Source organism: Acinetobacter variabilis (assembly GCF_000369625.1).
Taxonomy (GTDB): domain Bacteria; phylum Pseudomonadota; class Gammaproteobacteria; order Pseudomonadales; family Moraxellaceae; genus Acinetobacter; species Acinetobacter variabilis.
The window spans coordinates 326863-384533 of record NZ_KB850113.1 but is presented as its reverse complement, the minus strand read 5'-3'; the positions used below and the strand labels follow the sequence as shown (position 1 = coordinate 384533).

General features: G+C 42.5%; 55 protein-coding genes, 2 tRNA genes, 1 other RNA gene and 1 pseudogene (2 of these 59 only partly in view). 25 read left to right on the top strand and 34 right to left on the bottom strand.

Translation table 11 applies throughout. From position 1 onward, the window contains the following. The 3 genes from ssrS to lon all read left to right on the top strand — a co-directional run. A non-coding RNA gene (ssrS, locus tag F897_RS17015) (6S RNA) lies at nt 1–67 on the top strand (it extends 118 nt beyond the left edge of the window). A gap of 289 nt (nt 68–356) precedes the next feature. Next, nucleotides 357–938 (top strand): 5-formyltetrahydrofolate cyclo-ligase, encoded by a 582-nt coding sequence (locus tag F897_RS07495; RefSeq protein ID WP_034581137.1) that lies wholly within the window; start codon nt 357–359, stop codon nt 936–938. Nucleotides 939–1085: 147 nt separating this feature from the next. After that, complete coding sequence (gene lon, locus F897_RS07490; RefSeq protein WP_005234742.1) at nt 1086–3512, top strand: endopeptidase La; 2427 nt, start codon at nt 1086–1088, stop codon at nt 3510–3512. 65 nt (nt 3513–3577) lie between these two features. On the opposite strand, the gene F897_RS07485 is transcribed toward lon, so the two are convergent. Beyond that, nucleotides 3578–4537: a M28 family peptidase gene (locus F897_RS07485; protein WP_005234740.1), complete on the bottom strand. Its 960-nt coding sequence runs from the start codon at nt 4535–4537 to the stop codon at nt 3578–3580. Between the two features lie 155 nt (nt 4538–4692). Between F897_RS07485 and rlmH the strand changes: the two genes are divergently transcribed. The 3 genes from rlmH (at nt 4693) to F897_RS07470 (ending at nt 6980) form a co-directional block, all read left to right on the top strand. Next, nucleotides 4693–5175: a 23S rRNA (pseudouridine(1915)-N(3))-methyltransferase RlmH gene (gene rlmH, locus F897_RS07480; RefSeq protein ID WP_005234734.1), complete on the top strand. Its 483-nt coding sequence runs from the start codon at nt 4693–4695 to the stop codon at nt 5173–5175. Nucleotides 5176–5281: 106 nt separating this feature from the next. Further along, nucleotides 5282–6058, top strand: a complete 777-nt coding sequence (locus tag F897_RS07475) for a DODA-type extradiol aromatic ring-opening family dioxygenase (RefSeq protein ID WP_005234731.1) — start codon at nt 5282–5284, stop codon at nt 6056–6058. Nucleotides 6059–6197: 139 nt separating this feature from the next. Then, on the top strand, nt 6198–6980 hold the full coding sequence (locus F897_RS07470) for an META and DUF4377 domain-containing protein (protein WP_005234727.1): 783 nt from the start codon (nt 6198–6200) through the stop codon (nt 6978–6980). A gap of 71 nt (nt 6981–7051) precedes the next feature. Here F897_RS07470 and gdhA read toward each other — a convergent pair whose 3' ends face one another. Continuing rightward, on the bottom strand, nt 7052–8395 hold the full coding sequence (gene gdhA, locus F897_RS07465; RefSeq protein ID WP_005234715.1) for an NADP-specific glutamate dehydrogenase: 1344 nt from the start codon (nt 8393–8395) through the stop codon (nt 7052–7054). 347 nt (nt 8396–8742) lie between these two features. Between gdhA and F897_RS07460 the strand changes: the two genes are divergently transcribed. Both F897_RS07460 and nth read left to right on the top strand, forming a co-directional pair. Then, complete coding sequence (locus F897_RS07460; RefSeq protein ID WP_005234714.1) at nt 8743–9534, top strand: RnfABCDGE type electron transport complex subunit B; 792 nt, start codon at nt 8743–8745, stop codon at nt 9532–9534. Between the two features lie 3 nt (nt 9535–9537). Beyond that, nucleotides 9538–10251, top strand: coding sequence for an endonuclease III (gene nth, locus F897_RS07455; RefSeq protein ID WP_005234712.1), 714 nt, complete (start codon nt 9538–9540; stop codon nt 10249–10251). Between the two features lie 35 nt (nt 10252–10286). Here nth and F897_RS07450 read toward each other — a convergent pair whose 3' ends face one another. The 4 genes from F897_RS07450 to F897_RS07435 form a co-directional block, all read right to left on the bottom strand. Beyond that, complete coding sequence (locus tag F897_RS07450) at nt 10287–10496, bottom strand: hypothetical protein (RefSeq protein ID WP_005234710.1); 210 nt, start codon at nt 10494–10496, stop codon at nt 10287–10289. Between the two features lie 82 nt (nt 10497–10578). Further along, nucleotides 10579–11238 (bottom strand): adenylate kinase, encoded by a 660-nt coding sequence (adk, locus tag F897_RS07445; protein WP_004782907.1) that lies wholly within the window; start codon nt 11236–11238, stop codon nt 10579–10581. A gap of 82 nt (nt 11239–11320) precedes the next feature. Then, nucleotides 11321–12637, bottom strand: coding sequence for a DUF445 domain-containing protein (locus F897_RS07440; protein ID WP_005234708.1), 1317 nt, complete (start codon nt 12635–12637; stop codon nt 11321–11323). Between the two features lie 65 nt (nt 12638–12702). Continuing rightward, complete coding sequence (locus F897_RS07435; RefSeq protein WP_005234706.1) at nt 12703–13221, bottom strand: hypothetical protein; 519 nt, start codon at nt 13219–13221, stop codon at nt 12703–12705. A 234-nt stretch (nt 13222–13455) separates the two neighbouring features. Between F897_RS07435 and mrdA the strand changes: the two genes are divergently transcribed. Both mrdA and rsmD read left to right on the top strand, forming a co-directional pair. Next, nucleotides 13456–15498, top strand: a complete 2043-nt coding sequence (gene mrdA, locus F897_RS07430) for a penicillin-binding protein 2 (protein WP_034580879.1) — start codon at nt 13456–13458, stop codon at nt 15496–15498. A gap of 3 nt (nt 15499–15501) precedes the next feature. After that, a complete protein-coding gene (rsmD, locus tag F897_RS07425) occupies nt 15502–16059 on the top strand; it encodes a 16S rRNA (guanine(966)-N(2))-methyltransferase RsmD (protein ID WP_004782912.1) in 558 nt (185 codons plus the stop codon). A gap of 79 nt (nt 16060–16138) precedes the next feature. Here rsmD and F897_RS07420 read toward each other — a convergent pair whose 3' ends face one another. After that, nucleotides 16139–16345, bottom strand: coding sequence for a hypothetical protein (locus F897_RS07420; protein WP_005234696.1), 207 nt, complete (start codon nt 16343–16345; stop codon nt 16139–16141). 244 nt (nt 16346–16589) lie between these two features. Between F897_RS07420 and F897_RS07415 the strand changes: the two genes are divergently transcribed. The 3 genes from F897_RS07415 (at nt 16590) to F897_RS07405 (ending at nt 18643) form a co-directional block, all read left to right on the top strand. After that, the gene (locus F897_RS07415) at nt 16590–17342 is read left to right on the top strand and encodes a sulfite exporter TauE/SafE family protein (protein WP_005234694.1); all 753 of its coding nucleotides are present in this window, start codon (nt 16590–16592) and stop codon (nt 17340–17342) included. An 84-nt stretch (nt 17343–17426) separates the two neighbouring features. Then, nucleotides 17427–18188: a 3-oxoacyl-ACP reductase gene (locus tag F897_RS07410; RefSeq protein WP_005234693.1), complete on the top strand. Its 762-nt coding sequence runs from the start codon at nt 17427–17429 to the stop codon at nt 18186–18188. A 131-nt stretch (nt 18189–18319) separates the two neighbouring features. Further along, nucleotides 18320–18643, top strand: coding sequence for a hypothetical protein (locus tag F897_RS07405; RefSeq protein WP_005234692.1), 324 nt, complete (start codon nt 18320–18322; stop codon nt 18641–18643). 64 nt (nt 18644–18707) lie between these two features. On the opposite strand, the gene F897_RS07400 is transcribed toward F897_RS07405, so the two are convergent. Next, on the bottom strand, nt 18708–19286 hold the full coding sequence (locus F897_RS07400; RefSeq protein WP_004782922.1) for a 1-acyl-sn-glycerol-3-phosphate acyltransferase: 579 nt from the start codon (nt 19284–19286) through the stop codon (nt 18708–18710). A gap of 309 nt (nt 19287–19595) precedes the next feature. Between F897_RS07400 and F897_RS07395 the strand changes: the two genes are divergently transcribed. Further along, nucleotides 19596–20780, top strand: coding sequence for a putative periplasmic lipoprotein (locus tag F897_RS07395; protein WP_005234691.1), 1185 nt, complete (start codon nt 19596–19598; stop codon nt 20778–20780). 38 nt (nt 20781–20818) lie between these two features. Here F897_RS07395 and F897_RS07390 read toward each other — a convergent pair. Beyond that, nucleotides 20819–21973: pseudogene (locus F897_RS07390) on the bottom strand (helix-turn-helix transcriptional regulator). Between the two features lie 230 nt (nt 21974–22203). Between F897_RS07390 and F897_RS07385 the strand changes: the two are divergent. After that, nucleotides 22204–22704: a copper resistance protein NlpE gene (locus tag F897_RS07385; protein ID WP_005234688.1), complete on the top strand. Its 501-nt coding sequence runs from the start codon at nt 22204–22206 to the stop codon at nt 22702–22704. 27 nt (nt 22705–22731) lie between these two features. On the opposite strand, the gene F897_RS07380 is transcribed toward F897_RS07385, so the two are convergent. The 7 genes from F897_RS07380 to F897_RS07350 all read right to left on the bottom strand — a co-directional run bounded on the left by F897_RS07380 (nt 22732) and on the right by F897_RS07350 (nt 29148). Then, the gene (locus tag F897_RS07380) at nt 22732–24315 is read right to left on the bottom strand and encodes an IS66-like element ISAba25 family transposase (protein WP_005080957.1); all 1584 of its coding nucleotides are present in this window, start codon (nt 24313–24315) and stop codon (nt 22732–22734) included. A 74-nt stretch (nt 24316–24389) separates the two neighbouring features. Next, nucleotides 24390–24725 (bottom strand): IS66 family insertion sequence element accessory protein TnpB, encoded by a 336-nt coding sequence (gene tnpB / locus F897_RS07375; protein ID WP_000618091.1) that lies wholly within the window; start codon nt 24723–24725, stop codon nt 24390–24392. Next, on the bottom strand, nt 24722–25105 hold the full coding sequence (locus F897_RS07370) for a transposase (RefSeq protein WP_005233700.1): 384 nt from the start codon (nt 25103–25105) through the stop codon (nt 24722–24724). The genes tnpB and F897_RS07370 overlap by 4 nt, the downstream gene beginning before the upstream one ends. Before the next feature lie 174 nt (nt 25106–25279). Further along, on the bottom strand, nt 25280–26914 hold the full coding sequence (groL, locus tag F897_RS07365; RefSeq protein WP_005234685.1) for a chaperonin GroEL: 1635 nt from the start codon (nt 26912–26914) through the stop codon (nt 25280–25282). Between the two features lie 69 nt (nt 26915–26983). Then, nucleotides 26984–27274 carry a co-chaperone GroES gene (locus tag F897_RS07360; protein ID WP_004646315.1) on the bottom strand — a complete coding sequence of 97 codons (291 nt, stop codon included), beginning with the start codon at nt 27272–27274 and terminating at the stop codon, nt 26984–26986. 178 nt (nt 27275–27452) lie between these two features. Beyond that, a complete protein-coding gene (locus F897_RS07355) occupies nt 27453–28229 on the bottom strand; it encodes a metallophosphoesterase family protein (protein ID WP_005234683.1) in 777 nt (258 codons plus the stop codon). After that, nucleotides 28210–29148: a diacylglycerol/lipid kinase family protein gene (locus F897_RS07350; protein ID WP_005234680.1), complete on the bottom strand. Its 939-nt coding sequence runs from the start codon at nt 29146–29148 to the stop codon at nt 28210–28212. The genes F897_RS07355 and F897_RS07350 overlap by 20 nt, the downstream gene beginning before the upstream one ends. Nucleotides 29149–29563: 415 nt before the next feature. Here F897_RS07350 and F897_RS07345 point away from each other — a divergent pair, with 415 nt between their 5' ends. The 3 genes from F897_RS07345 to F897_RS07335 all read left to right on the top strand — a co-directional run bounded on the left by F897_RS07345 (nt 29564) and on the right by F897_RS07335 (nt 33662). Next, on the top strand, nt 29564–31393 hold the full coding sequence (locus tag F897_RS07345) for a phosphoenolpyruvate carboxykinase (GTP) (protein WP_005234678.1): 1830 nt from the start codon (nt 29564–29566) through the stop codon (nt 31391–31393). Nucleotides 31394–31750: 357 nt separating this feature from the next. After that, nucleotides 31751–33103 (top strand): MFS transporter, encoded by a 1353-nt coding sequence (locus F897_RS07340; RefSeq protein WP_375725714.1) that lies wholly within the window; start codon nt 31751–31753, stop codon nt 33101–33103. A gap of 133 nt (nt 33104–33236) precedes the next feature. Next, nucleotides 33237–33662 (top strand): hypothetical protein, encoded by a 426-nt coding sequence (locus F897_RS07335; RefSeq protein WP_005234675.1) that lies wholly within the window; start codon nt 33237–33239, stop codon nt 33660–33662. A 56-nt stretch (nt 33663–33718) separates the two neighbouring features. Here the strand turns inward: F897_RS07335 and F897_RS07330 are convergent, their stop codons facing one another. Beyond that, complete coding sequence (locus F897_RS07330) at nt 33719–34387, bottom strand: class I SAM-dependent methyltransferase (protein ID WP_005234673.1); 669 nt, start codon at nt 34385–34387, stop codon at nt 33719–33721. A 264-nt stretch (nt 34388–34651) separates the two neighbouring features. Then, nucleotides 34652–35500 (bottom strand): bifunctional methylenetetrahydrofolate dehydrogenase/methenyltetrahydrofolate cyclohydrolase FolD, encoded by an 849-nt coding sequence (gene folD, locus F897_RS07325; RefSeq protein WP_005234671.1) that lies wholly within the window; start codon nt 35498–35500, stop codon nt 34652–34654. 153 nt (nt 35501–35653) lie between these two features. On the opposite strand from folD, the gene F897_RS07320 reads away from it, so the two are divergent. After that, nucleotides 35654–35727: transfer RNA gene (locus tag F897_RS07320), tRNA-Cys, on the top strand. A gap of 11 nt (nt 35728–35738) precedes the next feature. Beyond that, a tRNA-Leu gene (locus tag F897_RS07315) sits at nt 35739–35824 on the top strand. Between the two features lie 131 nt (nt 35825–35955). Here F897_RS07315 and F897_RS07310 read toward each other — a convergent pair. The 3 genes from F897_RS07310 to F897_RS07300 form a co-directional block, all read right to left on the bottom strand. Then, nucleotides 35956–36861 (bottom strand): helix-turn-helix transcriptional regulator, encoded by a 906-nt coding sequence (locus tag F897_RS07310; protein WP_005234669.1) that lies wholly within the window; start codon nt 36859–36861, stop codon nt 35956–35958. 139 nt (nt 36862–37000) lie between these two features. Next, complete coding sequence (locus tag F897_RS07305) at nt 37001–37201, bottom strand: hypothetical protein (RefSeq protein ID WP_005234661.1); 201 nt, start codon at nt 37199–37201, stop codon at nt 37001–37003. Between the two features lie 237 nt (nt 37202–37438). Then, entirely contained in the window at nt 37439–38431 is a 993-nt protein-coding gene (locus tag F897_RS07300) for an NAD(P)H-quinone oxidoreductase (protein ID WP_005234659.1), read from the bottom strand. A 129-nt stretch (nt 38432–38560) separates the two neighbouring features. Here F897_RS07300 and F897_RS07295 point away from each other — a divergent pair, with 129 nt between their 5' ends. Beyond that, complete coding sequence (locus tag F897_RS07295; RefSeq protein WP_005234657.1) at nt 38561–39001, top strand: N-acetyltransferase; 441 nt, start codon at nt 38561–38563, stop codon at nt 38999–39001. Nucleotides 39002–39025: 24 nt separating this feature from the next. Beyond that, nucleotides 39026–39376 (top strand): thioredoxin family protein, encoded by a 351-nt coding sequence (locus F897_RS07290; protein ID WP_005234655.1) that lies wholly within the window; start codon nt 39026–39028, stop codon nt 39374–39376. Between the two features lie 18 nt (nt 39377–39394). On the opposite strand, the gene F897_RS07285 is transcribed toward F897_RS07290, so the two are convergent. The 6 genes from F897_RS07285 to cysD form a co-directional block, all read right to left on the bottom strand. After that, nucleotides 39395–39655: a DUF2798 domain-containing protein gene (locus tag F897_RS07285; protein ID WP_005234652.1), complete on the bottom strand. Its 261-nt coding sequence runs from the start codon at nt 39653–39655 to the stop codon at nt 39395–39397. 18 nt (nt 39656–39673) lie between these two features. Continuing rightward, nucleotides 39674–39985 carry a DUF3861 domain-containing protein gene (locus F897_RS07280; RefSeq protein ID WP_005234640.1) on the bottom strand — a complete coding sequence of 104 codons (312 nt, stop codon included), beginning with the start codon at nt 39983–39985 and terminating at the stop codon, nt 39674–39676. A gap of 9 nt (nt 39986–39994) precedes the next feature. Continuing rightward, nucleotides 39995–40510: a PadR family transcriptional regulator gene (locus tag F897_RS07275; protein WP_005234637.1), complete on the bottom strand. Its 516-nt coding sequence runs from the start codon at nt 40508–40510 to the stop codon at nt 39995–39997. Nucleotides 40511–40764: 254 nt separating this feature from the next. Further along, nucleotides 40765–41031, bottom strand: coding sequence for a hypothetical protein (locus tag F897_RS07270; protein WP_034580874.1), 267 nt, complete (start codon nt 41029–41031; stop codon nt 40765–40767). A gap of 146 nt (nt 41032–41177) precedes the next feature. After that, nucleotides 41178–42791 carry a sulfate adenylyltransferase subunit CysN gene (gene cysN, locus F897_RS07265; RefSeq protein WP_005234633.1) on the bottom strand — a complete coding sequence of 538 codons (1614 nt, stop codon included), beginning with the start codon at nt 42789–42791 and terminating at the stop codon, nt 41178–41180. Nucleotides 42792–42906: 115 nt separating this feature from the next. Further along, nucleotides 42907–43821, bottom strand: a complete 915-nt coding sequence (gene cysD / locus F897_RS07260; RefSeq protein WP_005234630.1) for a sulfate adenylyltransferase subunit CysD — start codon at nt 43819–43821, stop codon at nt 42907–42909. Nucleotides 43822–44138: 317 nt separating this feature from the next. Between cysD and F897_RS07255 the strand changes: the two genes are divergently transcribed. The 3 genes from F897_RS07255 (at nt 44139) to F897_RS07245 (ending at nt 47378) form a co-directional block, all read left to right on the top strand. Beyond that, a complete protein-coding gene (locus F897_RS07255) occupies nt 44139–44681 on the top strand; it encodes a hypothetical protein (protein WP_005234628.1) in 543 nt (180 codons plus the stop codon). 291 nt (nt 44682–44972) lie between these two features. Next, the gene (locus F897_RS07250; protein WP_005234626.1) at nt 44973–45608 is read left to right on the top strand and encodes a YqiJ family protein; all 636 of its coding nucleotides are present in this window, start codon (nt 44973–44975) and stop codon (nt 45606–45608) included. 51 nt (nt 45609–45659) lie between these two features. Continuing rightward, the gene (locus tag F897_RS07245; RefSeq protein WP_005234624.1) at nt 45660–47378 is read left to right on the top strand and encodes a flotillin family protein; all 1719 of its coding nucleotides are present in this window, start codon (nt 45660–45662) and stop codon (nt 47376–47378) included. A 101-nt stretch (nt 47379–47479) separates the two neighbouring features. On the opposite strand, the gene sucD is transcribed toward F897_RS07245, so the two are convergent. The 7 genes from sucD to F897_RS07210 all read right to left on the bottom strand — a co-directional run. Next, nucleotides 47480–48370, bottom strand: coding sequence for a succinate--CoA ligase subunit alpha (gene sucD / locus F897_RS07240; RefSeq protein ID WP_005234623.1), 891 nt, complete (start codon nt 48368–48370; stop codon nt 47480–47482). Nucleotides 48371–48381: 11 nt separating this feature from the next. Beyond that, on the bottom strand, nt 48382–49548 hold the full coding sequence (gene sucC, locus F897_RS07235; protein ID WP_005234621.1) for an ADP-forming succinate--CoA ligase subunit beta: 1167 nt from the start codon (nt 49546–49548) through the stop codon (nt 48382–48384). A 184-nt stretch (nt 49549–49732) separates the two neighbouring features. Further along, the gene (gene lpdA, locus F897_RS07230; protein ID WP_004782973.1) at nt 49733–51166 is read right to left on the bottom strand and encodes a dihydrolipoyl dehydrogenase; all 1434 of its coding nucleotides are present in this window, start codon (nt 51164–51166) and stop codon (nt 49733–49735) included. A 60-nt stretch (nt 51167–51226) separates the two neighbouring features. Further along, complete coding sequence (gene odhB / locus F897_RS07225; protein ID WP_005234619.1) at nt 51227–52447, bottom strand: 2-oxoglutarate dehydrogenase complex dihydrolipoyllysine-residue succinyltransferase; 1221 nt, start codon at nt 52445–52447, stop codon at nt 51227–51229. A gap of 18 nt (nt 52448–52465) precedes the next feature. Beyond that, nucleotides 52466–55288: a 2-oxoglutarate dehydrogenase E1 component gene (locus F897_RS07220; protein ID WP_005234618.1), complete on the bottom strand. Its 2823-nt coding sequence runs from the start codon at nt 55286–55288 to the stop codon at nt 52466–52468. An 822-nt stretch (nt 55289–56110) separates the two neighbouring features. After that, nucleotides 56111–56821: a succinate dehydrogenase iron-sulfur subunit gene (locus tag F897_RS07215; protein ID WP_004810837.1), complete on the bottom strand. Its 711-nt coding sequence runs from the start codon at nt 56819–56821 to the stop codon at nt 56111–56113. 14 nt (nt 56822–56835) lie between these two features. Beyond that, on the bottom strand, nt 56836–57671 hold the 3' portion of the coding sequence (locus tag F897_RS07210) for an FAD-binding protein (protein ID WP_005234615.1). Its footprint extends 1063 nt past the window's final position; the window shows 836 of its 1899 coding nt (coding positions 1064–1899); its start codon lies beyond the right edge, outside the window — the gene reads right to left on this strand; it ends in the stop codon at nt 56836–56838.

Genomic DNA, 57671 nt, shown 5'->3' with positions numbered 1-57671 from the left:
GCGTCTCGTCCACCTTGAACTTTAGGGTTCAAGGGTAATGACATGCAGCGGCATCCTCGGAGTGCTTCTATTTTTCTCAAAATATTTCATCATTTATCTTCTCTTATAAATATCAAATTTATTGCATTTTTCCTGGTTTAGCGTCCTGTATCCGTATCTTTTTTCGTCTTTTAAAAAGTTACCTGGATCTAAGCACAGATCGATTAATTCATCATAAATGTTTCATTATTTTTAAAATTCAATCAAAAATTCATACAGATGCCTATAATACTCGCTATGTTGCTACCCTCTATTTAAGTTATGGCATTTTATTAATCTAATGCCCTAAAATCTTGAAGACTATATTTATGACGATGATGAATCTTTCCGAACTTCGCAAACAGCTACGTAAACAACGCCGTCAACTCTCTCGATTTATCCAGAAACAGACTCAACAACGTATCCTGAATATGATTCGGACTTTGCCAGAATTTCATGCGAGCAAGTTTGTGGGGGTTTATCTGGATGCTTTTGGTGAGGTTCGGACTCAGGCGCTGATTGAATACTGCTTTAAGCATCATAAACGGGTTTATCTCCCGAATATTTGCAATATGAACCAGCAGCTCACATGGGTAGAAATCAGCCAGAATCAATATCGTTCTCAGCGTTTTGCTCATCATCGGTTGGGAATGCGTGAACCCATGGCTACACGGGGGCTGCATGTCTCAAAACTGGATCTTTTAGTTATGCCACTATTAGTCTGTGATCAATATGGTACCCGGATTGGTATGGGTGGTGGCTATTATGATCGTACGCTGGCAACAGCAGCGCGTCGCCCTTTTCGTCTTGGACTGGCGCATGACTTTCAGCGTGTGTCACAACCTTTAGTCCGAGAAGTATGGGATCAGCCTTTAGACGCCCTGCTTACGCCTACACTTTTACAACGTTTTAAGCGTTAAATGATGTATTTCCAAATACATAAGTACTTTAAAATCAAATAATTATTCATTTTTTATACAATTTATTCGCTATAGCCCTTGTAATTTTTAAATTACCCATCACTATTAAAAACATGGCAACACCGTTGTCACTCATTAGGAGTGCCCATGTCTGAAATTATTATGAATCAAGAAACCTTAGAGCCTCAGGTTCCAAGTGTATTACCACTTTTGGCGCTACGTGATGTGGTGGTGTACCCACACATGCAAATTGCGCTATTTGTCGGTCGTGAAAAATCGATCAATGCAGTTGATGTGGCTCGTAACAGTGACAATCTAGTATTTGTAGTTGCGCAAAAAGATTCGCTTACAGAAGAAATTGATCACGACAACTTATATCAATACGGTACTGTCGCGAAAATTGTGCAAGTTGTGAATCACGAAAATGATGAAAACTGTATTAAAGTCCTGATTGAAGGACTGTATCGTGCCAAGCTCAAAACCATCATTGATGAAAATGAGTATTTGACTGCTGAGCATGAACTTAGCCCAATGACTGTATCAGTCGATGAAACAACTCAAGCTACGCGCTTACAGGAGCTGCGTGCCCTGTTCGCTCAGTATGCTGAAGCAAAACTTCGTAATGCTCGTGAGCTGATTGCAGCGGCGAATAAAATCGAAGACTTGCTGCAACTGTTATTCTTCGTAGCGACCCGTGTTCCTCTGAATATCGAAGTGAAACAGAAATTCCTCGAATACGACGAGTTCGATGCACATTTAACTGAGTTAATGACTTATTTATTGCAACAGTCTGAAGAACAGCAGATTGAACAGACTTTGCATGACTCGGTTAAACGTCAAATGGAAAAAAACCAGCGCGAATACTTCCTGAATGAAAAAATGAAAGTCATTCAGCGCGAGCTTTCCGATATGAATGGCGGTGCAGAAGATGACGTTGCGGAAATCGAAAAACGTCTGGCTGAAGCTGATCTGCCTGAGCATGTGCGTAAGAAAGCGGAATCTGAGTTCCGTAAACTCAAAGCGATGCAACCAGCTTCTAGCGAAGCTGCGGTAGTTCGCAACTATCTGGAAGTGATTCTGGATACGCCATGGAACAAAGCCAGCAAAGTTAGCATTAACCTGAACAAAGCTCAGGAGATCTTGGATGCCGATCACTATGGTCTGGACGATGTCAAAGACCGTATTGTGGAATATCTGGCAGTTCAGTCTCGCGTGAAAAAATTACGCGGTCCAATCCTGTGTCTGGTCGGTCCTCCGGGTGTAGGTAAAACTTCACTAGGTGAGTCTATTGCCAAAGCGACTGGCCGTGAGTTTGTCCGTATGGCTCTCGGTGGTGTACGTGATGAAGCTGAAATCCGTGGTCACCGTCGTACCTACATTGGTGCGATGCCAGGTAAGATCGTGCAGTCATTGACCAAAGTTGGCGTGAAAAACCCGCTGTTCCTGCTCGATGAGATCGACAAGATGGCTCAAGATTACCGTGGTGATCCAGCTTCTGCGATGCTTGAAGTACTTGATCCATCACAGAACAACAAGTTCAACGATCACTATCTTGATCTTGACCTTGACCTGTCAGAAGTGATGTTCATCTGTACTGCCAATAGCATGAATATCCCAGAGGCCCTGCTGGACCGTATGGAAGTGATCCGTCTGCCTGGTTATACCGAAGAAGAGAAAGTTAACATTGCTGACCGTTACCTTGTTCCTAAAGCAATCAAGAACAATGGTTTACGTACTAAAGAGTTGACTGTGCATGAAGAAGCGATTCGTGACATCGTGCGTCGTTATACGCGTGAAGCCGGTGTTCGTAACCTTGAACGTGAAGTATCTAAAATTGCACGTAAGGTAGTGAAAGAAGCGGTTAGCAAGAAAGCTAAAAATCTTCAGGTTGAAGTGAATGCTGGTAATCTTCCAGATTACTTGGGTCCACACAAATTCGACTACGGTATGGCGGAAGAAGAAGCCCAAATCGGCCGCGTAAATGGCTTGGCTTGGACTTCAGTGGGTGGTGAGTTACTGACTATTGAAGTTGCAGCAGTACCTGGTAAAGGGAAATTCATTACTACCGGTTCACTTGGCGATGTAATGAAAGAATCGATTACCGCTGCCATGACTGTCGTTCGTACCCGTGCGGCTGAGTTAGGTATCGAAGCATCTCGCTTTGAAGAAACTGATGTGCACGTGCATTTACCAGAAGGTGCGACTCCGAAAGATGGTCCATCTGCAGGCTTGGCCCTGACGACTGCTCTAGTATCTGCATTCACCGGTATTGCGATTCGCCCAGATATTGCGATGACAGGTGAAACCAGCTTGAGTGGCCGTGCAATGCGTATCGGTGGTTTGAAAGAGAAGCTGCTTGCTGCGCACCGTGGTGGCATTAAACTGGTGTTCATTCCACAGGAAAACGTTCGCGACCTTGCGGAAATTCCTGAGAATGTAAAAGAAGGCTTAGAAATCAAAGCTGTGAAATCGATTGATGAGATTTTACCTCTGGCTTTGATCGATATGCCGAAAGCACTGGTCAAACCACCAATTGTGAAAGCGAGCGAAGAAGCTAAAGCTGCACGTCATTAAGACCTAAAGGCTTTGAAAAACACCCTGCTCTGGCAGGGTGTTTTTGTATCCAAACGAAGATAATTTTAAAGACGAATCACCATATCGACCAAACCATTCACGACCTGAGCCATCTTGGTCAGATCCAGTTTATCTAAGGTATCCTGCTCGGTATTGTAGTAAGGATTACGATAATGCGCTGTGTCTGTAATCAGCATAGTTGAATAGTTAAACTTGGCATAATTCAAATAGCCAGAAAAATTCATGTCCTGAGCAAATGCCGGACTAATAAAACGCTGACAGTCCAGACGCTTGAAACGTTGCATGGACGTGCAGTAATCTCCTGTCAAACCGGCTGATGCCAAATGTCCAATCGCAGCAATGAAGTTACCATGCCGTGGATAGATCCATTTCAAACCTGTCGGATAGGTCTGCACCAGATTTTCATTATAATAGCCAATAGAATCCAGAATAATGACACCTTTCACTTTTTGCTTCTGGGCCTTTAATGCTTTGGCATGTAGATAGCTTCCCATATGTTCAGTCTTGAAATAGGGTGGCTCCTCTAGTGTATAAAAAGCGAACTCAATATTATGTTTGAGTTTTGACTTTTGTAAGGCCAGTAGTCGAGCTGTTTCCAGTACCCCTGCTACACCAGAAGCATTGTTATCTGCTCCATACAAGTCACTAAAGACATCATAATGCGCGCCAATAACCAGTTTGGTTTTGGCTTTGGCATTCAGTTGACACACCACATTTCTATAGCTTAGGCTATTTACAATATAGTTTTGAAATTGGCATGGAATACCCAGCAGACGCATCTGTTCTTTGAGCCATGCGGATACTCGATTCAATTCACTGGTATTTTTAAAATTCCGGTATTCATCAACACTAATAATCTGTTTGATAAACAGTCCCAGATGTTCTGGCTGAGCCTGTTTGGAGGAAAAATTTGCAGGCGCAGCAAAGCTCATGCCTGAACTGGTTAAACCGAGAATAATTAGTAGAAAAGTACAATATCTTTTAATAATGAGACTGGTCCGCATTTCTTATTATCCATTCCTTTATTATCAAGCGGATACTTGAATCATGGATATTAAAGCAACATTAAATTCATGATTTCAATTTCAATTTGTTTCCCTAGCTCAACTTCGTGTTGTTTGATCGTTATAATGAAGTATCTAATTATTGATCCAGTTCCATGAAAATCCGTATCTTAACCATTGGTCAGAAAATGCCAGCTTGGGTGCTGACAGGCTTTGAAGACTATTTCACACGTATCCAGCCTTTTGTACAAACTCAGGTGGTTGAATTGCCCATGGCGAAACGGGGCAAAAATGATTCTGAAGCCGATATTCTGAAATACCGGAATATTGAAGGTGACAGTATTTTAAATGCCTTAAAACAGAATGAAGTCCTGATTGCACTAGAAGTCGGTGGCCGTGAGTTTAGTACGGAAAAACTGGCTGAAACTATGAAAGGCTGGATGCTGGAAGGTCATGATATTGCTTTGGCGATTGGTGGGCCAGATGGCCATTCTGAAGCAGTCCGAAAAGCAGCAGCCTGGCATTGGTCGTTGTCTAAACTCACCTTGCCACATCCGCTAGTCCGTGTAATGCTGATTGAACAACTGTATCGTGCCATGAGCATTAACCATAATCATCCTTATCACCGTGCAGGCTGATTTGTTGATGCGTTCTGATTATGCAACGTTTTGTTGAACAATCACCCCTGCCTTTACTTCCCTTTTTATTGCATGATTAAAACATTGAATTAATGTGGTTTGACTTATGAACTTACAGACTTTGCCCGGCTTATTTATTTCTCATGGTTCTCCCATGCTCGCGCTCAATCCTGAGCAGGTTGGCCCGGCATTGCATCGTTTAAGCCTGAATCTGCCACGTCCAACTGCCATTATTGTTATGTCGGCACATTGGGAAAGTGAAGCTCTGGAAGTCAATACAGGTATTCGTCCTGAAACTTGGCATGACTTCCGTGGCTTTCCACCTGAATTGTATGAGTTACGCTACCCAGCTCCCGGCAATCCAGAGCTGGCTGAGCAAGTCTTGGGCTTATTGGCCAATGCCGGTCTCTCTGCACATGCCAACAGCACCCGTCCGCGTGATCATGGCGTCTGGATGCCGCTATTACATATGTATCCAGAAGCAGATATCCCAGTAGTTGAAATTTCTTTGCCGATGTCGATGAGTGCAGAAGAGATTTACAAGATTGGCCAGACTTTGTCGCCACTTCGTGAGCAGCAGGTTTTCCTGATCGGGTCAGGGAGCATTACCCATAATTTGCGTGAATTGTCCTGGCAGGGAAATAGCGATGAAGTTCCGGAATGGGCATCCACCTTCCGAAACTATGTGGCCAATAAATTAACCCATAGTGATTTTGATGCCGTTCTGGACTGGCAGTCTATTCCTCAGCTAAAACGTAATCACCCAACACTGGAACACTTTGCTCCACTGTTCTTTGCTATGGGTACTGGCAACCGTTTCAGCATCGTACACAGCAGTTTTACGATGGGCGCTTTGGGGATGGATATCTACCGTTTTGACTAACCGATAGCTCCGCTTATTTAAAATCCGACTTTTTAATATGGATACATATTTTTAGCAAAAGCTACGATTTGTATCCATATTTTTTGTTAATCTCTTGATTATAATCATGTTGAAACTTTAGTACATAGAATATAAACCAATGAAATTAAGTATTTTTGCGCTTGCCCTACTCCCTTTGGCTTTAACTGCATGTCAATCTTCTCATCTTCCTGTCACTTCAGGAGATCTGGCTATTTCTACTCTATCTACTACATTAAAAACGCCTACAAAAATTTTGCCCGCTTATACTTGGGAACTTGATCGTGGGCTGCAACGCCCGATTGTTCTGAGCTTTGATCAGCAAGGCAGACTGAGTGTCGCTTCTGGCTGTAATGGCCTTGGCACGAGCTGGACTGTTAAAGATAATACCCTGAGTACGGGTGACATGATGGGCACCATGATGGCATGTGATGCACCATTAATGAAACAGGAACGTTTTATCAGCCAGCTTCTGCAAAAGCGTGATATTCCGTTTAGTCTGGATCTAAGTGATGCCAATCAGCCGAAACTGAGTATTACTGCAGCTGATAGTCAAAAATATGTCTTTACCGGAAAAATGACACCGGAAACCAAATACCAAGGTCAGGCAGAAACCATTTTCCTAGAAGTTTCACCGCAGACTAAAGCCTGTACGGGTGTAGCTCAACAAACCTGCTTGCAAGTAAAAGAAATCAAATATGATGAAAAAGGCTTAAAGACTCAGGTCGATAAAGACTGGGCTTTATTCTATGATCAAATTGAAGGTTTTCAGCATACACCGAATGAGCTTCAGATTATTCGGGTCAAACGTTATGAAATTAAAAATCCGGCAGCTGACCAGTCTAAATATGCCTATGTATTCGACATGACCGTACAGCGTGAAGCAGTCAAAGGCACTCTATAACGATAAAATCGCAATATAAAAAAACCGAGGCATTCACCTCGGTTTTTTTTCAAGCTTAAACTCAGTCAGACTTAGAATACGCCTTGAGAAAGCATTGCATCAGCAACTTTTACGAAGCCAGCGATGTTTGCGCCATCTACATAGTTCACGGTACCGTCTTCTTTCGTACCGAATTTTACGCAGTTGCGGTGAATTTCTTTCATGATTGCGTGTAAGCGCTCGTCAACTTCTTCGAAAGTCCAGCCTAAACGCAATGCGTTTTGAGACATTTCAAGACCAGAAGTTGCTACACCACCGGCGTTAGATGCTTTACCTGGAGCATAAAGGATTTTCGCTTCAACGAATTTCTCAACTGCTTCAAGTGTAGAAGGCATGTTTGCGCCTTCAGCAACACAGATTACGCCGTTTGCAAGAAGAGCTGCTGCATCATTCGCATCAAGTTCGTTTTGAGTCGCACATGGAAGCGCAATATCACATTTGATACCCCAAGGACGTTGACCTTCAAGGTATTCAAAACCGTGTTTAGACGCGAATTCAGAGATACGGCCACGTTTAATGTTTTTCAGTTCCATTATTTCAACAAGAAGTTCTTCAGTGAAACCGTCTTTAACGTGAACAGTACCCGCAGAGTCAGATAGAGAAACAACTTTAGCACCCAAGAACATTGCTTTTTCAGCAGCGTACTGCGCAACGTTACCAGAACCAGAGATTGTTACCACTTTATCTTTAAAGCTTTCGCCACGAGTTTTCAGCATTTCTTCAGCGAAATACACTGTACCATAACCAGTTGCTTCTGGACGAGCTAGAGAACCACCGAAAGTCAGGCCTTTACCAGTGAATACACATGAAGTGTCATTGCTGAGTTTTTTCATCATACCAGCCATGTAGCCAACTTCACGGCCGCCCACACCGATATCACCCGCTGGGATATCTGTATTAGAACCAAGATGACGATAAAGCTCGATGATTAACGCTTGGCAGAAACGCATGATTTCGCCTTCTGATTTGCCTTTAGGGTCAAAATCAGAACCGCCTTTACCACCGCCCATAGGCAATGTAGTCAGGGCATTTTTGAAAGTTTGCTCGAAACCGAGGAATTTCAAAATAGAAAGGTTCACTGACGGGTGGAAACGCATACCACCTTTAAATGGACCAATCGCTGAGTTGTACTGTACGCGGAACGCACGGTTAACCTGTGTTTGACCTTGGTCATCTACCCAAGCAACACGGAACTGGATCGCACGCTCAGGTTCAACTAGACGTTCTAGTAAACCATGTGCTGCGTATTGTGGATTCTTTTCAATGAATGGCCACAAACTGGTCATCACTTCTTCTACAGCTTGAAGAAATTCGGGTTGATGTGCATCACGTGATTTTACGTAATCTAGGAACTCATTAAGTGTGTTGTATTTCAACGCTTAATCCTCAGCAGAAAATGGATCAAAATTGGTCAAATTTACAATCAATGTTAAATTTTGGCGCAAAATATTAAATATCTTTTGTAACTAATCTACAATACTTTTTTGAAAAATAGTTTAAATTTAATTTGATAACAATTATTTATATTGATTATGAATATTTTTTCTGTGTGCTTAAATACCAACTGAATCAATGCTTAATTGTTAATTTATGCCTAATAATAATGCACAAAGTGACCCTTAATCGTGCATAACTTAGTTCCTTAAAAACATGTTAAAATCATTAAATTGACATATTTTGTTTCATTCACTCTAAGGCTCAGCCCGAGCAGCCTAGGTTATTCATGAATTCGCAGATCTCTCTAGTCCAGTCTATTGATGCTTTATTGCCTCAAACCCAGTGCGGTTTATGTGGTCATCGTGATGGCTGCTTGCCCTATGCTCAGTCCATTGTTGAGGGCGAAGATGCCAATAAATGTGTACCGGGTGGACAGCCCGTCGCTGATGCTCTGGCAGCATTGTTAAATCGTTCTAAACTGTCCGCTGAAGAAAGCGTCTGGCCAATTCAGGCGGATGGTCGTCCTCAGCGCATGAAAGCCATCATCCGTGAAGATGAATGCATTGGCTGTACCAAATGCATCAGTGCTTGCCCGGTCGATGCGATCATTGGCTCAGGCAAATTGATGCATACTGTGCTCACTGACTTGTGTACCGGCTGTGAACTCTGCATTCCGCCCTGCCCGGTAGACTGTATTGATCTGGTCGAAGATCTTCAGCCTTTGCCAACTGAAGCTCAGCGTATTGCTGAACAGGATGATTTGCGTAAACGTTACTATGCGCATATTCAACGTGAAGAAAAACGCCGAATTGACCGTAAAGGTCCAGTGGTTCGTGCAGAAATTAATACAGCCCTATTTGCCCAGTTCTCTGCTCAGGTCGATCAGGTTCCTGTCATTGAAATCGTGAAAAAACCAGCAGATGAAGTGGTTACACTTGATGCCAAAACCACGATTGAGCTTGCTAAATTACGCACACAAATCAAAAAGTTAGAAAAACAGCTTTCTGTTCGTGAGGATGCACGCAAACGTCTGCAACTTGAAGAACTGACGCAGCAATTACAGGCTTTACAGGGATAAGACATGACAACAGTAACAGCTAAGCCTGTAAAAAACATGACTAAAAAACAGATTCAGACTTTCTTTGAACGCCTGCGTGAGCAGCGTCCGAATCCAAAAACTGAATTGAATTATTCAAGTCCATTTGAATTACTGGTTGCAGTGAGCCTTTCTGCCCAGGCTACGGATGTGAGCGTGAATAAAGCCACTGATAAACTGTTTCCGGTCGCCAATACACCGGAAGCAATTTATGCACTTGGTGTAGATGGCCTCAAGGAATATATTAAAACGATTGGCCTGTATAACTCCAAAGCTGTGAACGTCATTAAAGCCTGTGAAATGTTAATCAAGAAGCATAACAGCGTGGTACCGGACAATCGTGCAGATCTAGAAGCTTTACCGGGTGTAGGGCGCAAAACAGCGAATGTTGTGCTGAATACTGCCTTTGGTCAGCCTACCATGGCTGTCGATACGCATATTTTCCGTCTCGGCAACCGAACGGGCTTGGCTGTGGGCAAGAATGTGCTGGAAGTAGAGCATCGACTGGTCAAAGTGATTCCCAAAGAATTCATTGTGGATGCGCATCACTGGCTGATTTTACATGGCCGCTATTGCTGCATCGCACGTAAACCAAAGTGTCATGAATGTGTGGTCGCCGATGTCTGTAACTGGCCCGACCGTTTTGAATTTGGTGCAGGTCACGCAATTCCGGTGAAAAATATTGAAGCTGAACTTTAGGTTCAGCTTTTTTAATTTAAGTACTCGAAATTTTTTTATTTTTTATTTCGCTCAGCCTGTTCTTGCTTGCGCTTTTGCTCAAGCTCGGCCTGTAATTTAGGATGCAGCTGACGCTCAGGTACCTTACCGGCATTTTCGGCACGTTCTTCCTGACGTACTTTTTTCAGCATCTTGAAGCTGACATAGAACAGTGCAAACAGTACTGCCAGAAATACAATCATCAATCCCAATACAGCAAATTTCACAGCAGATCCTTTTGAACAACGCAATAAAAAGAGCCCTAATATGACTTAGGGCTCTTTGAAAGTCAAAATGATCGGAAACCGATTATTTTGCTTGATCCAGAATCGCGAAAAGATCTTTTTGAACTTCTTCGATTGGACGTAGACCATTTAACTTGTCATAAGTCGGTGCATTTTCGCCTGAAGCTGCACGGCCTTGGTAGAAGCCAACCAGCTGTTCAGTTTCAGTGTGGTATGAACCTAAACGGCGACGAATAGTTTCTTCCTGGTCATCTGGACGTTGTACCAGATCTTCACCAGTTTCATCATCTTTACCTTCCACTTTTGGTGGGTTGTAAACGATGTGATAAACGCGACCAGACGCCGGGTGTTGACGACGGCCAGATAGACGTTGAACGATTTCTTCATCCGGCACATCAATTTCAATCACATGATCAATTGCAATGCCTTCTTTTTCTAGCGCTTCAGCTTGAGGAATCGTACGTGGGAAACCATCAAAGATGCAGCCATTTGCACAGTCAGGTTGTGCAATACGCTCTTTGACCAGACCAATGATCAATTCATCAGAAACCAAACCGCCATTGTCCATGACGCTTTTAGCTTGTAGACCTAATTCAGTTCCTTCACGAATTGCAGCACGGAGCATATCACCGGTTGAAATTTGTGGGATATTGTAGCGCTTACAGATCAACTGAGCTTGTGTACCTTTACCTGCTCCAGGTGGTCCGAGTAAGATAATGCGCATATATAAACATCCTCATTTTTTAACTATGTATAAGATACCCAGCTTCACACGACCAAAACGTGTGCTGCTCTTTGGCATCTAATTATAAGAAAGCCACAAACAAATGGATTAAACCCGCAACAAAACCGGTAACCCCCCCTAGGACAATCAAGATCCATTCATCTTCCTGAAAGGCAGGACGTAATAGATTCTGAAACTCGTTAGGCGTCAAATCACGTATGCGGTCTCTAAACATTTGGTAGATCTTCTGTGCACGGCTCGCATTAAACGCAGGGTCGCTTACAGGCACCATCGTAATTTCAATCGAGCGATCGATCAAGTCTGTCTTGAGTTTTGCATACTCTTTTGGCCCTAAAGACAGCTGTAAAGAGGTCCGAACCAGCGGTGTTTCCATAATTTCGTTAATATGACGTTTGACAATACGGCGGGTTTTATCTTTTTTACCACCATACATCATTTCTGTCATGATCGATTTTAGCGTAATCAGATCTTCTGTGACCACACTTGCAAATACGTCAGAGACTTCCTCCTGACGTTTCATAAATGCGCCTTGTATGTTATAGGTGCCAATTCTTGGAATCACCGGTTTGATCCAAGGGAATCTATGATCAGCCGTACGCTTAAAGAATTGCGGGTATTTAATATAATGCGGTTCTACCGGATTAAACACCATCCAGATCGCAATCCAGTTGGTCAGAAAGCCCCAGATAGCCGCCCAGAACGGTACGGTCCAGTGCCATGGCACCACAAACCAAACCACCATCTGAAACAGGCCAAAGAACATCCCGATCAGGGCACTGATATGCCAGATAAAGTTGATTTCTTTCTGCCCCACTTTCAGGAACATGCTCACCATTAAACGGCGATCGCCTTCCATTTGACTGACCACCATGTCGCGCATATCGACCAGTGACTCGACGTTCATGGTCAGTTCAGTCACTAATTCTTTTAATACCTGTGGCAGCTGTTTATGGGCTTGGGCATAAATACGGCGCTTGATTGAATAAGGCAAGTTTTCCCATAGCACCGCATTACGGTCCATCATGACTTCATCAATCAGATGTTCGAGTTCAAAACCGACCTGTTCCCCGATAATACGTGCCATATCATCCGGATCCATTGCCTGCAAGAACTCTTGGATGGAGCCCAATTTAGATAAGGTATTATCCGTGATAATTCCTGAGATTCTTCCAGCTTTACGCGGCACAATACCTTGCCAGCCAACAGGAACAGGCCCGACATGAAAACCCCAAAAATTAATTGGATAAAACACCATTTTTAGCGCCATCCACACGTGAGCCCATGTTACGAATGCGGTCACCGGGATAATGCTGAGCACTGCCCAAAAATCTGGGCGATTCAAGAAGGCTTGCCACAATTCATTGACGTACTCAAGCATGCATAAATTCCATATTTAATTTTTTGTTCACAGAATACAGGTATTAATAAAGTTGAATATTTTGTCTATAAACCGATACTTAAAGTATAGGAGAATTGTAGTCTGGGTTCAGTTTCGGCTACAACGCGACCATTACTGTCCTGTAATTTCTCCCCCGCCCCAATACCGATACTAAAACTGCTGATCCGTTCTGAACTGAGCAAAACATACGCCAGATCAATGCCCCCACCTAAACGGCTTTCGTATTTGCCATCAACCTGTTTGCTATCGATATGACCGGCATAAACCCCTACATAATACCCATTTTTGTCCTTGCCGGTGAGGTGTGCAGGATAACGAAAGCCAACTTGTGCTCCAACTGTACGATCATCGTTGAGAAAAGCACCACCTTTCACATAAGCAATCCCATAAGGATTCACCCATTCAGTGTTTAGATGGATAAGTTTCTGGGTAAAACCGACCCCAACATTAAATTCTTTAGGCTCACGATCCTCAGTTCTGTTTGTCGTATTATTCACTTGATCATGTGCATATCCCCCATTTGCAAAGAATGCAAATGCCAACAAAGGGTAAACTTTGTTCATTCCTTCACCATCTTCCTTAATTATAGTTTTTGGTAGAGTCCTATTTTTATTTAATTTTGACTTTATCAGAATTATTAAAACTCTTGTATACAGCACTTTACAATTTTCATGTCTGCAAAGTCAAAGTTTAAACATAGGAATTGCTACAGCCAGTTTTTCATTATCAAATCCCGTACAGTTGCGCTAGAATACTCCACTTTGATTCCTTTCCCTCTGGTCTTAAGTCGATCGCATATGAAGCAGCACTTTCCTTTAAAAAATGCACAACAAGAAAAGCGCATCTATAGCAGTCGGGTCTGGATCTCTGTCGGTATTGTGATTTTCTTTATGCTGCTGCTGGTCAGCCGCTACGCCTATTTGCAAATTTTTAATTTTGAAACATTTTCTACGGCTTCTGACCAGAATCGTATTCGCCTGCAGCCCTTAGCGCCAGCACGCGGCTATATTTACGATCGTAACGGTATTTTACTTGCCGATAATTATCCTGTTTTCACAGCTACCTTAAGTCGCGCCGATGTGCAAGATATTGATGATACGCTGAAACGTCTTACACCGATTCTGGAATTGACTGAAGAAGATATTGAACGTTTTCAGGCACGAGTCAAGACGGCGCGTAAAACTGAGCGGGTATCGATCAAGCTGAATCTGAATGAAAATGATATTGCCCGTTTTAGTGAGGTGAAATATCTATTTCCGGGCGTCAATATTGAAACCCAGATGACCCGTTACTATCCGCATGGTGAACTCTTTGCGCATGTGATTGGTTATGTCGGCCGTATTAATGACAAAGAACTTAAAGAAATTGATAAGGATCTCTATGCCGGGTCTAACCTGATTGGGAAAATCGGGGTAGAAAAATACTATGAAGATCTCTTACATGGTGTGCCAGGGAATGAGTCAGTCGAAGCTGATGCTTTCGGTAATGTCCTGCGTCATTTAGGCCGTAAAGAACCGGTACGAGGTAATGATCTTTATTTATCACTAGATTATGGTCTACAAACCATTGCCACTGAACAACTGGCCGGTCGTCGTGGTGCTATTGTCGCGATTGACCCACGTACAGGTGAAATTCTGGCGCTGGTTTCCAGTCCAAGTTTTAACCCTAATTTATTTGTCACCGGGATTAGTAGCAAAGATTATTCAGGCCTTCGTGACAGTCTGGATCAGCCACTTTATAACCGTGCTGTTCAAGGGGCGTATCCTCCAGGTTCAACGATCAAACCGATGTTTGGTATGGGCGGTCTGCATTATGGACTGGTCGACTGGAGTACAGCGATTTCTGACCCGGGCTATTTTACCTTACCGGGCGATAGCCACCGCTTCCGTGACCATAAGAAAACTGGTCATGGTGCTGTGAACCTGCATAAGGCGCAAGTGGTGTCCTGCGACACCTATTTCTATGTCATGTCCTATCGGATGGGCATTGAAAAAATGAATAGCTGGATGCGCCAGTTCGGCTTTGGCGAAAAAACCGGTGTAGATTTACCAAGTGAAAGCTCAGGACTTTATCCAAGTCCTGAATGGAAAATGCGTACCCGTAAATCCAAATGGTCACGTGGTGAAACCATTTCGGTGAGTATTGGCCAAGGTGCATTTACCGCAACACCATTACAGCTTGCTATGGCAACTGCTATTACAGCGAATCAAGGCTCACATGTTACGCCTCACGTACTGCGTGAAAGTAAGGGCGCCAAACCTTTTACAGTACATAATGCCCCTAATGGTAAAATCGACTTTAACGGTCAACCAGACGACTGGATTAAAATGCGTGATGCGATGATTGATGTGGTTCAGTCAGGTACAGGTCGCGGAATCCGCACACCAATGTATCAAATCGCAGGTAAAACCGGTACAGCACAGGTGAAAAGTATTGCGCAAGGTAAGCGCTATAATGAAGCCCTACTGACTGAACGCCAACTGGATCATGGTCTATTTGTGGGTTTTGCACCTGCTGAAGCCCCTGAAATTGCAGTAGTCGTTGTCTGGGAAAATGGTCGACATGGTGGTTCTGCTGCACAACTGGCTAAACCGTTATTTGATTACTGGTTACTGTCTCGCGATAAAAATCCAATTCACCCTGCCGGCCATCAAATTAGTGGCGGTCTCATGACAGCAGGTATTAAACCGGGTGAATTGCCAAGTGGACCGAATCTGTTAAGTGCAAATCCGAATGCGAGCCCAACCCAAGAAGGCAGTCAGGCGACCCACGCACAGCCAAACAATCCGCAACCTGCAACTTCTCGCTCTGCTCCTGCAGCCAATGACGATCAGGAATAATTCATGAAAAATCAACTTAGAATTATTGGTGGTGACTGGAAACGCCGTCAATTGGCTTTTGCCAGTATTGAAGGATTACGTCCTACACCTGACCGTGTGCGTGAAACTTTGTTTAACTGGCTGATGTGGGATGTCCAGAATGCCTGTGTCTTGGATCTGTGTACCGGTTCAGGCGCTTTATCCTTTGAAGCATTATCACGTGGTGCAGCTTCAGTGGTGATGATTGAGCCGGATCGTACTCAGGCACAATTCCTCACCCAAAATCTGGAATTACTCAAAGTCACCAAAGCACGTGCGCAACTTAAAATTTCGACAGCACAACAAGCCTTAACCAGCCTGAAACAGCAGTTTGATCTGGTCTTTCTAGACCCACCTTATAGTCTGGATTTATGGGAAACTCTGGCTACTCAGACTGATCCACTGATTAAAGAAGATGGTTTTATCTATGTAGAAGCCGATCGTGAACTGAGTACATTGAAGCTGCCAAGTTCATGGCATTTAATCAAAAATACCAAAGCCGGCACAGTACGCGCAGGGCTGTATCAGAAAAAAGCAGCTTAAGACTTACTTATATTAAATACTTAAATAAAAAAGGATTCCTTCCTTTAAGGAATCCTTTTTTATAAATAGAAGATAACGGTTAACGATTACGACGCCAGTCCCTATCGCCTCTATCACGTTTCCAGTCACGATGATCTCTATGTTTTTTCCAGTCCTTATCACCACGATCCCGATCATAATGTCCATTACGATCATGATGACCGCGATAACCTTCATCCCAAGGATCAACCACACAGCCTGTTAGCGCTACTGCCAATACAGATGACAGTAATATCATTTTTTTCATGTTCATTACCTCTATGCCGCCCTCAATTAGTATCAAGTGATTTCATGAAGAGTACGCGGAGCCATTGTTGCACTCTTGTATGATTTTGTTCATTTTCCATACTTAATTAAAGGATTTGTCTCGGATTTAATAAAAATCATTTATGCATATTTACACTTAGATTCGCATAAATACAGCTAAGGATCTGCTTGGTTTTTCTGACCATATTTTGAATACTACAAACTTTTCCAATACCCTGATTTTTATGACGACCTGGCTACTCTTTATTCTTGGTGCAATTATCGCAGGATTTGTACAGGGACTTACCGGTTTTGCTTTTGCATTAATTGCCATGTCATTCTGGGTATGGGGATTGAGTCCTCTACTTGCTGCGCCTTTAGTGGTTTTTGCCTCGATGTGGAGTCACCTCATTTCATTATCTAATGAGCCTAAACTTCCTCATCTGCACCGAGCCTTATATCTACCTTATTTAATTGCAGGTCTGATCGGTGTCCCACTCGGTACCTGGTTACTGAATATCGTTGAAGCGGGCACTTTTCGTATTTTTCTTGGTATATTTCTCGTGATCTGGTGTCCACTAATGCTGCTGAATCCACAGATTAAATTGATTCAACATTCAGGCAAAACTGCGGATGCAGGGATTGGTTTGGTTGGTGGCATTTTAGGAGGTTTAGGGGGATTCTGTGGTTCTGTACCATCTGCCTGGTTAATGCTGAAACAGCTACCGAAAGAACAGCAGCGCTACATATTGCGTCATTTTAATTTTGCCATACAGGTGTTTACCTTAGCCGCCTATTTACTGCAAGGCAGCTTAAATCAGACTCACCTTCCCTATATGGTGGTACTCATTCTAGCTGTAAGTATTCCCGCTATTTTAGGCGCACGTCTGTTTCATCGAATATCAGAATTACGTTTTAAACAGATTGTCTTAGGCTTACTCTTCAGCTCGGGCTGCTTTCTCCTGATTAAGGAAGGTATTGACTCATTTGCGCGATAGAGCAGCTCTAAAACCTTACATCACTTTGCTTTCAGCCCTATTGCTGTTATGTTAGCCCGAATGATTCTCAGGCGGATATAAGCAATGCAAATTCGTGATCAAATTGTACTTGTGACTGGTGGTGCCCGTGGATTGGGACTAGCCATTACCCAGCTCCTGATTCAGGAAGGTGCACGTGTGGTAGTAAATTACCATAGCAGCAAAACCCAGGCTGAAGATTTGCAAAATCAGTATCCTGATCAGGTCTTTGCCTATCAGGCAGATGTAACACAAGCTGACCAGGTAAAAGCTTTATTTGCTGCCAGCAAGGCCCATTTCGGAGAAGCCGTCCATTCCGTTATTAATAATGCGCTGGTACAGTTTGAGTTTAATGGTGATGAGCGACCTAAAGTTGAAGATCTGACCTGGGAAAGTATGTCCCGTCAGCTTAGTGGAGCAGTTCAGGCCTGTTTAAATACAACACAAGCTGCATTAGAAGATATGAAACAGGCACATTTTGGTCGTATCGTGAATATTGGGACTAACCTGGTTCAAAACCCTGTCGTTCCTTATCATGATTATACGACTGCGAAAGCGGCGCTATTGGCCTTTACCCGAACTACTGCGCAAGATCTTGGTCAGTATGGGATTAACGTGAACATGCTTTCAGGCGGATTACTGCAAACCACGGATGCAAGTAAAGCAACACCTGACTTTGTCTTTGACCTGATTGCTCAGTCCACTCCTCTGCGCCGCGTGATTACACCTGAGGAATTTGGGTCTGCTATTCTGATGTTCCTGTCACCTTATTCACGTGCAGTGACAGGTCAAAACCTGATTGTCGATGGCGGACTGGTTAAAGGTTAAAGATCGCCAAGGAAGAATGAGATTCTAAATTTTATTCTTCTATTTTTTGACCAGTTGTTGAATAAAACTACTTTTGCATAGCGCATTTACTTCTACAATAGTGCGCTCCCCATCAAAGTTCATCTTTTTCTATGAAACTCCTAACGGCATTGCTCAGTAGCATATTACTGGCAGGTTGTATGTCCAATGATCTTAAAAAGTCAGAACAGCTTCTGCAAAACTTCAATTGTGCCAAGATTGATACAGCGCAAATGCCACACAGTAGTATGACGGATTATTATCAACACATGCTGTACAGCAGCAAAACCAAGGTCGAGTCTTATATTGAGCAATATCATCAAGGTGAAGAGCCTTTTGACCTGCCTTTATATGAAGTGGTAGAACAGCAATACAATCTTTATAAAGATGCCTGCCAGAATCTGGGGGGAATTTTATCTGAAGAGAATCAAAATTAAATTCGGTATTTATATATCGTACAGAAAAGCAGAGTCCATCCCTCTGCTTTTATTTTTCCTGAAATTAAAAATAGCGTTGATCAATACTGAATTTTTCAGGAAATTTAGGTTCAATATTGGCATAGAACGCCATGATCTCAGCCATATCCTGTTCATAATTTCCTGTTGGATAAATGATTTTACCTACGCCCGCTTCTTTTTTTGCATAATCCATATAAGCCAGCGCAATTGGCACACCCGCATTGATCGCCACATGATAAAAACCGGTTTTCCATTGTTCCTGACGGGCACGTGTGCCTTCCGGTGTAACCAGCATCACTAGTTTAGGATGCTGTTTAAATAGATCTGTCATGACCTGAACCATGCTTGGACGTGGCTCACCCGGTTGTTTGGGACGACGGTCAATACCAATTCCACCCATTGCACGTACAAAGGGCCCAAATGGAAATTTCATATAGCTGTCTTTAATGGTCAGACGCACATTCACTTTTAAAGCCTTCAAGGCCAAACGTGCATATAGTGCATCCCAGTTACTGGTATGTGGCGCTGCAATCATCACACATTGATCAAGGTCTTCGGGCCATTGGTCATCGGTTTTCCAACCCATTAAATTTAAAGTTTTCTCAGCTAAATTTTCAAACACAGCTACATCACAATCATTGTCAAAATTTCGCCACAGTCTAACAATGCAGCAGAATATAGATAGTGCATACTGATCAATAAATCACCAATTAATATATATTTGTATTTTTAAATTTTAGGAAGAGTTTTCAATTTATTGTTATTTGAATCTTCCTTTTTTCACTTCCTATAGCAAGCTCACTCTTTTAAGCAAATAGTGAGTTCAATTTATTTTACTGATTTATATATTTTTCCATCCTAATTTTAGAATATGTTGATTTTAGCTTTCTTTCTATACTTCGCTGACATAATAAATTTTAGGAAGATTTTCATGAAAAAGACTTTAATTTGTCTTTCCTTAGCGGGGTTACTTACAGCATGTGGCGGTTCAGATAATGATCGTACAGAGGGTTCATCACCTGTTCCACCTACAGCTCCGGTCGGGACCGAAACTGGTGTACTGACAGATGGAATTATCTCAGGGGTAACATATATCACCAGTAGTGGTGCTGAAGGGGTTACTAATGAAAAAGGTGAATTTAAATTTAATGACGGAGAAAAGGTTAAATTCCTGATTGGTGACGTACAACTAGGTCAAGAAATTGAAGCTAAAGAACGTGTTACGCCTTTAGATTTAGCACAAACTGAAATTGCACGTACCAATCTGATGGTGTTTTTACAGTCTTTAGATACAGACAGTAATCATGACAATGGGATTAGCATCAGTACTGAAGCTGCTAATGCCCTTCTTAATCAAAGTTTAGATTTTTCTAAGGCCCCTACAGCATTTGCTACAGATGTGGTATCAACAGGCGTAGTTACCACAGAAAAATTGATTACACCTGAAAAAGCTGCAGAAAACTTCCAGTCAACTTTCTATAAAGATATTGCCGGTACTTGGGAAATTGGCCGCAATCCAAACAGCGCTGTACTGATCCATATTTTAGAAGATGGCCGTTATGCCTTAGGTCAAGCAGAAGCTGCTGACGGTGATGGAACACCTGGCATTGAAACTGGAGAGTTAAACTGGAACGCAACTACCAGCGTGATTTCACCGCGCATTATTCAAGACAGTAATGGTGAATGGGGACTCTCAGATCCTGCAAAAGGCAAACCTTACACCTTAAACTATGATGGAACGACCTTAATTCTGACAGAACCGGGGATCAATACTGAATACCGGTTAAGCCGCGTCAAACAGTCTGCTAATGGTCTGGTAGGTGCTTGGAGATTTAGTGACACCCATTTATTTGCCTTCTTTGACACAAACTATTATTTCTTCCTGGACACTGAAGGCGGAGATGATTGTGGCTGGCCTGGAATTGAATATGGCAAATTTACTCTTTCAGGTAATACACTCACAACCACTGAAGTTTTATTCGATACCAATGAATGTGGCGGATTACAAGACAGTTCCGATGGCAGCAAGACCATTGCAAACATCAATGTATCGGCAGAAACTCTGATCTTGCACCCACAAGGTGAAGGTTCTGTAACATTACAGCGCGTTAGATAATGAGCACAGCCTACCTAAAGAATTATCTTTAGGTAGGTTTAATTAATATGTTCAAAATGAATCGCACATCCCATCAATAAGTGCATCAGTTCAATTTGTGAAGTGCAGTCAGTTTTTTCATAAATATTCTTAAAATAAGTGCGTACTGAACTTAAAGTGATCCCACATTTCGCCGCAATTTCTTCTAATTTATAGCCATTGATTAAAAGCTCACACAAATCAAATTCACGTTTTGACAGTTGATATGCTTGCTGTAAATAAGCTCTGGATAATGAATAATGCCAATTTTTGTCTGTCATAAATACAGCAATCTGATGCTGAGCTTCAGAAAATTGCTGCATCTTTTTTAATCTTTTAAAAGACACAACAGTGAGCATCAATTACTGCATTTTAGAATCCTGCAGAGCCAAGACTCCGCCTATTTCACTCGGCATACTGGTCTCTTCCAGCAAAGCACTGGATAGCAATCTTTCCAGACGTTCCTGATCACCTACCGGTATTTTCAGACGGTTATGTATATCCATTTCCAAACACGTTGAAGCTTCAATCATGCTTTGTGCCAGTGGATTTGAATAAGATAACTTGAGATCCTGATCCAGCAAAATAATACCGATTTTTAAACAGTCCAATACAGTATATAAGCTGATATTGTCTTGTTGTACCAAACTGATTTGCCGATGAATCTGTAAAGAGCGACGCAAATGTATGCCGATCCGTTTGAGAAAATTCAGTTCAGCTGCTTCAAAACCTTGAGTGTGTGGAGCACGATGTAGTCCCATGACTGCCCAGCGATAGTTTCCTCTGTCCAGCAATACTCCCGCCATATACCCTATCCCTGTAGGCTTAAGGCATTTTTCATAAAAAATATACTGTTCTGTTCTAGGTTGATCTGCATAATGACGGCAGTCCTGATTAAGTGCCTCCCCCATATCAATTTCATTCCATAGAGGCATGTGCAGCTTCATGTCAATGACCCGAATCCGTTCCTCCTGATAAGCAGCCAGACTTTCTTCCGGGATATTGTAAGTATAAACAAAGTCATAGGCTGGATTGAATTGATCAAGGCCGGTAAAAATTGCACTATGACTCTGGGTATATTGCACAATATCCTGAATGACCTCCAGCCATAAAGCAGGCAATAAAGCAGCATCATAAATTTTCGCGATGATATTATTTTCCTGTTCTGCTTTCATGACCGCTCTTTTTAATAATTATTTCTATCAAATCATAACCTTAAGGTTTATAAAATAAAACTAAAGAAAACCAATCGCTTATTTTGTATTTTAATTATCTTAGTTTCTCATCTACATATATTTAATCCGTTTCACTTAACGAATCAATTTTTAACAAGATCCCTCTGTATATTGATAGCTCATACTTCTAATGTAAATCCTAGAACAGAAGAACAAGAGGATGATCTTCAATGAAAAAAATACTATGGTCTGCTTTATTGGTAGTAACGGTTACTAGTTTAAGTGCATGTTCTAAACAGAACGACCGCGATATAGCCGGCGCAGATTCTCAATCTAATACCACAAATGCTCCTGTTACTACAGAGACTATAAATAGTCAAAGCAATATGAGTACTGAGATGACCAGTAATGCTACTGTCAACTCAAACTGGGCAGGCGAATATGAGGGTGTTTTCCCGTGTGCTGACTGCGAAGGGATTAAAGTTGAACTAGATCTTAATCCTGACAAAACTTATGAATTGAGTGAGGAATATTTAGGTAAAACTGGAAATAATGAAATTGAGACCAAAGGTAGCTTCACTTTCGATCCTCAACAACCTTCTATTATCGTCCTAGATGAAAAAGCTGAAAACCGGAAGTTTTATGTAGGTGATAATTTCGTTGAAGCTCGTGATATAGAAACAGGTAAGGAAATACAGAGTAATCTGAATTATAAATTAGTTAAAAAGTAAGCGTCCGCTGAATCCCATACCTATTTTTTAATTCGATTTAGGTTTCCAGCAGTGCGGCAGCAATTCTTCAATTTGGGTCACTTTGTGTGTCGGTAACCTTTTCAGCACATCACTTAAATAGGCATACGGATCCAAGCCATTCAGCTTTGCTGACTGGATTAAAGTCATGATGTTTGCCGCTCGCTGACCACTGCGCAGCGAACCTGCAAACAGCCAGTTCTTGCGTCCCAACGCCCAGGGACGCATCTGATTCTCTACCCAATTGTTGCATATCGGTAGATTGCCATCATCCAGATAGCGGCTTAAGGCTGGCCAACGCTTCAGAGTGTAATTGATAGCCTTGGCGGTGGGAGAACTCGATGGCACTGTCAGATGATGTTGGTTGAGCCATTCATATAGTTGTTGCATCACTGGTTGACTATGCTGTTGTCGGTATTCGCGGCGGTCTTCCGCTGTACCATCGGTCTTTTTCCTGAGTTCTGCTTCTATCGCATACAGTTTCTGAATCAGCACTAAGGCCTGTTCAGCAACCTGACTTTTCCCAGTTACATGCAGTTCATGGAATTTACGACGTGCATGGGCCATGCACCCCACCTCAATCACCTGGCCTGATTTAAAACGTGCTTTATAACCACTGTAATCATCACAGACTAGATAGCCCTGCCAGCCTTTCAAGAACTCTTCAGCATGCTGGCCTGAACGACTATCCTGAAAGTCATAGATCACCGCCTGAACTGGATTATACTGTGTGGTGGCATAGGCCCAGACATAACCTTTCTTCGGTTTTTTATTATTCTCACCCATCCGCATGATGGTGACCGGTGTTTCATCTGCATGCAGCACCCGCTGTTGCAGCACCACCTCTTTTAAGGCATTGGCCAGAGGTTCCAGTTCTACACCGCAGCGACCTATCCAATCAGATAAAGTGGATCTGGACAGATCAATGCCAGCCCGCTGATAGATCAGGCGCTGACGGTACAGCGGCAAATGATCGGCATACTTCGATACCAGCACATGGCTGAGCAATTCAGGTGAAGCAATGCCTTTATCAATCACATAGGCGGGCATCGCTTGCTGAGTTAGAGTGTCACACTGATCACAGACCCATTTACCACGCACATGCTGTTCCTTATAGAACTGTGCCGGTCTGAAATGCAGTTTTTCACTGACATCTTCGCCGATACGACGGAGTTGGCAGCCACAAGCACATTGGGTTGATGCAGGTTCATGCTCAATACGGATGGTGTGTAGATGATCTGGCAGTGGTCGACGTTTAGGTTTATTGGTTTTGGCTTTCTGTGTCGCTGCATTGGTTTTATCTGCATTTAGCCGTTCCAGTTCTAGATCAACCGCGGCAATATCTTCTTCAACCGCTTCATCCCAGAGATGGATTTGTTTTGCCGTTAAGTGTTCATTCTTTTGGGCGAATTTGTGCTTTTTAAACAGCGCCAGTTCATGCTCGTATTTTTGATTGAGAATAGAAAGATGTTGAACTTTGGCATCCAATTGTTGGTTTGATTGTGCTAGAGACTGATGCTGCAGCGCCAACTGCCTGGTGAATTCCAGCAGTTGTTCATGGGTCAGTTGGCTTAAGTCAGGCAGCGTATTCATGACCGCAGTATGCCTGAGGTCATGAGAAGAATGAAATAGAACGTTTGGAGAATAGCAGAATGGTCGAGCCTGGTTTAAAGCATCGTCACCACCTGCTGTCGTCCAATGCGCTGCCAGGGCAAACCTTGGATCAGTGCCTGTAACTGTTCCGGGCTGAGGGCCACGGTTTCACCTTGGTGAACTTGAGCCCAGTGAAATTTGCCCTGTTCCAGCCGCCGGGCACACAGCCAGATGCCCAATCCATCATGTACCAGCACTTTCATGCGATGGCCACGTTTATTACAGAACAGGTAAGCACAATGCGGTTTGATGTAGCCAAAGGCTCTCACCACCTGAGCCATGGTCGTATCCATACCTGCACGCATGTCCATGGGCTGAGTAGACAACCAGATTTCATCAATGCGGATCATGTTGCAAGTGCCTTGAGTAATTCTGCCAAGGCAGGTATTTCTGATGTCTGCCATTTTAGCTGAATATCATTATTCGTATGAGGCACGGTGATACACAACGTGATCCTCTCATCAATAGGTTGGCTGATTGCAGCAGTGTAAGGCAAAGCAATAAATGCTGGATTCACATGAGTAGGATCCTGCACGGCACCCTCATGATGGCTGAAGATCCTGATCCAACGACTGACAAGGTTGGCATTAATACTATGTTGCAGTGTGACCGAAGCGATCGAGGTATTAGGATTTTTGCAGGCATTGACAATACTGAGTTTGAATTCTTTGCTGTATTTTCGGCGTTTTTTAGCAACAGGAGGTGTTGCTGAATATATATCCATGTTCATGGATTAAGTCCCCACTTGTTTTTAGGTGGGAACTAAATTAAGGCTTATAGGATCGCTTGGTAAGGCTGTGTTAGCCGGATGCTTACGTTAAAAAATCACCTTAATCATTTTGTAACTTAATAAAAAATCCCCGCAAAAGCGGGGATTTTTTACATCATATGATCGAACGATGAATTACATCATACCGCCCATACCACCCATGCCGCCCATATCAGGCATAGCTGGTTTTTCTTCTGGAATTTCAGTAATCATACATTCTGTTGTTAACATCAAGCCAGCAACAGAAGCTGCATGCTCAAGTGCAGAACGAGTTACTTTAGCAGGGTCAAGAATACCCATTTCCAGCATATCGCCATATTCACCTGTCGCTGCGTTATAACCATAGTTACCTTCACCGTTCTTCACAGCATTGATCACTACAGATGGTTCATCACCAGCATTTGCTACGATTTGACGAAGCGGAGCCTCAATTGCACGACGAAGGATATTAATGCCAACGTTTTGATCATCGTTCGCACCAGTCAGACCATCAAGTGCAGATGCAGCACGCACCAGCGCAACACCACCACCTGCAACAACACCTTCTTCAACTGCAGCACGAGTTGCGTGAAGTGCATCGTCTACACGATCTTTCTTCTCTTTCATTTCAACTTCAGTTGCAGCACCGATTTTAATAACTGCTACACCGCCTGCCAATTTAGCAACGCGTTCTTGAAGTTTTTCTTTGTCATATTCAGAAGTAGATTCTTCGATTTGTGCACGAATTTGCTGAACACGCTCAGAAATCTGATTTGCATCACCCGCACCATCAACAATCACTGTATTTTCTTTAGATACAGTTACTTTATGTGCAGTACCTAAGTGTTCAAGTGAAGTTTGATCTAACTGCATGCCGATTTCTTCAGAAATTACAGTACCGCCAGTCAGAATCGCGATATCTTGAAGCATAGCTTTACGACGGTCACCGAAGCCAGGTGCTTTAACCGCACATACTTTGATAATGCCGCGCATGTTGTTTACAACAAGAGTTGCTAGTGCTTCGCCTTCAACATCTTCAGCGATGATAAGAAGAGGCTTACCAGTTTTCGCAACAGCTTCCAAAACAGTGATCAATTCACGGATATTGCTAATTTTCTTGTCAACCAATAGGATGTATGGGTTTTCAAGTTCAGCAGTTAAAGTGTCTTGTTTGTTTGCGAAGTATGGAGAGATATAACCGCGGTCAAACTGCATACCTTCTACAACATCAAGTGAATCTTCAAAGCCTGAACCTTCTTCAACAGTGATTACGCCTTCTTTGCCCACTTTTTCCATTGCTTGTGCAATCAGAGAACCAACAGTGGTGTCAGAGTTTGCAGAGATCGAACCAACTTGCTCAATCGCTTTAGAATCAGAAGCTGGTTTTGCAGTTTGTTTAATATTTTCAACAACAGTTTTCACTGCAAGGTCGATACCGCGTTTCAGATCCATTGGGTTCATACCCGCTGTTACTGACTTGATCCCTTCGTTCAGGATTGCTTGAGCTAATACAGTTGCAGTGGTTGTACCGTCACCTGCGATATCATTGGTTTTTGAAGAAACTTCACGAACCAGTTGCGCACCCATGTTTTCGAATTTGTCTTTCAGGGTAATTTCTTTCGCAACAGATACACCATCTTTAGTGATGTGCGGTGCACCGAAAGAACGGTCGATTACAACGTTACGGCCTTTAGGACCTAAAGTCACTTTCACCGCATCTGCAAGGATGTTCACACCAGCGATCATTTTTGAACGAGCTGAATCACCAAATTTTACGTCTTTAGCTGACATATTTGACTCCGAATATTGTTGTATCTTTACAAAATCTGAATTGGAATGAGTAAAACGATCTGGCGCAGATTAAGCTTCTAATACTGCTAGGATGTCAGACTCTTTCATGATTAAAAGTTCTTCGCCGTTTACTTTTACAGTTGTACCTGCATAAGTACCGAACAATACTTTGTCGCCAACTTTTACGTCTAACGCGCGTACGCCATTGTCAGTGATTTGACCATTACCAACTGCAATGATTTCACCTTGTGCAGGTTTTTCAGCAGCAGAACCTGGAAGTAAGATGCCCCCAGCTGTTTTTGTTTCTTCTTCAACACGACGAATAACAACGCGGTCATGTAATGGACGAATGTTGCTCATAAATAACTCCATCAGACTAAGTCTTTTTTAGATCACCGATGACGACTTATTTATTCCATTGGTCATCATCAAAATTTTTTGATGTCCTTTTTATGGAGATGGAATAAAATGCTTCAAGGGCAAAAATGAAAAAAAATTGGTTTTTTTTTAATTTTTTGATGGATTGCGTATTTTTTGTCTATTTATTTATGGGATCAGGCTGTGGAACAAAGGTTTTTAACTGTTCATCAAAACAATATTGCGTAATTTTTCCTGTTGCATCAATTGCATTAAAGCTATTCGGCTGATTCTTATGGAGCCGATGTGACGCAGAAGTCCCGGCATGGACATCATAAACTGGATGATCTCCTCCCAATTCGAATATATGGTTCAAATCATAGACTGCGGTACGATGCAAATGCCCATGCAATAAAGCAAACAGACCATGTTGCGACCAAGACTCCAATGCAATTTTGGCCATCAGGGGAATATCCTTAAACCCCCGGCTATTCTGAGATGGCACATAAAAAGGTTGATGACTGACAATAATCTTAATTTTGGAAGCAGGTGCCTGCTGTAGTTTCAGGTCAATCCTTTGAATCTGCTCAAGTGATAAATGGCCTTTGGTATGATATCGACGTCTAATTGAATTTACCCCAATCAGACAAAAATGTTCAGTTTCTAAAACAGGCTCCAGTTCACCAAAAAATAATTGATACCCGGTAAATGGAGTAAATAACCGATTCCATAAATGATAAAGCGGAATGTCATGATTCCCCGGGATCACCAGATAAGGCGTATTCAACTGATCCAGAAACCGTTTACAGGCAAAAAATTGTCCCAAACGTGCTCGCTGGGTGAGATCGCCGCTGACTACCACTGCTTCCAACGGATGATCCCAACAAAATTGCTGGATGGCTTCCAAACATTCAGGCCTTTCTGTACCAAAATGTAGATCAGAGAGATGCAGAATCATGCGGCACCATTACACTTAAACTATTTTTTAAAACTGAAATATTTAACGGTGGTGTCATTTCTACCGTTTCCCCATCTATGGCAACCATTAATTTTTTGCGTTTAGACTCAATTCGCACCTGATCTGCGGAAAAGCTATAGACATCGGAGGCTTGATCAATTTTGCCCCGAATTAACTGATATACCAGCTTGAATAACGTCAGCTTGTCACTTTTGGAGACCACAACCCCAGCCACCTTCCCTTGCTCAGCAGCTTGGGCAATCCGCATTTTCATGTCTGCCAGTTGAAGTGGATTATTGCCAAAGAAAATCAGTGGAGTTTTGACCGGATATTTTTTCTGATCTACCCAGATTTCCAGTTTTAATTCTTTACGGTCACGAATCAAAACATCGAGTGCTGAGGTATAGGCATGTAAAGGGAGACGGCCAAATATGCGATTATAGTCTTCACGTTTTTTAATAAATAAGGGATATAAGCCCAGACTAGCATTGTTCAGGTAGATTTCTTGATTAATACGCGCTACATGGATACATTTGGTTTGACCCGTTGCAATGACTTGTGCGGCTTCAACCAAATCTAAGGGAATATCCAGCAATCTTGCCGCATAGTTAAAAGTACCTAAAGGCAATATTCCGACTGGAATATCAGTTTCAAGCAGGTGTTTGGCGACTGAATTGAGCGTTCCATCTCCTCCTGCTGCCACGACCACACCATGATCTGGCGATTGTTGATGCCGTTGCAATACTTCAGCAATCACTGTTTTGAACTGTTCTGGATCATTGATTTCAAAGGCTTTAGTCTCAAAATCATGCGCTGCAAAAATATCTAGTAATTGCTCATATTTTTCTTGCTGGTCAAATAGACGGAAACCAGAACTATGATTATAAATAATAGATAAGGGTTTAGATTGATTAGACATTTTTTACACAGATTGATGCACACCTATTGGCATTTTGTCCAATTCATAAACAATTAACAGTTGCTTTATGTAAAATTCGAATGGCGACCATTTATTTAATCAATAACAAATACAATTGAACAACTTTAATTAAATATTTGATTCAAATGTAAATAATTAAAGTAAATACCACACATAAAGATAATAAATACATATTTAAGGCTTTGATTTTATTTATATCTTATTGTTTTATATAAATTTAAACAGAAAATAGCATAATATTCCAAATAAAATCCAGCACTTCTTTAGTCTTATTTTTTTGATGATTTTATGCTTTAATACAGCCACTTTTTTTTCATATTTCATCTGGCCAGTATTTTATTGACCAGATTGTACTTTGTACAAAATTTTGTACACATTTGAGATAGGCCTCACCATGACCCAAGTGAACGCACCAGAATTCGTTCGTCACCCTAAGCTTATTGCATGGGTGGAAGAAATTGCTAAATTAACAAAACCAGCAAAAATTGAATGGTGTGACGGTAGCGCAGAAGAATATCAACGTTATATCGACTTGATGATCGCTAACGGCACAATGCAAGCGCTTAACCAAGAGAAACATCCTGGTTCTTATCTTGCAAATTCTGATCCTTCTGACGTTGCTCGTGTTGAAGACCGTACTTTTATCTGTTCTGCAAATAAAGAAGATGCTGGCGCCACCAACAACTGGGAAGATCCAGCAGTTATGCGCGAAAAATTGAATGGTCTGTTTGATGGTTCAATGAAAGGTCGTACCCTATATGTGGTTCCATTCTCTATGGGTCCTTTGGGTTCACACATTGCGCACATCGGTATCGAATTAACTGACTCTCCTTATGTGGCAGTCAGCATGTCTAAAATGGCTCGTATGGGTAAAGCTGTTTATGACGTTCTAGGCACAGATGGCGAATTTGTTCCTTGCGTACACACTGTGGGTGCACCACTTGAAGAAGGTCAAAAAGATGTTGCTTGGCCTTGCAACAAAGAAAAATACATCGTGCACTACCCAGAAACTCGTGAAATCTGGTCATTTGGTTCTGGTTACGGCGGTAACGCATTGTTAGGTAAAAAATGCCTGGCTTTACGTATTGCATCTTATATGGGTCGTCAACAAGGCTGGTTAGCTGAACATATGCTAATCCTTGGCGTGACTAGCCCTAAAGGCGAAAAACACTACATCGCAGCTGCATTCCCATCTGCTTGTGGTAAAACAAACTTCGCGATGCTGATTCCACCAGCAGGTTATGAAGGTTGGAAAATTGAAACTGTAGGTGACGATATTGCCTGGATCAAACCAGGTGAAGATGGTCGTTTATATGCAATCAACCCTGAAGCTGGTTTCTTCGGTGTAGCTCCTGGTACAAATACCAAAACGAATCCGAACTGTATGGCAACTCTTCATAAAGACGTAATCTATACAAACGTTGCTGTGGCTGACAACGGTGAAGTTTGGTGGGAAGGTCTGACTAAAGAAGCACCTGCGAATCTGACTAACTGGAAAGGTCAACCACACACTGGCGAAGAAAAAGCGGCTCATCCGAACGCTCGTTTCACAGTTTCTGCTGGTCAATGCCCTTCTATCGATGCGGATTGGGAAAATCCAGCGGGTGTTCCAATTTCTGCATTCATCTTCGGTGGTCGCCGTGCAGACACAGTGCCTCTAATTTCAGAAGCATTTGACTGGGTTGATGGTGTTTATAAAGCTGCCACCATGGGTTCTGAAACAACTGCTGCTGCTGTTGGTCAACAAGGTATCGTTCGTCGCGATCCGTTTGCGATGCTTCCATTTGCTGGCTACAACATGGCTGACTACTTCACTCACTGGTTAGAAATGGGCGAGAAAGTTGGCGAGAAAGCTGCTGCTGCTGGTAACAAGCTTCCTGGTATCTACAACGTGAACTGGTTCCGTCGTGATGCTGAAGGCAACTTCGTATGGCCTGGTTTCGGTCAAAACATGCGTGTTCTTGAGTGGATCATCGATCGCTGTGAAGGTCGTGCTGATGCTGTTGAAACTCCAATCGGCCGTGTACCTACTTATGAACAGCTAAACTGGACTGGTTCTGATTTCACTAAAGAACAATTTGACCTTGTAACTTCTCAAGACAAAGATCAATGGATCAAAGAACTTGAAAGCCACACTGAATTGTTCAACAAATTGGGTGATCGTCTGCCAGAAGCGTTGAAAAAACGCCAAGCTGAACTTCTTAAAGCGGTCAAATCTGCTTAATTGCTGATTTAATTTAAAAAAGGTCGCGTAAGCGGCCTTTTTTTTATTATTTTAAGGCAAGGTTAAAGCCAATCTTTTAATCTGTTTTACATCTAAATAAAAACCACATTCACTGTTTATTAATCTCCTCAAAGAACATCATTTAACCAGTTAATCCAATATAAAAATCAAGCAATTACTCTAAACAAATGGTAAATCTATGTTTTATAAAAATATTTGAAAATTCCATTATTTATTAAGACTAAAGTCCTATAAAAACAGAAAACTTGGAGGCGTATAAGTATATGAAATCTCCTCACTTTCTCTCTCACTAAAACATAACTTTTTAGATTTTATAGCAATGAAAATTTAAAAAAGATGTGTTTTACAGCATTCCTTTGGAGCAATGTTGTGAATCAGCCACTTCCTGAAGCTGCTACACCGCAGCTTGACCGTAAAACACGGGTTAAATCTATTCTCGGTGGTTCTGCAGGTAATCTGGTCGAATGGTACGACTGGTATGTTTATGCAGCCTTTACCTTATATTTCGCTTCACAGTTCTTCCCTGATGGTGACAATACTGTCAAGCTCCTTCAGGCTGCTGCTGTATTCGCACTTGGTTTCTTGATGCGTCCGATTGGCGCATGGATTATGGGAATTTACGCTGATCGCAAAGGTCGTAAAGCCGGTTTAACACTTTCTGTATCTTTGATGTGTGTCGGTTCCCTGATTATCGCCTGTGCACCTACCTATGATTCAGTGGGTATGCTGGCCCCTGCGCTGTTGTTATTTGCACGATTGTTACAAGGTTTGAGTGTGGGGGGTGAATACGGTTCAAGTGCCACCTATTTAACCGAAATGGCAGGTAAAAATCATCGTGGTTTCTATTCAAGCTTCCAGTATGTGACCCTGATCTCAGGTCAACTATTGGCACTGTGTGTACTGATTTTCCTACAACGCGCTTTGACTGAAGCACAACTCACTGAATGGGGCTGGCGCATTCCCTTCCTGATCGGTGCATTCCTGGCAATTGTAGTGTTCTGGATCCGTCGCGGTCTGGTAGAAACACAATCTTCAAAACAGGCCGTTGAACAGGCGAAAAAAGGTGGTCCTAAATCCGGTGCCTTAGCTTTATTCACTAAATACCCAAAACAGGCATTTACCGTGATCATGCTGACTGCAGGTGGTACTTTAGCTTTCAACACATTCACTACCTATTTGCAGAAATATCTGGTGAACACTTCAGGTTTTGAAAAAACTACTGCTACTGAAATTACTACCCTTGCGATCTTTGTATTCATGTTATTGCAACCAGTTGTGGGCGCACTCTCTGACAAAATTGGCCGCAAGCCAATCATGATTGCTTTTGGTGTGCTTGGTGTACTCTTTACCATTCCTATTTTTAATGGCTTAGGCACAACTACCAACCCAACTACAGCATTCATGTTATGTATGAGTGGTATGGTGATTGTGACTGGTTACACAGCGATTAATGCCGTAGTAAAAGCTGAGCTATTCCCTGCCCACATCCGTGCCCTAGGTGTAGCTTTACCTTATGCAATTGCTAACACCCTGTTTGGTGGTACAGCAGAACTGGTGGCTTTAAGTTTTAAAAATGCCGGCCATGAAAACTACTTCTTCTATTACATTACTTTTATGATTGGCCTGTCACTGCTGACTTATGTCTTTATGAAAGACACTAAAAAGCATAGCATGATTACTGATGACTAAGTAATTGTATTGCTTTAGGAGCTTTCCGGATGGAAACATTCGGAAAGCTTTTTTATTGGAATTTTATTTTTACTGCCATTCCGCTATTTCGTTGCTATGGCATACTTGTCTGATAAAAATACGGGAAATCATCATGATGAAAAAAACAGTTTTTTTACTCGGTTTAACTATCGGCACTTTAGGCCTGACAGCATGTCAGACGGCACCTCAACAATTTAACGGTCAGACCGGTTATGAAATTCTGGAAAGTTCAGAAAATTCCGCAACCTTAAGCTATACATTAGCAGGGCGAGCAAGTCAGGATGAAAACAGATTACAGGCTGCTTGCAGACAAGTTCTTGGAAGCTCTAAAAGCTATAATATCCAGATTATCAATAGTCAGGAAATAGTTAACCCAACACCTGAACAGGTTCAGTATGGCCGTCAACTTGGGGATAGCCGCACCCAGATCAGCTTGAGTAATACACCTGATTTATATAACAGTGAAAATCCAGGTGCCCGAGAGGCATTAGATGCCCGCCCTACCACTGTACGTGTGATTCGTTATACCTGCTCATAAAAACAGAGCATAAAAAAAGGGCTTGATGCCCTTTTTTATTTTTTAACTCTTGTGTTTTATTTGGTTCGATAGAAGCTAACATTGCGGAATTCGGGTGATTCATCTAAATCTGGCCAGGTGGTTGCACTGCGTTCATCCAGTTTGAGATATTGTGGATGATTAAAGTTTTTAACCCGGCTGTCTGCAACCCAGACCTCGGGTGCAAATTTCAGGAATTCATCCAGAAAGAATCGGTTACACTGATCATAAAGCACGTCAGCCGCTAGCAGTATATCCACCTGTTCTGTTTTATAGAGATCATCCAGATATTCCAGCTCAACATCATTTAGCTCAGCATTGGCACGACAGGCATTCAGACTGACCTGATCGATATCGCAACAGATCACCCGCTTGGCTCCTGCCATTTTCGCAGCAATCGCAACTACACCGGAACCCGCACCAAAATCCAGCACTACCTTGTCTTTGACATGATGCGGTTCAGCCAGCAGCCATTGTGCCATGGCCAGTCCAGATGCCCAGCAGAAGATCCAGTATGGCGTATCATTCCAGATCCGGCGAATCACTTCATCGTCAAGTTTGTCTGTCGGAAAAACTGGTGGAATCAGCCAGAGTGAAATCGGTGTTTCCGGCAGTTGTTGTGCCGTTAGTTCACAATTGGGAATGACTTGATGTAAGGCTTGAAGTAAATGCTCAGGGGCTTTAGGAAATTGGAAGGTACAGCTCATGAAGAAAGCCTTGATGCGAAAATATGTTTATTGGAATTTATACATTAATCGGATACATGACCACGTCATTCGCAGCTGTTCGAGGCAGACTGAAATCTAATTCGTCCTGTTTTTGCGACACATCAACCACGCAAAAGAAATATGACGAGTTCTGCGAATGACAAATGGTTTTGGTTACTTTTGCCGAAACAAAAGTAACAAATGAACTTCTTACATCTTAATAGTCACAACGATACGACTCCGCCTTAACTAATTAAATTTCAATTAACCCAAAGCCTTCTCAGCAGCTTCTACAGTTTGACGAATCAGCGTGGTGATTGTCATAGGACCTACACCACCCGGAACTGGGGTATAAGCAGAAGCGATTTCTTCGATACCGACTAATTCAATATCGCCAACACCGCCGCCATCACGTGGGTGGAAGCCAGCATCAACAACAACGGCACCCGGTTTGATCCAGTCTTTCTGGATCAGTTCTGCTTTACCTACTGCACCTACAATGATGTCAGCCTGTTTTACAAATTCAGGCAGGTTTTGAGTACGTGAATGACAAATGGTCACAGTAGCATTCGCCTCAAGTAACATTGCTGCCATTGGTTTACCTAAAATCGCAGAACGACCAACCACTACCGCATGTTTACCTGCGATTTCAATATTATTTTCTTTCAGGATGGTCATGATACCTGCAGGCGTTGCAGAACCGTAAGCTGCTTCACCCATCGCCATACGACCATAACCCAGGCAAGTCACACCATCTACATCTTTTTCAAGCGAGATTGCATCGAAACAAGCACGTTCATCAATTTGTGCAGGAACCGGATGTTGTAACAGAATACCGTGAACATCTGGATTTGCATTCAACTTTTCAATTTCAGCCAGCAATTCTTCAGTAGTTGTTTCTTTTGGAAGCTCAACTTTTAATGAATCCATACCAACACGGCGGCAAGCATTACCTTTCATACGCACATAAGTTGCAGATGCGCCATCGTCACCCACCAAAATAGTCGCAAGAATTGGAGTACGACCTGATTTTGCTTTTAGCGCTTCTACGCGAGTTAACAAGTCAGCTTCAATTTGCTTCGCCAATGCACGACCGTCTAGAACTAATGCCACGGCACTTCTCCCAAGTGTTGATATGAATCAATTTTGCACATTCTACATGATAATTCTGAATATTTTCCGCCATATGCTGTTTTTATGCGCATACAAATGAATATCCTATTGTTTTTTTTTCAGAGCTTGATAATATACGCATCAACAAGACGCGGCGGGGTGGCAGAGTGGTCATGCAGCGGACTGCAACTCCGTGGACGCCGGTTCGATTCCGACCTCCGCCTCCAATCTTGTTAAAGCCCGAGTGGTGAAATCGGTAGACACAGGGGATTTAAAATCCCCCGCCCACAAAGCGTGCCAGTTCGAGTCTGGCCTCGGGCACCATTCTTCTACGACTGAAGATGGTGTAAATAAAGAACCCAGCGAAAGCTGGTTTTTTTATGCCTGAAATTTGCTAAATCTAATTCTTAATAGAGTCTTATTAGTATTCACCAACCTGCTCTGCTTTCAAAATATTATCCAGCAGCGCGTAAATAACCTTCCAGATCCTGTTCCAGTTTTTCCTGAAAATGAATCGGTTCAATGATCTTTACATGTGGTAGCCAGTAACGTACCAGTGGCAGCAACTGCATTTCATGACGAATCTGACAACTAATCAACAATTCTCCAGACTCTGATTCCTGTTCGATCTGCTGTTCCGGAAATAAACGGCGCTCTTTAAAAAATACCGTGACTTCAGGGTGCACCTTCATCAAAACCTGCTGTTTTTGCTGGCCAAACCAGATGCTGTCTTCATCTGCCAGCATTTTCAGAACTTCAGGATCATGCTCAAAGCTTTCATTTTCAAAAACCAGTTTAACTTCCTGCAACTGACTTAAACGATAGGTTTTAAGCTCAGCTTCAGTGACACCGGCCAGATACCAGATGCCATGATGATGAATCAATCGGTATGGCTGGATGATCCGTACCTGATCGGAATATTGCAGCTCAATCTGCTGCCGTTTGTAGATCGCCCCTGCAAGCAACTTGAAGTGCTCGGCAAACTGTTTGGCATCTTCAAAATAATAGCCTTTTGCCGAAAATACCTGATTTGCCCGCTCATCCAGCAATTCACGAATAAAAGACATATCCAGTGCGGGATACAAGTCACTGATTCCGGACAATTGTGCAAAATTCTGGATATCCTGTAACTTGAAACGCCCTAAATATGAAGGCTCAAGATAATAGCGTTTGGTATTTTCATCCTGTATGAGCGGTAAATACGCATTCAGACGAACAAAATCACGCTCAATGGTACGGGTGCTGACCTGAAATTCTCGTGCCAGCTCCTGTACACTTAACTGATGCCCTATATTAAGTTTGGTTAAAATATTTGCCAAACGGTCTGCGAGGCGCTCATGCGTTGACGCATTGCCCTTCATAAATACCCTCTTCGTGCCGCTTGTGCAGCACAATGAATCATCTGCTTAGAATTTTTAAATTATGGGAAAATTATACAGCCAAATAAAAAGGAGATTAGAGTTATTCACTTCAACTTAAGGCTAATAGGCAAGGTGTTTTTTAGGATTTTTTACGACGTTTGTATTGAGGTTTCGGTGCTGAGTGGCTCAGCCGTTCCATATAGCGTTCCAGATGCAACATGGCTTGATACAGCTTGTGTAAATCGGAACGAAGTAACTGATTACGGATAATTGCTTTATGCAAACGCTTCAATGCACGAAAGCCATGTTCATGCGTATAAGGGGTCGACACTATCTTCATAATATACTTCCTTTTAATACGTGACATTTCATCTAATACCAAACAATTTAGTCAGATTATATTTAAGCGCTAATTTACTCCTCAGTTTTGACAGGTTGTGTCGAACAACCGACACTTTTTACCGTTTTTTAAAATTTATATCCCTATTTCAAGCAATTAATTTAAATTAGTTATCGTTTTTTATGCAAAATAAAAGCCAACAAAAGTTGGCTTTTAGTATTTCTATCACAAGAATAATTAGATGATTTCCACCACAATCTTACCAATATGTTCACCCGTATCCATCGTTGCATGCGCATCCTGAATCTGGTCAAATTTGAAGGTTTGATAGATCATCGGTAAACATTCACCTTTTGCCCAGAGTGGTGCCACATGCTCTTTCAGGCCTTGGGCAATTTCAGCTTTCTCAGCCGTATTGCGTGCACGCATGGTAGAACCAGTAATGGTCAAACGTTTCATCATGATTTGACCCAATTTTACATCCTTAGCTTTAGCGCCGCCCAGGAATGCAATATACACCAGACGACCATCACGACGCAGCAGATTCAGATTTTTCTCTAGGTACGGCGCACCCACCATATCCAGAATCACATCTACACCGGCATTATCCGTAGCTTCATTGATGACCTGCTCAAAGTCTTGGGTCTTGTAATTGATTCCTGTGGTCAGATGTGAAATCGCCTGAATTTTTTCATCACTGCCTGCTGTCGCGAAGGTTTTGATGCCTAGAGATTTGCACAGCATTAAGGCCGTGGTTCCGATTCCGCTAGTTCCGCCATGAATCAGTACAGTCTCTCCTGCCTTAGCCTTACCCATCTGAAACACATTTGCCCAAACAGTGAAAAAGGTTTCCGGAATCGCCGCAGCCTGTACAAAACTCACACCTTCAGGAATGTTTAAAGTCTGGCTTTCAGGCACGACGCTATATTCTGCATAACCACCGCCATTGGTCAGACCACAGACTTTGTCACCTACTTTAAACTGGCTTACTTTACTCCCGACTGCAACCACTTCACCGGCAACTTCCAGACCCGGTACCGGAGTCACTCCCTTAGGCATTGGATACAAGCCCTGACGCTGCAAGATATCCGGACGGTTAATCCCGAAAGCATGTACCTTGACTAGCACTTCGTCTGCTTTAGGTTCAGGGATGGCAACGGTTTCATAAGCGAGTTTCTCTACATCACCCGGTTCTGTAATGATGACTTGTTGCATGCTATGTTGCGTCATGGATTCTTTCCCTAATATTCACGTTTCGTATTTTTCGAACTTATTTGAACATAGAAATGCTATGGATTGAAACAGCATGGACTTATGTATAATCAGCTGCCTATTTAGTAAATTGATATAAGACCACTGATGACAATAATTACAAAAGCGAAAACCGAGGATATCGACGCTATTCTTGAAATCTGGTTCAAAGCTTCTTTAAAGGCACATGATTTTATTCCTGCTAGTTATTGGGAAAATCAGCTGCTTCCAATGCGAGAGGTATATTTACCCTTAGCAGAAAACTATGTCCTTAAAGAAAATCATACGGTGCTTGGCTTTGTTTCATTATTAAAATCGGAAAATGTTTTAGCTGCACTTTTCATTGATCCTGAGCAGCAAGGTGCTGGCTATGGCCGCCGTTTAGTTGATTTCTTAAAACGGCAATGTGATCAGCTGCATTTAAATGTCTATGCTGCAAATACATCAGCAGTTCATTTTTACCAAAAGCAGGGTTTTAAAATGATCAATCAAGGAATCGATGAGAATACCGGTCAGGCTGAACTCACTATGAGCTGGTTTAAATCTTAATTTTGAAATGATGAGAGCAAATTCATGTCAGCAGTCATCACCTACAATGAAGATAATTACAGTGACTTCGAATGGTTTGAAGGCCTTGCTGTGATCCGGTTCTATGCTGACTGGTGCAAGCCCTGTGTACAGAATTTTCCAGTTTTTGAGGCACTGGCAACACAATATACTAGGCATGATCCAGAAATTAAGTTCGGTAAAATCAATGTCGATCAATCACCGATTCTGACCTTACGCTATAACGTCTATGGCTTACCCTCTACCCTGATCTTTAAAAATGGGCAGATTATTCACCGTATTGCTGGTGTGAAAAGCCTAACTGAAATGAAATCTATTTTATTTCAAGTTCTAAATGAATCATCCGATTCCGACTGATTCAAGCGGATCAATCTTTTATTTAGCAGATTGATCTGGCATCTGCACAAACTGTATCAGGAATTTACGTACCAGCGGCAAGACAAGTAGAATCAGTGGAAATGCCACCAGCCATGACAGTCCCCAAGCATGTAACCATAGCGAGATAAACGCATTGCTCCAGCCTTTATTCAGCAGCATGTTAAAACAGGAAATCGCGCCACTCATAATGCCGGAAAGAATCAAGGGCATTAACCAGTTCAGATGTTTTGGGTGAAATTTTGGGAGATTTTTTTTCATAAACGACCTTTAGAATACTTACTTTCCTTCACTTTGCGCTTTAACAGTCTGTTTCAGGGATTTCATAAACTGGGCAAATTGCGGCATGAATTCCTTGAAGAGTGGCAAATCTTTATTTTCCAGCATGACTTCACTAAACAGTTTTAAACCAACAGTAAATGCCTTGGTGCTTTCCGAATCCAGCAACTGACTGGCTTGAAGTTTTTCCAGTATTTTAAAGATGTCATCGTGATTACCCATCTGAAACTGTAGCCCCTCAGTATAGGTTGATGGATTACCTTGAGCATCAGCCAGATGTTTAACAGTCACTTCATATTGATGTTGTTTCATACCCTGCTCCTATAGTTGACGGATATTGTTTGCAGCCTGTTCAATCTGGGCAGCAATATCACTGAGCTGCTCTGGACGAAGTTCATTTTGCAGTTTGAATCGTAATGAAACTTTCAGGTTTTCCATTGAATTATGGATATCGATATAGCGTTCATCTTTTTGAATACGGCGACGGGTTTCAAAACGGCTAAGCACTTTTTGAAGAGTTTCCTGACTATCTTTAAGATGTTCACGACCTTTGCCTGTAATGTGGTATTGCTTGCGTTCATCAGCACTCATAACCACTTGGGTATATTGCTGTTCTTCAAGATAGTTAATCGTCGGGCAGATCGTGCCTGTACTCGGTTTATAGTCCCCCCCAACCAAAGCAGCAACATCTTTGATAATGTCATAACTGTACTTAGGCGCTTGAGCAATAAAATGCAGCACGAGCAGTTTCATTTCACCTGCTTCAAAGAGGCGTTTACGAGGTTTTGCGGGACTTTCTCGTTCTTCTGTTAAGACAGAATGAGGTGTTTTAGACATAACAAAGATATATCTTAAATTTAATTAAGATATATCTTATCATAGATAATATTGAATTTATTTCAAGTGAAGCAATAAAAGTTAAATTTAAGAAGAAAAATAGGCACGAAATACTTGTGAAAAACATCCTTCCTTATAAAGCCATTTTCTCAGTTGAGATTACAACACTTAACTAGGAACCTTTTGTATAGTTACTGTCTTATGTAAATGTATAAAAATAGATGATTTATAATCTTAGTGCCTCAACTTAAATTTTAACTTTTATATTCTCGCACCATCCGATCACTAACATCTTCCGGATAGCAAAGTGGTGCATAACCACCAGCACGGTTATAAGCACTACGCTTGCCGCAACGACTACCATTACGCGCTGTATTGTATGGACAAGGACAATTTCCCGGATAGCTTTCAATCGATTGTTGAATAATCTTCTGTTTAATTGCTTCTACACCTTGGCTGCTCTGCTTTGCTTCAGCCCCAAAAGCTACACATAGTCCAACTAGTAATAATAATTTTTTCATACACTCCCCCCATCTACGGAGCATTGTATAAAGCAGCGAATAAATTGAAAGATCACATTTTTATTATTCGAATGATTTTCAAACAATCAAAATTCAGACAATAAAAAACCCGCCTTACAGCGGGTTTTTCTTAAATCAGTCCAGCCTTATAGACGAACCAATTCCACAACTTTCTCAGCCAGTTCTTCAACTGCATCGGCTGTGTAAGTCACATCTGTACCTTCTGTAAGGTCAGTAATCACTACTACACCAGTTTCACGAACAAGCGCAACCTGTTCAGCAGTCAGACCCGCTTTCGCAATTGCAACTACACCTTGTTGAATCAACAGGCTTTCAAGTGCTTGAGCATTTTCTAGCGCTTTAGCAGTGACAGTGACTGCGGCAGGTTTTTGACCTAAACGTGCAGCACGTGCTTCAGCAGTGACAGGCTCGTTATGTGCAGTCCATTCCACTGCAGCTTCAACCATACCCGCACCAACCGTCACGTTGCTTAGACGGTCGATGAAGATGAATGAACCTGTGTAACGGCTGTCTTGATAACGGTCAAATACCACTGGCGCATCAAATTCGATAGTCACGTCAGCAATCGCATTCAGATCCAGTTGCTCAACTTGTAGTTTTTCCAATGTATTGACATTGGTACGGTAGTTAATTTGCGCAACTTTCGCAGGGATAGTTTGAGTACCAAACTTCACGTTATAAAGTTTGCCAACCACTAATGGCTGATCGTTCATCCATACCACAGATGCACGAGCAGAACGTGAAATCAGTGGTTGTTCGCCAGCTTTTACCAACACGTTACCACGTGAAATATCAATCTCATCATTCAGTGTTAACGTAACAGCTTGACCAGCTACAGCATGATCCAGATTGCCATCAAAAGTGACGATTTCTTTTACTGTCGATTTCTTGCCAGATGGCAGCGCAACAATTTCATCACCAACTTTCACTTCACCCAGTGCGATCGTTCCGCAGAAACCACGGAAGTCGAGGTTAGGACGGTTTACATACTGAACTGGGAAACGGAATTCATCTTTGCTGGTATTACGTGTAATTTCTACAGTTTCCAACGTCTCCATTAAGGTTTGACCTTGGTACCACGGCGTATTTGGTGATTTGTTTACAACGTTATCACCATTCAATGCAGAAATTGGCGTGAACACAATATTTTCAGGTTTACGATCGCCCAACTGGTTCACGAACTCGTTGTATTCAGCCTGAATTTCATTAAAGCGTGCTTCAGAGAATTCAACCAGGTCCATCTTGTTCACTGCAACCACGATATTACGAATACCTAACAGGCTCGCAATGAATGAGTGACGACGTGTTTGAGTCTGAACACCGTAACGCGCATCGATCAGGATGATGGCAAGATCCGCAGTCGACGCACCTGTCGCCATATTACGGGTATATTGCTCGTGTCCCGGGGTGTCGGCAATGATGAACTTACGTTTTTCAGTAGAGAAATAACGGTAAGCCACATCAATTGTAATACCCTGCTCACGTTCAGCTTGCAGACCATCTACAAGAAGTGCAAGGTCAGGTGCATCGCCAGTGGTACCCACTTTTTTAGAGTCACGGGTAACCGCTTGCAGCTGATCTTCATAAATCAGTTTTGAATCGTAAAGCAGACGGCCGATCAGGGTTGATTTACCATCATCCACGTTACCGCAAGTCAGGAAACGCAATAAGTCTTTATTTTCGTGCTGTTTCAAATAAGCCAAAATGTCTTGGCTAATAAGTTCTGATTGGTGAGACATCGCTCATAGCTCCACAAATACGTTGAAATCGGTTTCTTTTAATCTCTCTAAATCTCCCTTTGTTAAGGCAGACTTTTTCTCCCCTCTTTGGAAAAGAGGGGCCGGGGGAGATTTTTTAGAAGTAACCTTCCTGCTTTTTCTTTTCCATCGAACCTGCTTCATCATGGTCGATCATACGGCCTTGACGTTCAGATGTGGTCGCTAAAAGCATTTCCTGGATAATTTCCGGTAAAGTTGTTGCAGTTGATTCAACTGCACCAGTCAGAGGGTAACAACCTAAAGTACGGAAACGAACCGATTTCATTTGTGGCACTTCGCCTGGATTCAGGCGCATACGCTCATCATCAACCATGATCAGCGTACCATTACGCTCAACGACTGGACGTTCAGCCGCTAAGTACAATGGAACAAGTTTGATATTTTCAAGGTAGATATATTGCCAGATGTCTAGCTCAGTCCAGTTAGACAATGGGAATACACGAATACTTTCGCCTTTGTTCACTTTACCATTGTAAAGGTTCCAAAGTTCTGGGCGCTGGTTTTTAGGATCCCAACGGTGTTTAGAATCACGGAATGAATAAACACGTTCTTTGGCACGTGATTTTTCTTCGTCACGACGTGCACCACCGAAAGCAGCATCAAACTGATATTTATCCAAAGCCTGTTTCAAGCCTTGGGTTTTCATAATGTCAGTATATTTAGAGCTACCATAGTCGAATGGGTTTACGCCCGCATCACGACCTTCTTTGTTCTGATGCACGATCAGCTCAAAGCCATGTTCTTTGGCCATGTTGTCACGGAACTTGATCATGTCTTTGAATTTCCAGCCGGTATCTACATGAAGTAACGGGAATGGAAGTTTTGCAGGATAAAACGCTTTCAGTGCTAAATGCAACATGACTGCTGAATCTTTACCGATTGAATAAAGCATAACCGGATTTTCAAACTCGGCAGCAACTTCGCGAATGATGTGAATACTCTCAGCTTCAAGCTGTTTAAGATGAGTAAGTCTTTCCTCATTTAATGACATGGACAACCTGCGTATTACACGTGTACTTATTACACTTTATAAAATTTATATTCATTATAGTGATTAACTTCTTATAACGATTGCTTGTTTTGTGATATTCATATATTAAAACGTCATATAAAAATTCACTAATATCAACTATCAGTTTTTATGAATCTGATAGCTTAGCTAAATAAAGACAATTGATTGTTTAGTCAAAGCACTCTGGAAGATTACTTTTAGCAATGAAATGATATATTAATCATCTAAACGGCCGGTTCACATCGTGGTGAAAAAAAATTAGAGTAGGATTAGTTCTTCCAATTTATAAACTATGTATGCCTTATAACGAATTTGATTTAGATACTTTAAAATCCCGTCTGGAACAGGCAAAACTTGCCGGTTTTATTTACCAGCACCAGCAACATATTTTGGTTCTTCAGGAACCCTATACTGAAGATGGCAGTCCATTAAATATTTATATCCAGCATGAACTGACAGCGGATCAGATTGGCGTGCAGTTTGGCCTGCGTAAGCTGAATGGTCAATGGGAATACCTGCTCGGTATGACTTATAGCAACCAGCAGGCAGGTTACGAAATAGATGCCGGCAATCTGAGAGGCGATCAAAAGGCTTTTAAGCTGCTTTATGCTTTCTATAACTATCCTAAAGCATTCTTCTTGGTGACCTTACCTTTGTCTGCAAATACTCAGGTATTGGAACAGGCTCTCGACGAACAACTATTTAATCAGCCTGAACTTAAATTTCTGGAGACTGCAGTAAAAACCAATCCAATGGGCGAACAGGTGCAATGGATGAAGAGCTATATCCTGCAACAAGCCCTAGAAATGAAAGTCCGTATCCAGACCGCCATCCTTTAGTTTTTTATACATCTATATAGGGATAGAAAAGCAAACATACATCAATTGCTTTTCTATTCTTTAGATAAATCCTCAGATTCGCTCACCTATATAATCAGATTCGCTCACCTATATAAATAGTCGACATTTATTTGTAGCTAAGAAAAATACATCACATGTTGTTAAATATTAGTTTTATCAAGTTATCCCGATAGGGATTTTTGTTGTTTTTTGCTTACAATTTTATTAATAACTGTTATCTTTAACAGGGTCATAAAATTTCTATAAAACCATAATTAGAGACAGAAACTCATGTGGGAACTGTTCACTCATCCTTCCAACATTGTATTTAGTATCAGTTTAAGTTTGATGCTGATGTTTGCTGCGTTGGAATGTGTCTTGCTGATGCTGGGAGGCGGCTCCCAAAATATGTTCGAACAATTTCTGCCTGAAGAACCGCTTCACCCGGAAGTAGGTGTTGATCAGCATACTGGCCTGCTCAATAAAGTATTCGACTGGCTTTATCTGGGTCGCCTGCCTCTCTTTATCTGGCTCATTATTTTCCTGACCAGTTATGGTCTGAGCGGATTATTAATCCAAGGCCTGTTCGAACGATTCACTAGCCAGCTTTTAAATGCATGGATTATTTCCCCTGCCTGTTTATTTTTATGCATGCCGATTGTACGTGGGCTGTCCGTGCTTGCTGCCAAAATTCTGCCTCAGGATGAAACCATCGCGATCTATAGCGATGAACTGATCGGACGAACCGCTACCATTATTCTGGGAGATGCCAAAGCTAACTCCCCTGCTCAGGCCAAAGTTCAGGATCAGCATGGTAAGACCCATTATGTGCTGGTCGAACCTGAACGCAATGAAATATTTAATCAAGGTCAGACAGTGGTTCTGACTCAAAAAACTAAAAATGGCTTTCAGGCTATTGAACTTTAATTAAACCAATTTCCTATAAAAATCAAGCTTGCCCAAAGAGACTTTAGAACAATGCTAAATTTTGATTTATATAATGTTTTGATTATTGCGGGGATTATATTCGTTGGCCTAGTCACCTTCGGATTAATCATTGCACGTTTATACCGTCGTTCCAGTAAAGAGATTTCCTTTGTACGTACCGGTTGGGGTGGTGAAAAAGTAATTTTAGGCGGCGGAGCTTTGGTGCTACCGGTACTACATGAAATCATTCCAGTGAATATGAATACCCTACGTCTGGAAGTCCGTCGTGCCGATGATCAGGCGCTGATTACCCGTGATCGCATGCGTGTCGATGTAATGGCTGAATTCTATGTGCGTGTAAAGCCCACCGCCGATTCGATTGCTACGGCAGCACAAACGCTTGGTCAAAAGACCATGTCACCAAATGAACTGAAAAATCTTGTGGAAGGTAAATTTGTCGACTCTTTACGTGCGGTTGCTGCTGAAATGGCGATGGAAGAACTGCATGAAAAACGTGTCGACTTTGTACAAAAAGTACAGCAAGTGGTATCTGAAGATCTGCACAAAAATGGTCTGGAACTGGAAACTGTTTCTTTAACTGGCTTAGATCAAACTGGCTTTAAATACTTCAAGCCACAAAATGCGTTCGATGCTGAAGGTTTGACCAAACTCACTGAAACGATTGAAGATCGTCGCCGTAAGCGTAATCATATTGAACAGGATACGGATCTGGCCATTAAAGCCAAAAATCTGGAAGCCGAGCAAGCGCGTCTACAAATTATCCGTGAAGAAGAATATGCCAAATTGCAACAGGAACGTGAAATTTCGATTCGCCGTGCTGAACAGTTAGCTGAAATTGCAGCTCAGGAAGCTGCAAAAAAACGTGAAGCAGAAGAAGCCCGTATTGCTGCTGAACGTGAAGTAGAACTGAAACGCATTCTGGCAGCTCGTGATGTTGAAAATGAAAACATTCAGAAAGCACAGCTCATTCAAAAAGCCCAAGTTGAACAGAAGAAAACGATTGAACTGGCTGAACAGGATCGTGCGATTGCGATTGCAGAAAAATCCCGTGCTGAATCTGAAGCCAAAGCTTTAGCTGATCAGGCACGTGCTCAAGCGGTTAAAGCGGAAGAAGAAGTCGTCACTGTCCGTCAGATCCAGCAAGCTGAACGTCAAAAAGCGGTTGAACTGGTGGCAGCGAAAGAACAGGCTGAGAAAGATGCAATTGCCATTACCGTTGCAGCAGAGGCTGGCAAACAGGCAGCAGCCGACGATGCAGAAGCGGTTCGTATAGCCGCTGAAGCCGAAGCTGAAAAAGTTCGCTTAAAAGCCAAAGGTGAAGCGGATGCGAAAGTATTACTTGCTCAAGCGATGGAGAAACAGTATCAGGTTGATGCCGAAGGTACCCGTGCAGTGAATGAAGCAAATAATGTACTGTCATCTGAACAGGTGGAAATGCAAATCCGCCTAGCCATGCTGAAATACCTGCCTGAAATCATTCGTGAAAGTGTTAAGCCTATTGAAAACATTGATGACATCAAGATTTTGCAAGTCAATGGTTTACATGGCACACATGCGGGTTCTTGTCAGGCAGATGCCCATCATGAAGGCAGCAATGTTGCCCTCTCCGATCAGGTGGTGAATAGTGCTTTGCGTTATCGTAGCCAGGCACCTTTGATTGATAGTCTGATGAATGAATTAGGCATTCAGGGCGGTGACATCAATGGGCTGACCCAAAGCCTGAAAGCTAAAGCTGGTGTAGATAGCTAAATACTCAATTTTCGAATTATCATTTAGTTAGACTTTAATTTTCTTTTACAGCAATTATAAAAAAGCCCTCAAGAGTGAGGGCTTTTTATCAGCTTAATAAATTAAGCTAAACCTTTTTCTTTCAAGACCTGAAGCATGGTTGAACCCAGCTCAGCAGGACTACGTGTATACGCCATTCCCGCGCGTTCAAAGGCTGCAAACTTCTCTTCAGCAGTTCCTTTACCGCCAGAAATGATGGCACCTGCGTGACCCATACGCTTACCTTTCGGCGCTGTGACACCGGCGATATAACCTACCACTGGCTTGGTCACATGTGACTGAATATACTCAGCTGCTTCTTCCTCAGCAGTACCGCCAATTTCACCAATCATGATAATGGCTTCAGTTTGTGGATCTTCCTGGAACAGTTTCAAGCAATCAATCTGGTTCATGCCTGGAATCGGATCACCACCGATCCCGATACAGGTAGACTGTCCAAGACCTAATTTAGTGGTTTGTGCAACCGCTTCATAAGTCAAAGTACCTGAACGTGAGATAATGCCGATCTTACCTGGCTGGTGAATATGACCCGGCATAATCCCGATCTTACACTCGCCTGGCGTAATGATACCTGGACAGTTTGGACCGATCAGGCGTGTACCATTACCATTAGTTTCCAGATAACGTTTGGCTTTCAGCATATCCAAGGTTGGTACGCCTTCAGTAATCACAACAATCAGCTCAATACCTGAGTCAACAGCTTCTACAATAGAATCAAGTACAAAAGGTGCTGGCACATAAATCACAGAAGCATCAGCCTGAGTTTCTTGTACTGCTTCACGCATGGTATTAAATACTGGCAAATCCAGATGTGATTGACCGCCTTTGCCCGGTGTTACCCCACCAACGACTTTAGTACCGTAAGCAATAGCCTGTTCAGAGTGAAATGTACCGTTCTTGCCTGTAAAGCCTTGGACTAAAACTTTGGTGTCTTTATTAATTAATACGCTCATTGTGATACTCCTTAAGCTTTTACTGCAGCAACAATTTTTTCTGCAGCATCGGCCAGGCCATTTGCAGAAATCAATTTCAAACCTGATTCATCCAGTAACTTGGCACCAAGCTCTGCATTGTTCCCTTCAAGGCGAACAACTACAGGGACAGTGACATTTACTTCCTGAACCGCTGCAATAATTGCCTCAGCAATCATGTCACAACGTACAATTCCACCAAAAATATTAATCAATACACCCTGCACAGAAGAATCTGCCAAGATAATTTTAAACGCTTCAATTACACGCTCTTTGGTCGCACCACCGCCCACATCCAGGAAGTTAGCTGGTTGACCACCATAAAGCTTGATAATATCCATGGTTGCCATTGCAAGACCAGCACCATTGACCATACAACCGATATTGCCTTCTAACGCTACGTAGTTCAGATCAAATTCAGATGCTTTCAGCTCACGCTCATTTTCTTGTGATTTATCACGTAAAGCAGCGACTTCAGGCAGACGGTAAAGTGCATTCGAATCAATACCGACTTTGGCATCGACACAAAGAATGTCGCCATTTTCACGAACAGAGAGCGGGTTAATTTCAAATAAAGCAAAATCATTTTCCACAAAAGCTTGATAAGCAGCTGTCATGACTTTGACAAATTGGTTGATCTGGTTATCTTTTAACTTAAGTGCAAACGCCACTTCACGCGCCTGAAATGGCAATAACCCTACTAAAGGATCAACTTCTACTTTAATGATTTTTTCAGGATTTTCTTCTGCAACTTTTTCAATTTCGACACCACCTTCAGTGGATGCCATAAAAGTAATACGACGGCTAGAACGGTCTACTACTGCACCTAAATAGAGTTCACGCTCAACCGGATACACATCTTCAGACACCAGAATACTATTGACTGGCTGACCGTTTGCATCGGTTTGATAGGTTACTAAACGTGAACCAATAATCTGATTGGCATATTCAGCTGCTTCTTCAGCCGACTTTACCACTTTTACCCCTCCCGCTTTGCCACGACCACCTGCGTGAACCTGCGCTTTTAATACCGCAAACTTCCCACCAAGCTGCTCAAAAGCATGGACTGTTTCTTCAGCATTAGTAGCAAGAATACCTTCTTGTACAGGCATCCCATATTTTTTTAATAACGCTTTTGCTTGATACTCATGTAAATTCATTGATTAACCTTTTACTACTTATTTGACTTTGTTATTACACGTTTTCCCAATATTTCTTGGTTCTCATCAATCAATATTGGTATTTTTGGATCTTAAATTTTACTTATCTTTATTTTTAGATGATTATTCATTCAAAAACAACCACCAAATGTAAAAAGAGCGGCCGGAGCCGCTCTTTGAAGAATTACTTACGCTTGCGTTGGATCGCGTGAATCGCACGACCATCAACTGCAAGAGCAGCTTCATGTACGACTTCAGAGAACGTTGGGTGACCAAACGTCATCAACTGTAGATCTTCAACTGAAGATACAAATTCAAGTGCAATCATACCTTGGTGAACGATATCAGACGCAGCAGGTCCAATCACGTGCATACCAAGTAGACGGTCAGTTTTTGCATCAGCAACAAACTTCACGAAACCAGCACCTTCACCAGCAGCCAAAGCACGACCATTTACAGCAAAACCGAATTGACCAGTTTTCACTTCATGACCTTTTTCTTTGGCTTGCTCTTCTGTTAAACCTACCCAAGCCGCTTCCGGATGAGTGTAGATTACAGAAATGATGGTGTCGTAGTTCACTTGAGCAGCATGACCGTGGATACGTTCAACAGCCATTACGCCTTCTTCCATTGCTTTATGTGCAAGCATTGGACCACGTACCAAGTCACCGATTGCGTATACGCCTTCAACAGAAGTTGCACACCAGTCGTTTACTTCAACCAGACCACGCTCAGTCAGTTTGATACCTGAATCTTCAGCCAATAGGCCTTCAGCATAAGCGCGACGACCCACACAAACGATCAGCTTATCGAAAGTCTGTTCTTTGTCTTCGCCGCCTTGGCTGTATTTAACAGTCACTTCACGACCATTAACTTCAGTACCAGAAACTTTTGCACCGATACGGATATCAAGGCCTTGTTTAGTCAACAGTTTTTGGTAGTCTTTTGCTAATGCTTTGTCAGCCATTGGCAAGAATGCGTCCATTGCTTCAAATACAACAACTTCCGCACCTAGACGACGCCATACTGAACCAAGTTCAAGACCGATTACACCAGCACCGATCACACCAAGACGTTTAGGCACTTCTGGGAATTCAAGCGCACCAGTTGAGTCCACGATCAGGTCTTGATCTACAGGAGCAACAGGAATATTTACTGGTACAGAACCAGATGCAAGAATGACATATTTAGGCTCTAAAACCTGAGTTTCGCCTTCATGCGGTACGAACTCAACTTTTTTACCAGCAAGTAATTTACCAGTACCCTGTAACCATTCGATGCCATTACCTTTAAGTAACTGTGCAACGCCACCAGTCAATTGCTCAACGACTTTGTCTTTACGCGCCAGCATTTTAGACAAATCGAAAGCAACTTCACCCGTTGTAATACCGTGGTCATCTAAATGCTTAACAGTATCTTCATAACGGTGAGAAGAATCTAGAAGTGCTTTAGAAGGAATACAACCGACGTTTAAGCAAGTACCGCCTAAAGAAGGTTTACCTTTATGAATACGTTTTTCGATACATGCAACTTTAAAACCAAGCTGTGCAGCACGAATTGCAGCTTCGTAGCCACCTGGGCCACCACCAATTACAACTAAATCGAATTGTTGAGACATTATTCTCTCCAAAAATGGGCCTAGAGGATCACCCTAAGCCCATGGATTTATTCTTTAGAATTAAAGATCAAGGATTAGACGAGCTGGTTCTTCTAACAATTCTTTGATTGTTACAAGGAAACCTACAGCTTCTTTACCATCAATGAGACGGTGGTCATAAGAAAGCGCTAGGTACATCATTGGCAAGATTTCAACCTGACCATTCACTGCCATAGGACGTTCCTGGATTTTATGCATACCCAAGATCGCAGTTTGTGGAGTGTTCAAGATTGGAGTTGAAAGTAATGAACCGAAAGTACCACCGTTGGTAATAGTGAAAGTACCACCAGTCATGTCTTCGATTGCAAGTTTACCTTCACGCGCTTTACCAGCGTATGCACGGATGCCGTTTTCAACTTCAGCATAGTTCATGCGGTCTGTATCACGAAGAACAGGAACCACTAGACCACGGTCAGAAGAAACCGCTACACCAATGTCATAGTAACCATGGTAAACAATGTCGTCGCCATCGATCGATGCATTCACTGCTGGATAGCGTTTCAGTGCTTCAGTCGCAGCTTTAACGAAGAATGACATGAAGCCTAGACGCGCACCATGACGTTTTTCAAACGCTTCTTTGTACTGGTTACGCATTTCCATGATTGGTTTCATGTTAACTTCGTTGAACGTAGTCAACATTGCTGTTTCTTGAGTTGCAGCAAGCAGACGTTCAGCAACACGTTTACGCAGACGAGTCATTGGAACGCGTTTTTCAATACGTTCACCAACCGCAACGCTTAACGGTGCAGCAGCAGGCGCTGCAGGTTTAGACTGATGGTTCGCAACATCTTCTTTAGTGATGCGACCGCCACGACCTGTACCAGATACGTCAGCAGCATTGATACCAGATTCAGTCAATGCTTTACGTACTGCTGGAGCCTGGTCTTGAACCTGTTGACGCTCAACGATCGGTGCATTACCCGCTTCAGTTTTTGCAGCAGCCTGCTCTACTGATGCTTCAGTTTCAGATTGAACTGCTTGAGTTTGAGTTGCGCCAGATACAGCACCTTCTTCAAACTGTGCAATCACTTCAGCAGAAAGCACTGTATCGCCTTCATTTTTAACGATTGATGCAATTGTACCGTCTGCAGGAGCAACAACTTCTAAAACAACTTTATCAGTTTCAATATCACAGATCACTTCATCACGTGATACTGCTTCACCTGGTTGTTTGTGCCAAGTTGCGATCGTACCGTCCGCAACTGACTCTGGAAATACCGGTGCTTTAATTTCGGTTGCCATTATTTAGAATCTCCTGGATTATTCAGCATCGATCGCTAGAGCGTCGTTAACGAGCTGAGCTTGTTGTTTTGCATGCAAGTATGGTGAACCACACGCCGGTGCAGCTGAAGCTTCACGGCCTGCGTAACTAATACGGATTTGTTTGCCCGCTTTCATCACATCGTCATATAAACGAGGCGCGATGAACAACCAAGCACCTTGGTTTTTCGGTTCTTCTTGTGCCCAAACCAGTTCTTTCACGTTTGGATACTGAGCAAGAACTTCTGCAAGACGTGCTTCTGGGTACGGATACAATTGTTCAATACGTACAATTGCAGTGTTGTTCAATTCTTTTTCACGACGTTTTTCAACCAGATCGTAGTAAACCTTACCACCACACAATACCAGACGGGTTACGTCTGCTTTGTTGATGTTATCTACTTCGTCGATCACAGTCTGGAATGTACCGTTAGCCAGTTCTTCCAGATTAGACACCGCTAATTTATGACGAAGCAATGATTTAGGTGACATGATGATCATTGGCTTACGGATCGGGCGGATTGCCTGACGACGTAATGCGTGGAAGATCTGTGCAGGTGTAGTTGGAGTCATCACTTGCATGTTGTCTTCAGCACATAGTTGCAAGAAACGTTCCAGACGTGCAGATGAGTGCTCAGGACCTTGGCCTTCGAAACCGTGTGGCAGAAGCATAGTCAGACCACATACACGTTCCCATTTGGTTTCACCAGATGAGATGAACTGGTCGATTACCACCTGTGCACAGTTTGCAAAGTCACCGAACTGAGCTTCCCAGATGATCAGGCTCTTAGGAAGAGTCGTCGCATAACCATATTCAAATGCCAGTACTGCCATTTCAGACAATAAAGAGTCATAGATCGCAACGCGCGGTTGGTTCTCTTTGATGTGGCAAAGTGGAATATAAGTTGAGCCATCTACCTGGTTATGCAGTTTTGCATGACGGTGTGAGAATGTACCACGACCCACGTCTTCACCAGTTAAACGGACCAGATAACCATCATCTAGCAGTGATGCATAGGCTAGAGTTTCAGCAGCACCCCAGTTCAGCGGCATTTCACCAGTTTGCATTTTCAGACGGTCGTCAATCACTTTAGATACCTGACGCTGCATCACGAAGCCTTCTGGAAGCTCACGCATTTTGCGACCAAGCTCTTTAAGACGTTCTAGATCACATGTAGTATCCCACTCGTCTGTGTATTCATGGCCCAGGTACGGTGTCCAGTCTACGAACATTTTCTTGTTCGGCTCTAGAACCAGTGCATTGGCAACATGTTTACCTGCTTCAAGATCAGAACGGTATTGTTCAACCATTTGATCTGCAGTTGCGCGATCAAGTACACCTTCTTGAACCAGTTTGTCAGCATAAAGCGTACGAGTGGTCGCTTTTTTGTTGATCACCTGGTACATCATTGGCTGAGTTGCAGCTGGTTCGTCCGCTTCGTTATGACCACGACGACGGTAACAGAACATATCGATCACGACGTCTTTACGGAAAGTATGACGGAAGTCATGTGCAAGCTGAGCAACAAATAATACAGCTTCCGGATCATCACCATTTACATGGAAGATCGGTGCCTGGATCATTTTCGCGATATCAGTACAGTATTCTGTAGAACGCGCATCACGTGGATCAGATGTGGTGAAACCAACCTGGTTGTTCACTACGATATGAACTGTACCACCTACTGTGTAACCACGAGTCTGTGACATCTGGAAGGTTTCTTGGTTTACGCCTTGACCTGCAAATGCAGCATCACCGTGAACAATCACTGGTAACACGTCATCGCCGCCAATGTCTTTACGACGGACTTGACGTGCACGTACAGAACCTTCAACTACAGGTCCAACGATTTCAAGGTGAGATGGGTTAAACGCCAATGCCAAGTGAACTTCACCACCTGGAGTCATCACGTTAGAAGAGAAACCTTGGTGATACTTAACGTCACCAGAACCTTTCTTGTGTAGTGATTTGCCTTCGAACTCACCGAACAGGTCAGCCGGGTTTTTACCCATGATGTTAACCAGAAGGTTCAGACGACCACGATGTGGCATACCGATTACGACTTCTTTACAGCCTACAGAACCGGCACGCTGGATCAATTCATTCACCATAGGAATGAAAGACTCACCACCTTCAACACCAAAACGTTTTGCACCCACGAATTTATTACCGAGGTATTTTTCCAGACCTTCAGCCGCAGTTAAACGTTCAAGAACATGTTTTTTCTGATCAGCACTCAGGCCATATTGACCACGTGCGCTTTCAAGACGTTGCTGGATCCAGCGTTTTTCTTTGGTATCCACGATATGCATGTATTCAGCACCGATAGAGCTACAGTAAGTCGCTTCCATCGCTTGGACCATTTCGCCCAAAGTCGCTGCTTCCTTACCAATCGCAAGGTTACCGGTATTGAATATAGTGTCCAGATCAGACTGAGTTAAACCGTGCGCAGAAAGATCAAGATCTGGCACAACTTCGCGTTTAGCCAGACCTAATGGATCCAGTTTTGCCTTTTGGTGGCCACGGTTACGGTACGCAGCAATCAGCTGTAAAACGCCAATTTGACGACGTTCATGCTCTGAACTTACTGTCGATTGGATAACAGGCTGAATACGGCTTGAATTGCGACCTAAAAGTAGGAATTGCTCACGTACATTGCTGTGTGGTTGATCACCTTTTGGGAATTTATCGAAGTACGCTCTCCAGTCAGCACCCACTGAGTCTGGAGCAGTGAGGTACTGCTCATAAAGTTCTTCAATATACGCTGCACTATCAGCGGAAAGTTCAGTGTCAAGACGCAGAGCGTCAGCAACTTCTTGCATTTGTGGACCCATTTCCTATTGCAAAAACATTTTCAGGATGCTTTTTAAGCAAAACCCAGGATTAGTAATGTCAAATTGATAATTCAACATTAGTCCCCCATAAGGCATAAGCCATGAGGCGTTATCACCACACCAAGAAAATTCTTGATATGTTTAATGAACAATAACGCCCCTCAGCGGCATCATCACTCATTGAATACCCGATCGTGACCGAGCAATTTTTTGCAAATCGACTTAGAAAAAACAAAGATTTAAACTATATTTTTTCTAAAGCGACTTTGACTTACATTTATATACCAGTCTCTACTTTTTCCGTGTTTAAAAAATGTACACCGGCCCACACATTTTTTAAATATAGTCTTGTGCTAAATGCTATCACGATCTCGACTAATCAATTGATTTTTTTGACGAGAAACGCATGTTTTTTAGTCAAATACTTCCGTCAGAAATTACTCTAACATAGGGAGCTTTAAATGAAAAACACATTCAGCGTAGACTAAAGTCCTACATCTTTTTGATAAACAAAAAGAGAGTAAATCTTCCAATCCACTCCCTTTACAACTTTGCGTTATATAATAACATTATTGAAAACCTTTTTCAGTCCAGAATTACATCTAAAAATCATAAATACCTTAAACAACATCATAATAGTGCATAAATCCGACCAAAATGCTCTGCAATGATTCATCACCCGATTTGATCATATAAGATACAGCACCAATAACAGCAGTTTTCACTACCACTGTTCATTTATGGAGCCCTATAAAGCAAAAAGCACACCAAGTGGTGTGCTTTTTGAAAAACTGTTGATTGCAGTCTAAATTAGCCAGCCATATCTAGAAGCATGTTACGGATGTGACCGATTGCTTTAGTAGGGTTCAAGCCTTTAGGACATACAGATACACAGTTCATGATACCTTTACAACGGAACAGAGAGAACGGATCGTCAAGACGAGCCAGACGCTCTTGAGTTGCTGTATCACGCGAATCAATGATGAAACGGTATGCATTCAACAATGCTGAAGGACCCAAGAACTTGTCTGGGTTCCACCAGAATGATGGACATGAAGTTGAACAACATGCACAAAGAATACATTCATACAGACCATCAAGATGTTCACGTTCTTCAGGAGACTGCAGACGCTCTTTAGGAGGTGCAGGCTGGTTGTTGATCAAGAACGGATGAATCTTGTTGTACTGATCGTAGAACTGGTTCATGTCAACTACAAGGTCTTTAACTACTGGAAGACCTGGTAGTGGACGGATTGTGATTGTTTCTGGTAAATCATTCAGGTTCCACAGACATGCAAGACCGTTCTTACCATTGATGTTTACACCATCAGAACCACAAATACCTTCACGACATGAGCGACGGAACGTTAAAGATTCGTCTTGTACTTTTAAGGCCAGAAGTGCATCAAGCAACATACGGTGCTTATCAGTCAATTCCAGTTTAAAAGTTTGCATGTACGGTGCTGCATCCTTATCAGGATCGTAGCGGTAGATATTAAATGTACGAGTACCTCTACTCATCTTACTTCTCCGAATTAGAATGTACGTGGTTTAGGTGGAATCGCATCAACCGACAATGGACGGTAACGCACTGGCTTATACTCAAGACGGTTGTCCGCAGAGAACCATAATGTGTGCTTCATCCACTCATCATCACGACGACCGTATGGGTATGCAGGATGGTCAGGAGACTCTTCAAAGTCTACTACCGTATGCGCACCACGGCATTCTTTACGCGCTGCAGCTGAAATTAGAGTCGCTTTAGCAACTTCATACAAGTTTTCAACTTCAAGTGCTTCAATACGTGCTGTGTTGAATACTTTAGATTTGTCTTTCAAGTGAATGTTGCGCACGCGCGGTTCAATTGCAAGAATCTGTTTCACACCTTCTTCAAGAAGTGCAGATGTACGGAATACACCAGCGTGGTCTTGAACGATATCACGAATCGCATCAGCAACTTCTTGAGCATTTTCACCTGTAGTTGATTCGTCAAGTTTACGAATACGTGCAACAGTTTGCTCAAGTACAGTTGTAGGAAGCGGTTCATATTCATCACCGTGGTGTTTAGTCACATAATCGATGATGTGCTGACCGGCAGCCTTACCAAATACAACCAAGTCAAGCAGTGAGTTTGTACCTAGACGGTTTGCACCGTGTACAGATACACATGAACATTCACCAATCGCATAGAAACCTTTCACTGGTTTCGTGAAGTTGCGACCTTCTTGGTTAGTAGAATAGGTATCAGTATTTTTATCGTAGTGAGTAACCAGTGCTTCAATTTCTGGAGACTCAGGAACAACTACCTGACCATGAATATTCGTAGGAATACCACCCATTTGGTAATGGATTGTTGGTACTACAGGAATTG

Bases quoted from the DNA above. Each gene is read 5' to 3' on its own strand.
- F897_RS07460 (WP_005234714.1), top strand. From the start codon at position 8,743: ATGAATTCGCAGATCTCTCTAGTCCAGTCTATTGATGCTTTATTGCCT.
- F897_RS07440 (WP_005234708.1), bottom strand. From the start codon at position 12,637: ATGCTTGAGTACGTCAATGAATTGTGGCAAGCCTTCTTGAATCGCCCA.
- sucD (WP_005234623.1), bottom strand. From the start codon at position 48,370: ATGAGCGTATTAATTAATAAAGACACCAAAGTTTTAGTCCAAGGCTTT.
- F897_RS07420 (WP_005234696.1), bottom strand. From the start codon at position 16,345: ATGAAAAAAATGATATTACTGTCATCTGTATTGGCAGTAGCGCTAACA.
- F897_RS07220 (WP_005234618.1), bottom strand. From the start codon at position 55,288: ATGCAAGAAGTTGCTGACGCTCTGCGTCTTGACACTGAACTTTCCGCT.
- F897_RS07285 (WP_005234652.1), bottom strand. From the start codon at position 39,655: ATGAAAAAAAATCTCCCAAAATTTCACCCAAAACATCTGAACTGGTTA.
- F897_RS07345 (WP_005234678.1), top strand. From the start codon at position 29,564: ATGACCCAAGTGAACGCACCAGAATTCGTTCGTCACCCTAAGCTTATT.
- F897_RS07410 (WP_005234693.1), top strand. From the start codon at position 17,427: ATGCAAATTCGTGATCAAATTGTACTTGTGACTGGTGGTGCCCGTGGA.
- cysN (WP_005234633.1), bottom strand. From the start codon at position 42,791: ATGTCTCACCAATCAGAACTTATTAGCCAAGACATTTTGGCTTATTTG.
- F897_RS07335 (WP_005234675.1), top strand. From the start codon at position 33,237: ATGATGAAAAAAACAGTTTTTTTACTCGGTTTAACTATCGGCACTTTA.
- F897_RS07360 (WP_004646315.1), bottom strand. From the start codon at position 27,274: ATGAGCAACATTCGTCCATTACATGACCGCGTTGTTATTCGTCGTGTT.
- F897_RS07475 (WP_005234731.1), top strand. From the start codon at position 5,282: ATGAACTTACAGACTTTGCCCGGCTTATTTATTTCTCATGGTTCTCCC.
- F897_RS07295 (WP_005234657.1), top strand. From the start codon at position 38,561: ATGACAATAATTACAAAAGCGAAAACCGAGGATATCGACGCTATTCTT.
- F897_RS07385 (WP_005234688.1), top strand. From the start codon at position 22,204: ATGAAAAAAATACTATGGTCTGCTTTATTGGTAGTAACGGTTACTAGT.
- F897_RS07435 (WP_005234706.1), bottom strand. From the start codon at position 13,221: ATGAACAAAGTTTACCCTTTGTTGGCATTTGCATTCTTTGCAAATGGG.
- tnpB (WP_000618091.1), bottom strand. From the start codon at position 24,725: ATGATCCGCATTGATGAAATCTGGTTGTCTACTCAGCCCATGGACATG.
- F897_RS07250 (WP_005234626.1), top strand. From the start codon at position 44,973: ATGTGGGAACTGTTCACTCATCCTTCCAACATTGTATTTAGTATCAGT.
- F897_RS07330 (WP_005234673.1), bottom strand. From the start codon at position 34,387: ATGAGCTGTACCTTCCAATTTCCTAAAGCCCCTGAGCATTTACTTCAA.
- F897_RS07255 (WP_005234628.1), top strand. From the start codon at position 44,139: ATGCCTTATAACGAATTTGATTTAGATACTTTAAAATCCCGTCTGGAA.
- F897_RS07280 (WP_005234640.1), bottom strand. From the start codon at position 39,985: ATGAAACAACATCAATATGAAGTGACTGTTAAACATCTGGCTGATGCT.
- F897_RS07380 (WP_005080957.1), bottom strand. From the start codon at position 24,315: ATGAATACGCTGCCTGACTTAAGCCAACTGACCCATGAACAACTGCTG.
- rsmD (WP_004782912.1), top strand. From the start codon at position 15,502: ATGAAAAATCAACTTAGAATTATTGGTGGTGACTGGAAACGCCGTCAA.
- F897_RS07395 (WP_005234691.1), top strand. From the start codon at position 19,596: ATGAAAAAGACTTTAATTTGTCTTTCCTTAGCGGGGTTACTTACAGCA.
- F897_RS07275 (WP_005234637.1), bottom strand. From the start codon at position 40,510: ATGTCTAAAACACCTCATTCTGTCTTAACAGAAGAACGAGAAAGTCCC.
- F897_RS07405 (WP_005234692.1), top strand. From the start codon at position 18,320: ATGAAACTCCTAACGGCATTGCTCAGTAGCATATTACTGGCAGGTTGT.
- F897_RS07485 (WP_005234740.1), bottom strand. From the start codon at position 4,537: ATGCGGACCAGTCTCATTATTAAAAGATATTGTACTTTTCTACTAATT.
- F897_RS07340 (WP_375725714.1), top strand. From the start codon at position 31,751: ATGTGTTTTACAGCATTCCTTTGGAGCAATGTTGTGAATCAGCCACTT.
- F897_RS07415 (WP_005234694.1), top strand. From the start codon at position 16,590: ATGACGACCTGGCTACTCTTTATTCTTGGTGCAATTATCGCAGGATTT.
- F897_RS07495 (WP_034581137.1), top strand. From the start codon at position 357: ATGAATCTTTCCGAACTTCGCAAACAGCTACGTAAACAACGCCGTCAA.
- lpdA (WP_004782973.1), bottom strand. From the start codon at position 51,166: ATGTCTCAACAATTCGATTTAGTTGTAATTGGTGGTGGCCCAGGTGGC.
- F897_RS07370 (WP_005233700.1), bottom strand. From the start codon at position 25,105: ATGAACATGGATATATATTCAGCAACACCTCCTGTTGCTAAAAAACGC.
- mrdA (WP_034580879.1), top strand. From the start codon at position 13,456: ATGAAGCAGCACTTTCCTTTAAAAAATGCACAACAAGAAAAGCGCATC.
- cysD (WP_005234630.1), bottom strand. From the start codon at position 43,821: ATGTCATTAAATGAGGAAAGACTTACTCATCTTAAACAGCTTGAAGCT.
- rlmH (WP_005234734.1), top strand. From the start codon at position 4,693: ATGAAAATCCGTATCTTAACCATTGGTCAGAAAATGCCAGCTTGGGTG.
- F897_RS07305 (WP_005234661.1), bottom strand. From the start codon at position 37,201: ATGAAGATAGTGTCGACCCCTTATACGCATGAACATGGCTTTCGTGCA.
- sucC (WP_005234621.1), bottom strand. From the start codon at position 49,548: ATGAATTTACATGAGTATCAAGCAAAAGCGTTATTAAAAAAATATGGG.
- lon (WP_005234742.1), top strand. From the start codon at position 1,086: ATGTCTGAAATTATTATGAATCAAGAAACCTTAGAGCCTCAGGTTCCA.
- F897_RS07355 (WP_005234683.1), bottom strand. From the start codon at position 28,229: ATGATTCTGCATCTCTCTGATCTACATTTTGGTACAGAAAGGCCTGAA.
- F897_RS07215 (WP_004810837.1), bottom strand. From the start codon at position 56,821: ATGAGTAGAGGTACTCGTACATTTAATATCTACCGCTACGATCCTGAT.
- groL (WP_005234685.1), bottom strand. From the start codon at position 26,914: ATGTCAGCTAAAGACGTAAAATTTGGTGATTCAGCTCGTTCAAAAATG.
- F897_RS07310 (WP_005234669.1), bottom strand. From the start codon at position 36,861: ATGAAGGGCAATGCGTCAACGCATGAGCGCCTCGCAGACCGTTTGGCA.
- F897_RS07470 (WP_005234727.1), top strand. From the start codon at position 6,198: ATGAAATTAAGTATTTTTGCGCTTGCCCTACTCCCTTTGGCTTTAACT.
- F897_RS07300 (WP_005234659.1), bottom strand. From the start codon at position 38,431: ATGACGCAACATAGCATGCAACAAGTCATCATTACAGAACCGGGTGAT.
- odhB (WP_005234619.1), bottom strand. From the start codon at position 52,447: ATGGCAACCGAAATTAAAGCACCGGTATTTCCAGAGTCAGTTGCGGAC.
- F897_RS07350 (WP_005234680.1), bottom strand. From the start codon at position 29,148: ATGTCTAATCAATCTAAACCCTTATCTATTATTTATAATCATAGTTCT.
- F897_RS07270 (WP_034580874.1), bottom strand. From the start codon at position 41,031: ATGAAAAAATTATTATTACTAGTTGGACTATGTGTAGCTTTTGGGGCT.
- adk (WP_004782907.1), bottom strand. From the start codon at position 11,238: ATGCGCATTATCTTACTCGGACCACCTGGAGCAGGTAAAGGTACACAA.
- F897_RS07245 (WP_005234624.1), top strand. From the start codon at position 45,660: ATGCTAAATTTTGATTTATATAATGTTTTGATTATTGCGGGGATTATA.
- F897_RS07290 (WP_005234655.1), top strand. From the start codon at position 39,026: ATGTCAGCAGTCATCACCTACAATGAAGATAATTACAGTGACTTCGAA.
- nth (WP_005234712.1), top strand. From the start codon at position 9,538: ATGACAACAGTAACAGCTAAGCCTGTAAAAAACATGACTAAAAAACAG.